Annotated in this window: 47 protein-coding genes and 1 pseudogene (1 of these 48 running past the window's edge); 25 read left to right on the top strand and 23 right to left on the bottom strand. The window is 59.0% G+C overall.

All coding sequences use genetic code 11. From position 1 onward, the window contains the following. Positions 1-31: 31 nt before the first annotated feature. Positions 32-904 carry a putative 4-hydroxybenzoate polyprenyltransferase gene (gene ubiA, locus LW884_02075; GenBank protein MCE3007124.1) on the bottom strand — a complete coding sequence of 291 codons (873 nt, stop codon included), beginning with the start codon at positions 902-904 and terminating at the stop codon, positions 32-34. A gap of 233 nt (positions 905-1,137) precedes the next feature. On the opposite strand from ubiA, the gene LW884_02070 reads away from it, so the two are divergent. The 7 genes from LW884_02070 to LW884_02040 all read left to right on the top strand — a co-directional run bounded on the left by LW884_02070 (position 1,138) and on the right by LW884_02040 (position 10,414). Next, the gene (locus LW884_02070; GenBank protein ID MCE3007123.1) at positions 1,138-1,926 is read left to right on the top strand and encodes a hypothetical protein; all 789 of its coding nucleotides are present in this window, start codon (positions 1,138-1,140) and stop codon (positions 1,924-1,926) included. A gap of 130 nt (positions 1,927-2,056) precedes the next feature. Beyond that, a complete protein-coding gene (locus tag LW884_02065) occupies positions 2,057-2,965 on the top strand; it encodes a sugar nucleotide-binding protein (GenBank protein MCE3007122.1) in 909 nt (302 codons plus the stop codon). A 148-nt stretch (positions 2,966-3,113) separates the two neighbouring features. Beyond that, a complete protein-coding gene (gene ftsH / locus LW884_02060) occupies positions 3,114-5,063 on the top strand; it encodes an ATP-dependent zinc metalloprotease FtsH (GenBank protein ID MCE3007121.1) in 1,950 nt (649 codons plus the stop codon). Between the two features lie 27 nt (positions 5,064-5,090). Further along, on the top strand, positions 5,091-5,903 hold the full coding sequence (locus LW884_02055; GenBank protein MCE3007120.1) for a UDP-2,3-diacylglucosamine diphosphatase: 813 nt from the start codon (positions 5,091-5,093) through the stop codon (positions 5,901-5,903). Next, positions 5,863-6,768: a hypothetical protein gene (locus LW884_02050; protein MCE3007119.1), complete on the top strand. Its 906-nt coding sequence runs from the start codon at positions 5,863-5,865 to the stop codon at positions 6,766-6,768. Before LW884_02055 ends, LW884_02050 begins: the two co-directional genes overlap by 41 nt. Continuing rightward, complete coding sequence (gene prfA, locus LW884_02045) at positions 6,761-7,840, top strand: peptide chain release factor 1 (protein MCE3007118.1); 1,080 nt, start codon at positions 6,761-6,763, stop codon at positions 7,838-7,840. The genes LW884_02050 and prfA overlap by 8 nt, the downstream gene beginning before the upstream one ends. 69 nt (positions 7,841-7,909) lie before the next feature. Beyond that, complete coding sequence (locus LW884_02040; GenBank protein ID MCE3007117.1) at positions 7,910-10,414, top strand: DUF5686 and carboxypeptidase regulatory-like domain-containing protein; 2,505 nt, start codon at positions 7,910-7,912, stop codon at positions 10,412-10,414. A gap of 18 nt (positions 10,415-10,432) precedes the next feature. On the opposite strand, the gene LW884_02035 is transcribed toward LW884_02040, so the two are convergent. The 6 genes from LW884_02035 to cysS form a co-directional block, all read right to left on the bottom strand. Continuing rightward, entirely contained in the window at positions 10,433-10,984 is a 552-nt protein-coding gene (locus LW884_02035) for a hypothetical protein (GenBank protein ID MCE3007116.1), read from the bottom strand. 80 nt (positions 10,985-11,064) lie between these two features. Further along, positions 11,065-11,469: a preQ(1) synthase gene (queF, locus tag LW884_02030; GenBank protein ID MCE3007115.1), complete on the bottom strand. Its 405-nt coding sequence runs from the start codon at positions 11,467-11,469 to the stop codon at positions 11,065-11,067. Continuing rightward, entirely contained in the window at positions 11,466-11,990 is a 525-nt protein-coding gene (locus LW884_02025; GenBank protein ID MCE3007114.1) for an SPOR domain-containing protein, read from the bottom strand. Before LW884_02025 ends, queF begins: the two co-directional genes overlap by 4 nt. Then, entirely contained in the window at positions 11,981-12,628 is a 648-nt protein-coding gene (gene deoC / locus LW884_02020; protein MCE3007113.1) for a deoxyribose-phosphate aldolase, read from the bottom strand. Before deoC ends, LW884_02025 begins: the two co-directional genes overlap by 10 nt. Then, entirely contained in the window at positions 12,625-15,876 is a 3,252-nt protein-coding gene (gene secA / locus LW884_02015) for a preprotein translocase subunit SecA (protein MCE3007112.1), read from the bottom strand. Before secA ends, deoC begins: the two co-directional genes overlap by 4 nt. Before the next feature lie 129 nt (positions 15,877-16,005). Continuing rightward, positions 16,006-17,484, bottom strand: a complete 1,479-nt coding sequence (gene cysS / locus LW884_02010) for a cysteine--tRNA ligase (protein ID MCE3007111.1) — start codon at positions 17,482-17,484, stop codon at positions 16,006-16,008. A 125-nt stretch (positions 17,485-17,609) separates the two neighbouring features. On the opposite strand from cysS, the gene LW884_02005 reads away from it, so the two are divergent. Beyond that, entirely contained in the window at positions 17,610-18,221 is a 612-nt protein-coding gene (locus tag LW884_02005; protein MCE3007110.1) for a TetR/AcrR family transcriptional regulator, read from the top strand. A gap of 2 nt (positions 18,222-18,223) precedes the next feature. After that, positions 18,224-19,546, top strand: coding sequence for a TolC family protein (locus LW884_02000; GenBank protein ID MCE3007109.1), 1,323 nt, complete (start codon positions 18,224-18,226; stop codon positions 19,544-19,546). Positions 19,547-19,635: 89 nt separating this feature from the next. Here LW884_02000 and LW884_01995 read toward each other — a convergent pair whose 3' ends face one another. After that, complete coding sequence (locus LW884_01995) at positions 19,636-21,534, bottom strand: tetratricopeptide repeat protein (protein MCE3007108.1); 1,899 nt, start codon at positions 21,532-21,534, stop codon at positions 19,636-19,638. Positions 21,535-21,646: 112 nt separating this feature from the next. Next, positions 21,647-22,822 carry a hypothetical protein gene (locus tag LW884_01990; protein ID MCE3007107.1) on the bottom strand — a complete coding sequence of 392 codons (1,176 nt, stop codon included), beginning with the start codon at positions 22,820-22,822 and terminating at the stop codon, positions 21,647-21,649. A 301-nt stretch (positions 22,823-23,123) separates the two neighbouring features. On the opposite strand from LW884_01990, the pseudogene LW884_01985 reads away from it, so the two are divergent. The 3 genes and pseudogenes from LW884_01985 (at position 23,124) to nuoK (ending at position 24,468) form a co-directional block, all read left to right on the top strand. Further along, positions 23,124-23,267 (top strand): annotated as a pseudogene (locus tag LW884_01985) (4Fe-4S binding protein). Positions 23,268-23,701: 434 nt separating this feature from the next. Continuing rightward, positions 23,702-24,178 (top strand): NADH-quinone oxidoreductase subunit J, encoded by a 477-nt coding sequence (locus LW884_01980; protein ID MCE3007106.1) that lies wholly within the window; start codon positions 23,702-23,704, stop codon positions 24,176-24,178. Next, complete coding sequence (gene nuoK / locus LW884_01975; protein MCE3007105.1) at positions 24,175-24,468, top strand: NADH-quinone oxidoreductase subunit NuoK; 294 nt, start codon at positions 24,175-24,177, stop codon at positions 24,466-24,468. Before LW884_01980 ends, nuoK begins: the two co-directional genes overlap by 4 nt. A gap of 74 nt (positions 24,469-24,542) precedes the next feature. Here nuoK and LW884_01970 read toward each other — a convergent pair whose 3' ends face one another. From LW884_01970 to LW884_01955, 4 genes are all read right to left on the bottom strand, one after another. Beyond that, the gene (locus tag LW884_01970) at positions 24,543-25,556 is read right to left on the bottom strand and encodes a DUF3078 domain-containing protein (GenBank protein MCE3007104.1); all 1,014 of its coding nucleotides are present in this window, start codon (positions 25,554-25,556) and stop codon (positions 24,543-24,545) included. Between the two features lie 61 nt (positions 25,557-25,617). Then, positions 25,618-26,940: a DNA photolyase family protein gene (locus tag LW884_01965; protein ID MCE3007103.1), complete on the bottom strand. Its 1,323-nt coding sequence runs from the start codon at positions 26,938-26,940 to the stop codon at positions 25,618-25,620. 86 nt (positions 26,941-27,026) lie between these two features. Beyond that, complete coding sequence (locus LW884_01960; GenBank protein MCE3007102.1) at positions 27,027-27,617, bottom strand: TetR/AcrR family transcriptional regulator; 591 nt, start codon at positions 27,615-27,617, stop codon at positions 27,027-27,029. A 69-nt stretch (positions 27,618-27,686) separates the two neighbouring features. Beyond that, the gene (locus LW884_01955) at positions 27,687-28,382 is read right to left on the bottom strand and encodes a 16S rRNA (uracil(1498)-N(3))-methyltransferase (GenBank protein ID MCE3007101.1); all 696 of its coding nucleotides are present in this window, start codon (positions 28,380-28,382) and stop codon (positions 27,687-27,689) included. Between the two features lie 290 nt (positions 28,383-28,672). Between LW884_01955 and pckA the strand changes: the two genes are divergently transcribed. Then, positions 28,673-30,271, top strand: coding sequence for a phosphoenolpyruvate carboxykinase (ATP) (gene pckA, locus LW884_01950; protein MCE3007100.1), 1,599 nt, complete (start codon positions 28,673-28,675; stop codon positions 30,269-30,271). A gap of 331 nt (positions 30,272-30,602) precedes the next feature. Here pckA and LW884_01945 read toward each other — a convergent pair whose 3' ends face one another. The 5 genes from LW884_01945 to gldF form a co-directional block, all read right to left on the bottom strand. After that, positions 30,603-31,493: a hypothetical protein gene (locus tag LW884_01945; protein ID MCE3007099.1), complete on the bottom strand. Its 891-nt coding sequence runs from the start codon at positions 31,491-31,493 to the stop codon at positions 30,603-30,605. Between the two features lie 216 nt (positions 31,494-31,709). Then, positions 31,710-32,843 (bottom strand): DNA polymerase III subunit beta, encoded by a 1,134-nt coding sequence (gene dnaN / locus LW884_01940; protein ID MCE3007098.1) that lies wholly within the window; start codon positions 32,841-32,843, stop codon positions 31,710-31,712. 72 nt (positions 32,844-32,915) lie between these two features. Next, positions 32,916-33,863 carry a DUF4340 domain-containing protein gene (locus LW884_01935; protein ID MCE3007097.1) on the bottom strand — a complete coding sequence of 316 codons (948 nt, stop codon included), beginning with the start codon at positions 33,861-33,863 and terminating at the stop codon, positions 32,916-32,918. 33 nt (positions 33,864-33,896) lie between these two features. Then, a complete protein-coding gene (locus LW884_01930; protein MCE3007096.1) occupies positions 33,897-35,663 on the bottom strand; it encodes a Gldg family protein in 1,767 nt (588 codons plus the stop codon). Between the two features lie 44 nt (positions 35,664-35,707). Further along, complete coding sequence (gene gldF, locus LW884_01925; GenBank protein ID MCE3007095.1) at positions 35,708-36,433, bottom strand: gliding motility-associated ABC transporter permease subunit GldF; 726 nt, start codon at positions 36,431-36,433, stop codon at positions 35,708-35,710. A 179-nt stretch (positions 36,434-36,612) separates the two neighbouring features. On the opposite strand from gldF, the gene LW884_01920 reads away from it, so the two are divergent. The 12 genes from LW884_01920 (at position 36,613) to LW884_01865 (ending at position 52,237) form a co-directional block, all read left to right on the top strand. Beyond that, positions 36,613-36,933 carry a hypothetical protein gene (locus tag LW884_01920; GenBank protein ID MCE3007094.1) on the top strand — a complete coding sequence of 107 codons (321 nt, stop codon included), beginning with the start codon at positions 36,613-36,615 and terminating at the stop codon, positions 36,931-36,933. Between the two features lie 130 nt (positions 36,934-37,063). Next, positions 37,064-38,554, top strand: coding sequence for a phytoene desaturase family protein (gene crtI, locus LW884_01915; protein MCE3007093.1), 1,491 nt, complete (start codon positions 37,064-37,066; stop codon positions 38,552-38,554). After that, positions 38,529-39,371 (top strand): phytoene/squalene synthase family protein, encoded by an 843-nt coding sequence (locus tag LW884_01910; protein ID MCE3007092.1) that lies wholly within the window; start codon positions 38,529-38,531, stop codon positions 39,369-39,371. The genes crtI and LW884_01910 overlap by 26 nt, the downstream gene beginning before the upstream one ends. Continuing rightward, complete coding sequence (locus LW884_01905; GenBank protein ID MCE3007091.1) at positions 39,355-40,119, top strand: lycopene cyclase domain-containing protein; 765 nt, start codon at positions 39,355-39,357, stop codon at positions 40,117-40,119. The genes LW884_01910 and LW884_01905 overlap by 17 nt, the downstream gene beginning before the upstream one ends. Positions 40,120-40,182: 63 nt before the next feature. Further along, positions 40,183-40,923, top strand: a complete 741-nt coding sequence (locus LW884_01900) for an AhpC/TSA family protein (GenBank protein MCE3007090.1) — start codon at positions 40,183-40,185, stop codon at positions 40,921-40,923. A gap of 91 nt (positions 40,924-41,014) precedes the next feature. Further along, positions 41,015-41,548 carry a hypothetical protein gene (locus LW884_01895; protein ID MCE3007089.1) on the top strand — a complete coding sequence of 178 codons (534 nt, stop codon included), beginning with the start codon at positions 41,015-41,017 and terminating at the stop codon, positions 41,546-41,548. A 21-nt stretch (positions 41,549-41,569) separates the two neighbouring features. Then, a complete protein-coding gene (locus LW884_01890; protein MCE3007088.1) occupies positions 41,570-43,498 on the top strand; it encodes an NADH-quinone oxidoreductase subunit M in 1,929 nt (642 codons plus the stop codon). 54 nt (positions 43,499-43,552) lie between these two features. After that, a complete protein-coding gene (locus tag LW884_01885) occupies positions 43,553-45,064 on the top strand; it encodes an NADH-quinone oxidoreductase subunit M (protein ID MCE3007087.1) in 1,512 nt (503 codons plus the stop codon). Continuing rightward, a complete protein-coding gene (locus LW884_01880; protein ID MCE3007086.1) occupies positions 45,061-46,539 on the top strand; it encodes an NADH-quinone oxidoreductase subunit N in 1,479 nt (492 codons plus the stop codon). The genes LW884_01885 and LW884_01880 overlap by 4 nt, the downstream gene beginning before the upstream one ends. A 114-nt stretch (positions 46,540-46,653) precedes the next feature. After that, entirely contained in the window at positions 46,654-48,003 is a 1,350-nt protein-coding gene (radA, locus tag LW884_01875) for a DNA repair protein RadA (protein ID MCE3007085.1), read from the top strand. A 109-nt stretch (positions 48,004-48,112) separates the two neighbouring features. After that, complete coding sequence (locus LW884_01870; GenBank protein ID MCE3007084.1) at positions 48,113-51,493, top strand: AAA domain-containing protein; 3,381 nt, start codon at positions 48,113-48,115, stop codon at positions 51,491-51,493. Between the two features lie 18 nt (positions 51,494-51,511). Then, positions 51,512-52,237, top strand: a complete 726-nt coding sequence (locus LW884_01865; GenBank protein ID MCE3007083.1) for a TIGR00730 family Rossman fold protein — start codon at positions 51,512-51,514, stop codon at positions 52,235-52,237. Positions 52,238-52,479: 242 nt separating this feature from the next. On the opposite strand, the gene atpC is transcribed toward LW884_01865, so the two are convergent. The 5 genes from atpC to rnr all read right to left on the bottom strand — a co-directional run. Then, the gene (atpC, locus tag LW884_01860) at positions 52,480-52,725 is read right to left on the bottom strand and encodes an ATP synthase F1 subunit epsilon (protein MCE3007082.1); all 246 of its coding nucleotides are present in this window, start codon (positions 52,723-52,725) and stop codon (positions 52,480-52,482) included. A 105-nt stretch (positions 52,726-52,830) separates the two neighbouring features. Beyond that, positions 52,831-54,345 carry a F0F1 ATP synthase subunit beta gene (gene atpD / locus LW884_01855; protein MCE3007081.1) on the bottom strand — a complete coding sequence of 505 codons (1,515 nt, stop codon included), beginning with the start codon at positions 54,343-54,345 and terminating at the stop codon, positions 52,831-52,833. Positions 54,346-54,478: 133 nt separating this feature from the next. Continuing rightward, positions 54,479-55,135 (bottom strand): rhomboid family intramembrane serine protease, encoded by a 657-nt coding sequence (locus LW884_01850; GenBank protein ID MCE3007080.1) that lies wholly within the window; start codon positions 55,133-55,135, stop codon positions 54,479-54,481. Beyond that, a complete protein-coding gene (locus LW884_01845; protein ID MCE3007079.1) occupies positions 55,136-56,137 on the bottom strand; it encodes a polyprenyl synthetase family protein in 1,002 nt (333 codons plus the stop codon). Positions 56,138-56,508: 371 nt separating this feature from the next. Next, positions 56,509-57,671, bottom strand: the 3' portion of a protein-coding gene (gene rnr, locus LW884_01840; protein MCE3007078.1) for a ribonuclease R. The gene runs 1,009 nt beyond the window's last position; only the last 1,163 of its 2,172 coding nucleotides appear in the window; the start codon falls outside the window, past its right edge; it ends in the stop codon at positions 56,509-56,511.

The raw sequence follows: 57,671 nt of genomic DNA, 5'->3' as shown, positions 1-57,671 counted from the left end.
TACTAACTATTGGAACCTCTGCAAGCGAATATCATGCCAAAAGGTCTGCAATGGCCAGGGTGCAAAACACAATGGAGCCTATGCCATTGGTGGTGAAGAAGGCAAGGTTCACGCGGCTCAGGTCGTGGGGCTTTACCAGCAGGTGCTGATACACCAGGATGCCACCAAACAGGGCCGCACCCAGCCAGTAGAGCCCCCCCATAGCCAGCTGGTAGCCCACCAGGGCAATAAGCCCTGCGCACAGCACATGCAGCAGTACAGACAGCACCAGGGCACCACGCCGGCCCAGCGCCACGGGCAGGCTGTGTAGCCCCTGCTGGCGGTCAAACTGGTCGTCCTGCAGGGCATAGATGGTGTCGAAACCCGCTGTCCAGCACAGCACCGCCAGCCCCAGGCAAATAATGGGAGCAGAAAAACTGCCGGTAACAGCCAGGTAGGCCCCCACCGGTGCCAGACCCAGACCCAGCCCCAGCACAAAATGGCAAAGGGAGGTAAAACGCTTGGTGTAGCTGTACCCCAGGATGACCAGCAGCGCCACCGGGCTCAGGTAAAAGCACAGCCTGCTGGCATTCAGGGGGTAAGTGGCCATAATAAAGACGACGCAATTTGCCCCCACAAAGGCCAGGGCAGCCCGTCCCGAAATCTTGCCTGCGGGGATCTCGCGCTGGGCAGTGCGGGCATTCTGCCGGTCGTACCGGCGGTCGGCCCAGCGGTTAAAGCCCATGGCGGCATTCCGGGCCGTAACCATGCACAGCAGGATGAGCGGAAAATCCCACCACTCATGTGCCTCCGCATGCATCCAGCCCAGGGCAAAGCCCAGAATGGCAAAGGGTAGGGCAAAAATGGTATGACTGATTTTAACCAGCGAAAAAAAATCGGCTACGCGGGGTGTGGTGCTCTGCATACAGTTTTTCTCGAATCCCAAAAACGCTCCTGTTTCATTCTGCCCGGACCTGCCTGACGCCCCGGTAGCGGCAAATTTGGGGATAAATGACCGGAAACGCTGCATATCTTTAAACCAACCTGATGGAGGGTAAAGGACAAGAGGCCAAAAAATACTTCACAAAAAGATTGACCTTCACAAAAAATTCTAACTTTTGGCCATCAAACCTAATTTGTTCATCAAATACCAAAACCATGAAAAAATTTACCCTGATGATGGTAGCCCTCGTTTTTGCAGGTGCTGCCAGTGCACAAGACATGACCTCTAAGCGGGGCATCAACATCCTGCCCGAGGCCGGAGACTTTAGCCTGAGTGTTAGTGCTAACCCCTTCTTGGACTACGTTGGCAAGTTTGTAGGCTCTACTGCTGGTTCCTCTTCTAGCAATGCCCGCTTTGACTTCCTGAACGGCTGGCAAATGGTACAAGGTCGCTATTTCATGAGCGAGACCATGGCCATCCGTGGTGGACTGCGTATCGGATTCGGCAGCAATACCGAGAGCAACTACGTAACCAACGCGGTAAATAACAACGTTGAGGAGAAAGATGAAGAGTCTGGCTATAATGTTTTCCTGAGCGGTGGCGTGGAGTTTCGTCGTGGCAACTATGGCCGTTTCCAAGGCTACTACGGTGGCGAAGTGGTGCTGGGCATACAGGGCAGTAAAACGATCAATCAAACTGCCAGCACAACGGTGGCAGGCGTGAACGAGGTAGAGACCAAAGAGGGCACTACCCTCACTGTTGGTGCAAATGCCTTTGTAGGTGTGGAATACTTCTTCGCGCCCAAGGTAGCCATCGGTGGCGAACTGGGCTGGGGTCTGTTCCTTTCTAGCACAGGTGACGGCGAGATCACTACCACTCCGGCTGGTGGCACTTCTACTACTGTAGACACAGGCGGATCTACCACCTTCGGTGTAGACACCAACACAGGCTACACCAGCTTTGGCACTGCCAATGGCAACCTGAAGCTGAGCTTCTTCTTCTAGGTCTATCCGGATAATCTTAAAAAAAGCGGGCCGCATTCGAGCCCGCTTTTTTTATGCCCTGCCCAAGGCACCTGCCTGTAGCAGGTTAGCCATTTGTAAGCAGGGGGGGGGCTTTTTGTATGTTTGCAGGATGGAAAGACGAGTACTGATAACGGGCGCAAATGGGCTACTAGGCCAGAAGCTGGTGGCCAAGCTGCAGGGCAGAACGGGCCTAAGCTTGCTGGCCACAGGGGAGGATGAAAGCCATAAGCTGCAAGGGGACTACGCCTATGCACAGATGGACCTGAACAATGCGGTGCAGATGAGCCAGGTGGTGCGCGACTTTGGGCCCACAGAGCTGATCAACTGCGCTGCCATAACCAACGTGGATGCCTGCGAAAAGGAGCAGCAGCTGTGCCACCGCGTGAATGCCCAGGCGGTGGAGGAGCTGGCCCAGCTGTGCCTGGAGCTGGATGCCCGCCTGATCCACATCAGTACCGACTTCATATTTGACGGGGAGGAAAGCCCCTATGACGAGCGCGCCACAGCCAACCCCCTGAGCACCTATGGCCACAGCAAGTGGCTGGCCGAGGAGCGCATACAAGAGGTGGGCGTACGTGCGGCCATCCTGCGCACTGCCCTGGTGTATGGCGTGCTGCCAGACCTAAGCCGGAGCAACATCATCCTGTGGGTGAAGAAAAGCCTGGAGGCCGGCCAGCAGATCCGGGTGATAAACGACCAGGTGCGCAGCCCTACCCTGGCCGAGGACCTGGCAGACGGCGTGATAGCCGTGCTGATGCGCGAGAAAACCGGCATCTACCACCTGGCAGGTCCCGATATCCTGAATGTGTGGGAGATAGCCCAGCAAACGGCACAATTCTTCGGCCTGGATACCACCCTGATGGTACCCACCGATAGCACCACCCTGAACCAACCCGCCAGGCGCCCCCCCCAGACAGGCATGATCATCCTGAAAGCACAGACGGAGCTGGACTACAGACCCCATACGCTGGCCCAGGGCTTGGCCGTCATCCAGCGCCAGCTGCAGGCCATGGCCTAGCCAAAACTTTGCCGGCAGGCCCGTATAATTGCGCTTTTTCTCGTAGCTTACTGCCAAATTTGCAGGTACCCGGCTGCCAAAGCTGGTGCCTGTGTACAAGGCATGCTTTTTGCGGCCCCATTCGCTTTACCATTAGTACACAACACACATGGCCCAGGACCAAAACCCCCGCAAGCGGGGCGGCAGCAATAACCTTTACTGGATATACGGCATCATCTTCATGCTCATCCTTGTCGTCTTCTTTGTGCTACCCGACCGCCAGGCCGGCCAGCAGATAGACGACCAGAAGTTCTGGAGCCTGGTAAATGCAGAAAAAGTAGACCACATCCGGATTGTGAACAACGAGCGGGTAGAGGTCTTCCTGACCGAAGAAGCCCGTAAAGAGCAGGCCAGTGGTAAAGGCACCGACCAAAAGCCCGGCCTATTTTCCGGCTCGGATGGTGGCCCACAGTACACCTATCAGCTAAGCCGGAACGATGATGGCTTTTTTGCCAAACTGCGAGACAAGAATGTACCCTTCCGGAACATAGAGGAGAAGGACTACATTACCCCCTTTCTGCAAATCCTCATCCCCATCTTTATCATCATCGCCATCTGGATGTTCCTGATGCGGCGCGTAGGGGGGGGCATGGGCGGCTCGCAGATCTTCAATATCGGCAAGAGCAAGGCCTCGCTCTTCGACAAGGAAAACCGGGTAAAGGTTACCTTCAGCGACGTAGCTGGCCTGGAAGAAGCCAAAACCGAGGTGGAGGAGGTGGTAGAGTTTCTGCGCAACCCCAGCAAGTTTACCAAACTGGGCGGCCACATCCCCAAGGGCGTACTCCTGGTGGGCCCTCCCGGTACGGGCAAGACGCTGCTGGCCAAGGCTGTAGCAGGCGAGGCGGGGGTGCCCTTCTTCAGCCTGAGTGGATCTGATTTTGTAGAAATGTTTGTAGGCGTAGGGGCAGCCCGTGTGCGCGACCTCTTCAAGCAAGCCAAGGAAAAAGCCCCCTGTATCATCTTTATAGACGAAATAGATGCCGTAGGGCGTAGCCGTGGCAGGGCCAACATTACGGGCGGCAATGACGAGCGCGAGAATACTCTGAACCAGATCCTGGTGGAGATGGACGGCTTCAATACCGACCAAGGCGTCATCCTGATGGCAGCCACCAACCGGCCCGATGTGCTGGACACCGCCCTGCTGCGCCCAGGCCGCTTTGACCGCGTAATCGGCGTAGACCGGCCCGATCTGAAAGAGCGTGAGGCCATATTCAAGGTCCACCTGAAAAAAATTGTGAAAGGTACCGGCATACAGGTAGAGCGACTGGCGCAGCAAACGCCCGGCTTTGTGGGGGCAGATATCATGAATGTGTGCAACGAGGCCGCCCTGATTGCTGCCCGCAAAAACAAGGAGGCCGTGGATATGCAAGACTTTCAGGATGCCATCGACCGAATCATTGGCGGACTGGAAAAGAAGAACAAGATTATCTCGCCGCGCGAGAAGAAGGTAATAGCCTACCACGAAGCCGGCCACGCCGTAGCCGGTTGGTTTCTGGAGCATGCCGAGGCACTGGTAAAGGTGAGCATCATTCCACGCGGCATTGCTGCCCTGGGCTACGCGCAGTACCTGCCCAAGGAGGAGTACCTGAACAATACCGACCAGCTGCTGGACAAGATATGCGTAACCCTGGGTGGCCGCGCGGCCGAGGAGCTGGTATTCGGCAAGATCTCTACCGGCGCACAAAACGACCTGGAACGCATTACCCGCATGGCCTACTCCATGGTTACCGTATATGGCATGAGCGATGAGGTGGGCAACCTGAGCTTTACCCGAGACGAGGGCGAGATGACCTTTACCAAGCCCTATAGCGAGAACCTGGCCGAGACCATAGACCGCGTGGTGCGCGAGATGATAGACGGTGCCTACCAGCGGGCACTGGACCTGCTAACGCGGCACCGCAGCCAGCTGGAGGCTGTGGCGCAGGCCCTGCTGGAGAAAGAGGTAATCCTGATAGACGACCTGGAGCGCCTGCTGGGCAAGCGCCCCTTTGCCAGCGAGGAGGAAAAACCCGAGCTGATCGAAACATCGCCCGAAGCCGAGCCCGCCAGCGAGGCGTAGGCTACACGCCCGGAACCGCATCTCCCCATGCCCCCAGCAGTGGACCCCAACAGCAAGGCCGTAGACGGGACATCCCCCCCTGCGGGCCGGAAGGTGTATATGGTGAGCGATGTGCACCTGGGTGCGCCAGACCACGCACGCAGCCTGCAGCGCGAGCGGCGGCTGGTGGCCTGGCTGGACCGAGTAGCTACAGACGCACAGGAGATCTACCTGCTGGGAGACCTATTCGACTTCTGGTTCGAGTGGCGGCACGTGGTGCCCAAGGGCTATGTGCGCCTGCTGGGCAAGCTGGCCGAGCTGAGCGACCGTGGCATACCCATCACGGCCCTGTCGGGCAACCACGATGTGTGGTACTACGACTATTTTCCCACCGAGCTGGGCATACCCGTCTACCGAGATCCCATTATCCGCACCTTCTTTGGCCAGCAGTTCTACATTGCCCACGGCGATGCCCTGGGGCCTGGAGACCGGGGCTACAAACTGCTGAAGGCTGCCCTGCGCAACCCCCTGCTCCAGTGGGCATTTGCCCGCCTGCACCCCAACCTTGCCATTCGCATTGCCCACTGGAGCAGCAACACCAGCCGCAATGCACAGGAGCGCCGCCACAAGCTGAAAGACTATGGCGAAAAAGAAATGCAGGTACAGTTTGCCCGCCAATATAGCACCCAGCACCCGCAGATAGCCCACCTGGTGATGGGCCACCGCCACCTGGCCCGCCACCTGGCCCTAAACGACCACTGTAGCCTATGGGTGCTGGGCGACTGGATAGAGGACTTTTCGTATCTTGAGATCAGTGAACATGGCGTATGTATGCGGGTGGATCAGCCTGATGCTGATTAGCAGCTGGCACAGCACACAGGCCCAGCCCGATACCCTGCGCCTGCTGGCACCCCAGGTAGCACTGGCCGCTGCACCCGAAGCCCAGCTGCTGGAGGTAGACGAAGAGGCCAACCTGTACCTGCTAGATAGCCAGCGCAGCAGGCTGTACAAGTTTTTTGCCCGCTACCAGTACGATAGCAGCATCGCAATAGGTGGGCAGGGCATAGCGGGCGAGGCCCTGAATAACCCCAGCCAGGTAACCAGCGCGGCCCGAAACAAACTGTATGTGCTGGACAGGGGAAACCGAAGGGTGGTGCTGATGAGTGTAAATCTCCGCGAAATCAGATCCTACCGCTTCGAGCAGCCCATTATAGGCGTAAACCAGGAAAAGTACACACGCCCCATCTACCCCCGCGCCCTGGCCGTAAGCCCCCAGGGCGAGCTGTACCTGCTAAATGGCGAAGACCAGCAGGTGCTCAAGTTCGACACCTTTGGGGAACTGAGTCTTACCTTCGGTGGGTTAAACTACGGCGAGGGCAGCCTGATGCACCCCAGCCAGCTGCTCTTTGACCACGAAAACTATGTGCAACCCTACCTATACGTAGCAGACACCAGCCGGCAGCTCATTCAGGTATTTGACATATTCGGGGTCTATCAGTTCGACCTGAAACCCCAGACGGGCTTCCGATGGACGCGGGCCTCGCTTTATCGAAACCAGCTGGTGCTCTTCAACCAGCAGCACCTAGCCAGGTACAACATCGCAAACCAGCAGCTGGCCTACCTGCGCCTGCCCGACCCAATAGCCGTGCAGGATGCTGTGGCACACCGGAACGGCATCTATGTGCTAAGCAAAAAACAGGTACTTTTGTATACGAATCATGATTGAAAAAATAGCAGAACTGGAGCAGCGCCTCGCGGAGGTAAATGCAGCCCTGTCAGACCCCTCCGTTACCAGCGACATGAAACGCATGACCGCCCTGGGCAAGGAGTACAAGGAGCTGGAGCGCGTGGTAGCCGTGGGCCGAAAGTACCGGCGCATGGCCGAAGATATAGAGGGTAGCAAAGAGCTGATAGCCACCGAAACCGATGAGGAGATGCGCGAGCTGGCAAAGGAAGAGCTGGCAAACCTGCAGCCCAAACTGGAAACCCTGGAGGCAGAACTGAAGAACCTGCTGATCCCCAAGGACCCTACCGACAGCAAGGACGTGATAATGGAAATACGCGCCGGAACCGGTGGCGACGAGGCAAGCCTCTTTGCCGGAGACCTCTTCCGCATGTATCAGCGCTATGCCGAGCAGAAAGGCTGGAAGTTTGAGGTGCAGGAGTTTCACGAAGGCACGGTGGGGGGCTACAAGGAGGTGGCCATCAGCATAAAAGGCGAGGACGTGTACGGCTCGCTCAAGTTTGAAAGCGGTGTACACCGTGTGCAGCGCGTACCCAATACCGAAACCCAGGGACGGGTGCACACCAGTGCGGCCACCGTGCTGGTAATGCCCGAGGCCGAAGACCTGGATGTGGAGCTAAACCTGAACGACGTGCGCAAAGACACCTTCTGCTCCAGTGGGGCGGGGGGCCAGAGTGTAAACACCACCTACAGTGCCGTGCGCCTAACCCACCTGCCCACCGGCATAGTGGTAAGTATGCAAAACGAGCGCAGTCAGCTAAAGAACTACGACCTGGCCCTGAAGGTACTTAAGTCCAGGCTGTACGATATGGAACTGGCAAAGCGCCAGGAAGCCGAGGCAGCCACACGCAAGAGCCTGGTGAGCAGTGGCGACCGCTCGGCCAAGATCCGCACCTACAACTTCCCGCAGAGCCGCTTTACAGACCACCGCATCGGCCTGACCCTCTATAACCTGCAGGCCGTACTGGCTGGGGAGCTGGAAGAGGTGATAGAGGCCCTGCGGATAGAGGAAAACGCCAGCAAGCTGAACCAAACCCGCGTGGGACAGGGCTAACAGGCTATTATTCAGGATTATTCTCCTGAGAAACAATGCGCATGGGAAAGAATGCATATAATTGCGCCCATGCGAACGATGTTTTTATTGGCACTCAGCCTGTTCGTCTGGGCCAGATGGGCGCAAGCGCAGCAGGTGCAAGGCACTGTGCTGGACGAAACCGGTAGCCCCCTACCACATGCCAGCATACAGATAGAGGGCACTACAAGCGGCACCCTGACAGACCAGGACGGACGCTATACCCTACGGCTTGCACAGCCTGGCAGCTACGTACTCATCTACCGCTACATTGGCTACAAAACAGCGCAGCGTAGCCTAAACCTGGCAGCCGGAGAAAACCGGGTGCTAGAGGCTATACAGATGGTGCCCGATCCGCTAACGCTGCCAGACATCTATGTAACCGGAGATGGCAAAGACCCCGCCTATGGAATCATCAAAAAGGTAAAGGATAAGCGGCAGTACTATGAGGAGCTGCTGGGCGACCACAGCTATCAGACCTATGTGAAGGTACGTGTAGACCAGCCAAAACTGACAAAAGAGGGTGCCTCTACACTTAAGAAAGTAGGCGGGCGCGACGCAGAAAATACGGATAGCCTCAACAACCTGCCGGGCCTGCTATATCTAGCCGAAACACGAAGCAAAGCATATCGTAGCCCGCCAAGCGGATACAAGGAAGTAATTACAGACAGCAAAGTATCGGGCCAGAGTGATATGTATGCTGCCTTCTCTTCCTCCGATCTGGATTTTGACCTACAGCGTAATGTAATTAAGCTGGACGAGCTGGGTTCGCGGGGTGGCTTCGTATCACCCATAGGGGCCGGTGCCTTTATCAATTATCACTACAAGCTGGAGGGTGCGGTACAGCAGGGCGAACATCGGCTTTTCAAAATTTCCGTCATCCCCCGCCGCCAGAACGATCCGGTATTTTCCGGCACCCTATGGGTGGTAGATAGTGCCTGGACGGTGGCAGCCCTGGACCTCGTGCTCACAAAAGAGCGGCAGCTAATAAGCATTCTGGACACCCTGCGCATCAAACGGCAATACATACCGGTGGGGCCCGAGCTGTGGCTAACTCAGCAAACGGTGATGGAGTTTAAGGGCGAAATCTTAGGCCTGGCAGTTTTCAAGGGTAAGCGGGTTGATTTTCTTGACTCATACGAGCTTAAACTTCCAGTGGGTGTTGATTTAAGCAAGGATAAAGAGGTACTACGAATAGGGGATGAGGTAGTGAAAAACGATACAGCCTACTGGGCTAACCGGCGGCCTGTGCCACTGGATAGCCTGGAGCGCAGAGACTATCAGCTAAAGGATAGCCTGAAACTCCGAGAGAGTAGCCCTGAGTACCTAGACTCTCTTACCCGTACTCAAAATAAATTCAGCGTCAGCAACCTCCTTAATCGCTATCGCTATACCAATTATCAGAATAACAACTACCTGGAGATTAAGTCCCCGCTTTCGGATTTGTATTTCAACACGATGGAGGGCTGGAATGCAACCCTTACCGTAAGCAAACACTGGAACTTGGACAAAGAGCAGAAAAAACAGATTGTATGGCATAGCAGGCTCCGCTATGGCTTTGCTAGCCAGCGCTATCTGGGCAATACGGTGCTACTGTACCGGCAAGAAAACCGCCGGGTACAGGGCATAGACAGAGCTGGCTATCAAATGGGGGTATTTGGCGGGCACTATGTTTCGGAGTTTTCGGGCGATATGGTACAAATCAATCACCACTTCAACACGGCTTATACCCTGATAGACCGGCAAAACTACCTGCGGCTGTACCTGCGCACCTATGCGGGCCTACGCTACGAGCGGCGCCTGACCCCCCTACTAAGCCTAGCCCTGTGGTCTAGCTGGGAGCAACGAAACCCACTGGTGAACCGAACAAACTTCTCGCTGGCCGCAGAGAGCCTGCGCCCCTACCAGCCCAACCTGCCCGTACAGGAGCAGACGGTGTGGAAATCGCAGATCAACCTACCAATCCATTTCAATCAGCACTACGCCAGTACCCCCGATGGCCGCTTGTACCTGGATGGTGGGGAATACAACCTAGCCTTTCACTACCAATATGGCACCTATCTGGCAGGCCCGGCGGGCCAGTTTAACAAGCTGTGGGCCAGCTGGCAGGATGTATACAGCCTCGGCCTACAGGGCGAGCTGCACACCTATGCCACGGCGGGCACCCTGCTAGATACAGCAGGCCTGGCCCTGCCCGACTACCAGCACTTCCGTGGAAACCAGATACAGCTAGGCGCTGGCGAGGCACTCAGCCAGTTTGGCACGCAGGACTACTACAGCTATGCCACCGGTGCCAGCTGGGCCGAGATTCATACTGAATACCACGACAACGGTTTCCTGTGGAATAAGCTGCCCCTGCTGCGCAAGCTAAAGTGGCATACCCTGGCCGGCATACACTACCTGACCACGAATGACCGTGGCGTGTACTCGGAATGGAGCGTAGGGCTGGAAAATATCGGCTATAAATTTATTCGCCCGATACGCGTGGAATATCGCCAGCGCCTAGTGGGCGAGGGTAGCCGCAGGCAGCAGTTTCTGCTCTACTTTCAATTTTAGCGAGGGTGAGATAGTCACCTAGTCTTCCCGCAGCAGGGTGTAGCTAAAGGAACTGAATGCCGCCTGGTACTCACGCCCACGCAGCTGGTGGTGCATACCTTTCCGTATCATATTGTCATCCAGATGCTTGGCGGGCACTAGTCGCTCGCGCCGGGGCCCATCACACGCCCGGCTATCCCAGTAGTCGGCCTGGATCAAGATATACTTTCGGAAGTAATAAGCCTCACCCTGGCACTTTCGGCCCTCCACCGTCTTTCTGGCACACACCACCTCTTTGCCCTGGTAGTAGTACACCTCCTGGATGTGGGTGCTATCTCCCTCCAGGTAGTTCACGGTTACCCGGTTCAGTTTGTTGCTCGCTTTGTCCTGCCGGCTGAAGGGCTCATGCGCAAAGTTTACCAGCCGCTTTAGGTAATCCTCCTCATCCGTTTCGGCCTCCAGGGTTACCACCATCTGATGGAGGCCCACCCCCTGCGAGGCCGAGTCGATGCGGGTATCCAATTGGGCGGCATACTGCCGGATGGCTAATATCTCGGGGCTAACGCGCCGCTGCTGGGCCTGCGCAGGCATGGAACCGAGTAAGAATGAGCCAAGAAGAAAAAGTGTCCTCCAGTACATCGTGCAAACAATACGCTATGAGCCCTGTATGGCTACTGCAATCGGGTTCCTTTCTCCACTACCACAGTGGTATCAAAACCGCCACGGGTGTTGTAGATCATCTCTACCCGCAGGTATTCGGGGGCCAGGGTACGCCACAAGTGGTCGAAGATGAGGTCCGTTACCGGCTCCTGAAAGATCCCGTCTTCGCGGTAGCTGAACAGGTAGTACTTCAGGCTCTTCAGCTCAATACACTTGTCAGCAGGCACATAGTGTATGCGCAGGCGGCCAATGTCTGGCAGGCCGGTGCCGGGGCATACCGCCGAGAACTCTGCGGTATCGTAGGTGATCAGCTGCTGGTGGGTGGGCCGAAAATCGAAGGTCTCGAGGATCTTCAGTTTTTCCTCGGCCTGAATTTCGTGGCGGGTATCTCGGATTTTTATTTCGGGCTGCTTCATCGTTCGGGGGTTAGCTGGCAGGGCACTACAAAAGCCGACGGAAAGTGTAGCTGCACGTCTTTCACAAAGGTTTTGGCTTCCTGCTCGGTCTTGAAGTTGCCCACCCGTACCTTGAAGTTGGGCTGGTCGAACTCCATGTATACCGGCTGGCCAGTGCGCAGCTCCATAAAGTCAAACTGTGCCAGGCTAGCCTTTTCACGGTCTCCGTTGTAGATCTGCACCCGGTACACAATGCCCGAACCCAGCGTTCGGTAGGGGTTTGCATACTGCCGCAGGCCTATGTCTATGGCGGTATCCTGCTGGATGTGAACACTGGGCTTCCGCAGGCTGGTGTCTGCCCGCAGGATTGTGGGTGCCCCTGTGCCCACCTGTATGCGCTCAAAGGGATCGGAGAATGTGGCTACATCCCGGTACTGGCTTAGCCGGATGGGCTGGCCATAGGTGCCAGGCTGGGCCTGTGCCAGCGTGGGGTTGGCTCCGCCCAGCCACAGGCAGCAGAAGAGGAAAAGAACTATAGGCATGGTGAATCGGGAAGAAGAATGGAGGTGCCCAGGCGGTCGGCACCTGCCTGTAGCAGGGCGTGTGCCTGCTGGGGGGTGCGGATTCCGCCCGAGGCTTTGATCCGGACGGTGCTGGGCAGGTAGCCCCGTATTTTTCGAATAAGCTCCGGCGTGGCGTGGCCACCCAGTAGGCCCGTGCTGTTTTTCACATAGTCGGCCTGGTGGTGGGCAGCCAGGGTGCATATTTGCTCCAGCTCCTGCTCGCTCAGCAGGGCAGCCTCTATAATCACCTTAAGGACTGCCCCATGGCGGGTGCTAAGCGTGCGCAGGGCCGCTATCTCGGCACCCAGGTAGTCCAGGTTACCGCTTTTTAGCAGGCAGATGTTTAGCACCACGTCCAGTTCTACAGCTCCGGCCTGTATGGCCTGCCCGGCGGCAGCCAGCTTTACTTCCGTAGGGCTATAGCCATAGGGGTAATCTACTACGGTGCTAACGCGCACGCCTGCGTGCTGTACCAGCCGGCTGGCCAGGGCTACGTAGCAGGGCGGGATGCACAGGCCGTATACGTGCTGTTCGGCAGCCGTGGCGCACAGGGCCGTTATGTCGCTCTGGGCGGAATCAGGCCTTAGCAGGCTCAGATCAGTTTTGCTGCGGATCACTTTTGTTTTCGTTCCTGGGCTCGTCTTTCGCGGCGACTTATTTTGCGCTCCTCGCCATCGGGCCCCCCTACGGGTATGCCTACTGGCACGCGCTGTGGTGCCTGGCGGCCCTGTGCATTGGCATGCTGGGCACGCATGCGGCTAAAGTCTTCGCGCTGGGCTACATAGTCGTTTTCGCCCTCCTGGCCCTCCAGCTCGCCTCGGTGCAGCAGGGTGCTCACCTTCTCATTCACCACCTTCAGCATCTGCTGGAAGAGTTCGAATGCCTCGAATTTGTAGATCAGCACAGGGTCTTTCTGCTCATACACGGCTGTTTGCACGCTCTGCTTCAGGTCATCCATTTCGCGCAGGTGCTCTTTCCAGGCTTCGTCTATTATGTTTAGCACCACACCTTTCTCAAAGTGAGTCATCAGGGCATAACCCTCTGTTTCCAGCACCTCGGCTATGGGCAGGTGCATCCGCAGCACGCGCTTCCGGTCGCTCATGGACACTTCTATCATCTTGTACTGCGGCTGCTGGCTGTGTATCTCCTGCACCTGGGCGTAGAAGTGCTGCGCCAGGCGCTGCGCCTTCTGCTGGTAGCGGGCAGATACGCCCTCGTACAACTGCTGGCTCAGCTGCTGGGCGGGTAGTTTATCCAGCTCCTCGGGGCTGAATGCGGGGTCGTAGGCAAAGAGGCGAATACTCTCCATACGCAGCTGCTCAGCATCGCCCGTGGGCTGTATGGCGGCCACCAGGGCCTCGCATTCATCATAGATCATGTTATCCAGGTCCACCTGGATTCGGTCGCCAAAAAGGGCGTTGCGGCGGCGGGTGTAGATCACTTCGCGCTGCTTGTTCATCACGTCGTCATACTCCAGCAGGCGCTTGCGGATGGCGAAGTTGTTTTCTTCCACCTTCTTTTGTGCGTTGCTGATGGAGCGGGTGATGAGGCGGTGTTCAATCACCTCGCCTTCTTTCATTTTCAGCAGGTCCATTACCTTGGCAATGCGCTCGCTGCGGAACATGCGCATCAGGTCGTCTTCCAGGCTGATGAAGAAGACGGACACACCGGGGTCTCCCTGCCGGCCTGCACGGCCCCGCAGCTGTCGGTCTATTCTGCGGCTTTCGTGGCGCTCGCTGCCTATGATAGCCAGGCCGCCGGCCTCCTTCACGCCTGGCCCCAGCTTGATGTCGGTACCGCGTCCGGCCATGTTGGTGGCAATGGTTACCTTGCCCGCCAGCCCTGCCTCTGCCACTATCTCGGCCTCACGCTCGTGCTGCTTGGCATTCAGCACATTGTGGGTCAGGCGGCGCTGCTTCATCATGCGGCTTAGCAGCTCACTCACCTCCACACTGGTGGTGCCCACCAGCACGGGCCTTCCGGCATCCACATGCTGCTGTACTTCCTCTATGATGGCGTTGTACTTTTCGCGCTTGGTTTTGTACACCCGGTCGTTCAGGTCTCGGCGGGCGGTGGGTTTGTTGGTGGGCACTACCACCACATCCAGTTTGTATATCTCGTAAAACTCACCGGCCTCGGTCTCGGCAGTACCGGTCATGCCCGCCAGCTTGTGGTACATGCGGAAGTAGTTTTGCAGCGTAACGGTGGCAAAGGTCTGCGTAGCGGCTTCCACCTTTACGTTTTCCTTGGCCTCTATGGCCTGGTGCAGGCCGTCGCTGTAGCGGCGGCCAGGCAGTACGCGGCCCGTGTTTTCATCCACAATCATCACCTTTCCGCCCTCCACAATGTACTCTATATCGCGCTCAAACAGGCAGTAGGCCTTCAGCAGCTGCTGTATGCTGTGCAGGCGCTCGCTTTTTTCGGCATAGTTCTGGGTCAGTTCCTCCTTTAGCTGCATGCGCTGCTCGTCGCTCAGGCTGGTGTTCCCGGCCAGTTCGCTCATCTGGGCGGTTATGTCGGGCAGGATAAAGAGGTCCTTGTCGCCCTGCTGGCCAGCCAGTAGTTCTATCCCCTTGTCGGTCAGTTCTATCTGGTTGTTCTTTTCGTCGATGGTGAAGCACAGGGCTGCATCCACCTCGGGCATGCGCTTGCTGTTATCGGCCATGTACAGGGCTTCGGTCTTTTGCATCAGGGCCTTGGCACCCTGTTCGCTGAAGTATTTGATGAGGGGCTTGTACTTGGGCAGGCCGCGGTGTGCGCGTAGCAGGGCCAGGCCCGCTTCTTTGGGGGCAGTCTCGGCCTTATCTCGCCCTTCGGCCACAAACTGCTGTACCAGCTGGCGCTGGGTGTTCACCAGCTTCTCGATGCGGGGCTTCAGTTCATTGAACTCATGCTTATCGCCACGCGGTACGGGGCCGCTGATGATGAGGGGCGTGCGTGCCTCGTCTATCAGCACCGAGTCCACTTCATCTATAATGGCGAAGTGGTGTTCGCGCTGCACCATGTGGTCGGGCTGGTTCACCATATTGTCCCGCAGGTAGTCAAAGCCGAACTCGTTGTTGGTGCCATAGGTAATGTCGGCCCGGTAGGCGGCGCGGCGTTCGTCGCTGTGGCTTTCGTGCTTGTCTATACAGTCTACGCTTAGGCCGTGAAACTCGAATATGGGGGCATTCCACTCGGCATCCCTGCGGGCCAGGTAGTCGTTTACGGTTACCACATGTACGCCCTGGCCAGCCAGCGCATTCAGGTAGACGGGCAGCGTGCTCACCAGGGTTTTGCCCTCGCCGGTGGCCATTTCGGCTATTTTCCCCTCGTGCAGCACCGATCCACCCATCAGCTGCACATCATAGTGCACCATGTTCCATACAATCGGGCTACCCGCAGCTTCCCACTGGTTTGTCCAAATGGCCTGGCTGCCTTGTAGCTGCACATGGGGGTGGGTTTGGGCGTAGCGTCGGTCATAGTCTGTGGCTTCCACTACCAGCCGTCCCAGCTCGGCCATGCGGCGGCAGGTCTCTTTCACCACGGCAAAGGCCTCGGGCATCAGGGCCTTCAGGGCCACCTCCAGGCGGGCATTTCGGTCTTTTTTCAGCTTATCTAGCTGGGTATACAGGGGCTCTAGCGCGTGTATTTCGTGCGCTTTTTTGTGCGCGTCTATCTCGGCCTTCAGCTGCGCGATAGCCTCTTCCAGCTCCGACAGGGATTCTGCTATATAGGCTTTGAAATCGCCCGTCTTTGCCCGCAGGGCATCATCCGAGAGGGAAATGAGCTGCTGTTGTATTTCATTTACCTCAGCCGCCAGGGGCTTTAGGGCTTCTACGTCTTTTTCCTTCTTCGACTTGAAAAGGCTACTAAATAATCCCATAGGGGTAAAAAAAGAGGTTGCTCCGGACAAAAATTTTTCTGTGCAAAGGTATCGATTTGTGCACGCTTTTGCTAGCCGGTGGGGCAACTGGTTGCCCCGTAGTGCTTCGGGCCTTCCGTATGGATGCGGCTAGGGGTTTAGCGTCCACTGGGTGCCCTCGGGCTTATCCAGCAGCTGGATGCCGGCTGTGGCCAGCTGGTCGCGAATGGCATCGCTCAGGGGCCAGTTCTTTTCGCGTCGGGCCTGGTTGCGCAGGTCTATCAGCACCTGCATGGCAGCCTGCAGGGGTTGGCTCTGGCTGGGCAGCTCGGGTGCCAGGCCCAGTATGTCCTCGGCATAGTGCTTCAGCAGCGCGGCCAGCCGGGCACGGTCGGCTTCGGTTATTCTCAGCTCCCTGCTCTCCACTTTGTGGATAAGGCTGCAGGCATCAAAAAGCTCGGCAATGGTGATGGCGGTATTGAAGTCGTCGCACATGGCGTCTTCCAGCCGCTGTGCCAGGCCGTCCAGGTCCAGCGTGGTGTCGGGGCTGATGGGTAGGCCCGGCACCAGGCCAATGGCGTGCATCAGGCGCTTGTAGCCCTTCTCGGCAGCCTGCAGGGCCTCATTGCCAAAATCGAGCGTGCTGCGGTAGTGCCCCTGCAGGATAAAAAACCGGATGGTCATGGGGCTATAGGCCTGTGCCAGGGCGGGGTGATCGCCGGTAAAGAACTGGCTGAGGGTAATGAAGTTGCCCAGGCTTTTGCCCATCTTCTGGCCGTTGATGGTAATCATATTGTTGTGCAGCCAGTACCGGGCCTCGTGCATGCCCTGGGCGTGGTTGGCACAGGCGTTGCTCTGGGCTATTTCGGCCTCATGGTGGGGGAAAAGCAGGTCCATGCCGCCGCCGTGTATGTCGGCCACCTCGCCCAGGTATTTGGTGCTCATGGCACTGCACTCTATATGCCAGCCGGGGAAGCCCACGCCCCAGGGGCTATCCCAGCGCATAATGTGCTCGGGGTCGGCGCGCTTCCACAGGGCAAAGTCGGCGGGGCTGCGTTTTTCGGCCTGCCCTGCCAGGTTTTCCCGGCTGCCAGCCAGCAGTTCCTCTACACTACGCCCGCTTAGCAGCCCGTAGGGGTATCGGGCTGCATAGGCCGCTACATCAAAGTATACGCTGCCGTTTGCCTCGTACGCAAATCCGTTCCGGATGATCTGCTCCACCATGCGTATCTGCTCGGGTATATGGCCGGTAGCCTGGGGTTCTATGCTGGGGGGCAGCACATTCAGCAGCTGCATGGCCGCCCGGTACTGGTTGGTATAGTGCTGGGCCACCTCCATAGGCTCCAGCTGCTCCAGGCGGGCTTTTTTGGCTATCTTGTCTTCGCCCTCGTCGGCATCATTCTCCAGGTGGCCCACATCGGTTATGTTTCGCACGTAGCGCACCTGGTAGCCCAGTGCACGCAGGTAGCGAAAAACAATGTCGAAGGTAATGGCTGAGCGGGCGTGGCCCAGGTGCCCCTCTCCATACACGGTGGGGCCGCACACATACATACCTACAAAGGGGGGGTGCTGGGGTTCAAACCGTTCTTTCCTTCGGCTTAGGGTATTGTATACATACAGCTCCTGCATGCCACAAATATAGGCCAAAAGGGCTAAGGGGCTGGGCGGGATTTTTATCTGGAAACTTTGAACTTTATAATAGTTTCCCCAGTTTTCGGTTCGGCTCTGGCCAGCCGGTGTAGTGTATGGAGACAATGGATACAAAGCAACGAATCGTACAGGAAGCAAGCAGGCTGTTTATGCAGTCGGGCCTGCGTGCTGTTACGATGGATCAGCTATGTGCCAACTTGGGTATGAGCAAGAAGACGCTCTACCAGTTCTTTTCGGACAAGAATGCCCTGGTGGATGCCTGTACCCGAGAAATGATGGAGCACCACCAGGTGGATATTGAACTGCTGAAGCAGGAGGCCGTAGACCCCATTGACAGCCTGCTGCGGGTAGATCGTTATTTCACGGACTTCCTCTCCACGATCAACGGCCTGATGCTTACGGACCTCCGTAAATACTTTCCGGATAGCTGGGCTAGCTTTCGCCAGTTCCGGAACGAGTGCCTGCTGGCAGATATACGCGAGAACCTGCAGGCGGGAATAACAGATGGCCTGTATCGTGAAGGGCTGGATCTGGATATCGTATGCCACTTCTACAGTGGGATTGTAGACATGCTTTTTGACGCAGAACTATTCCCCAATGAGCTTTTTGACAGGGTAGCCGTGCACCAGCAAACCATTTCTATCTATCTGTATGGCATAAGCACCCTGCGGGGCCGACAGTTACTGGATAAACATTTGGCTGAAAATCAAGTTTGAACATGAAGCGTTTTTTTGTAATCATCCCCATCCTGCTACTCGCCCTGGCACAGGCCCAGACCGGCGAGCTGTTTCGTTTCTCCCTCGAGGACTGCATCCAGTACGCCCTGGAGCACCAGCCCATGCTGAACCGCAGCAGGCTGGCCATAGATGCCCGGCAGAAGGATGTGAATGAAGTAATTGCCACCGGCCTGCCGCAAATCAACGGCTCGGTGCAGGCGCAGAACAACCTTGTGATTCCTACCACCATCATCCCCGCAGGGGTATTTGGGGCCGATAGCGAGGAGCAGGCCGTACGGTTTGGCACACGCTACAATGTAACGGCGGGCGTAAGCGTGGAGCAACTGATCCTGGACGGAACGTACTTCCTGGGTGTAAAGGCGGCCAAGCAATATGTGGAGCTGAGCCGGATACAATACAACCGCACCCAGCGCGATGTGCGTGTGGCCGTGGCAAAGGCCTACTACAGTGTGCTGGTAAATGGCCAGCGGATACAGGTGCTGGCCGAGCAACGAAAAGGACTAAAGCAGCTGCTGGAGGACACCCGGAAGCTGTACCAGAACGAACTGACCGAAGAGCTGGATGTGAACCGCATAGAAGTGAACTACAACAACCTGGAAACCGAGCTGGAAAAAGCCCGCGGGCTGGTGCTGCTCAGCCAGGTGCTGCTCAAGTTCCAGATGGGAATGCCGGCAGAAGACACCCTGCTGCTGGTGGAGGAAGAGCTGAGTAGCCCACTGCAGTTTGCCCAAGACACCCTGCAGCAGCTGGACTACACAAGCCACATAGAGCATAAGGAGCTGCAGCAGAGCATGCGCCTGACAGAGCTGAACGAAAAGCGCTACCGCACTGGCTACTACCCCAGCCTGTCGGCCTTTGGCAACTTCCAGTACCAGAACCTGGGGGATGAATTTGCCCGGAATGAAAACTGGTTTGGGGCTGCCTATATAGGGGCTGGCCTAAGCATACCCATCTTCGACGGGCTGAGAAAACGGGCACAGATACAGCGCACGCGCATAGAGCGCATGCAGCTGGAGTATGACATGCGCAACCTGGAGAACAGCCTGTACCTGGAGTTCCGGCAGGCGCGCATCAACTACATAAATGCCCAGCGCCAGCTGGAGATACAGGCCCGAAACCGAGACCTGGGCAAAAGGGTGTATGATAACACCCGCCTGAAATACCAGCAGGGCATAGGCAGCAACCTGGAGGTGGTGCAGGCCGAGGCAGACTATAATCAAAGTCAGACCAACTACTTCAACAGCCTGCTGGAGACCTACATAGCCCGCATAGACCTGCAAAAAGCACTGGGCGAGCAGGAGTAACATGTGCCGCCACCCGCCGGCTAGTCACCATGCCAGCAGGCAGGGGCTTCCGTTACGGATATCGAGGCAAAAATGCACAACGTGCAACACTAGGCTGGCTGAAAGCCAATCAGCAGTACGTCGTCTATTTGCCGGTGGCTACCCTTCCAGCTATCGAAGGCATGTGCCACCAGCGTAGCCTGCTGTGGCAGGGGCAGGGGGGTGGCTTTTTCCAGTAAATCGCGCAGCCGGCCGGAGCTGAATTTCTGCCGGCGCGCATCCGACCAGCCAAATTGGTCCTTGAATCCATCGGAGAAAAGATAAAAGGGACCGGCAGCGGTGCGCTCCACGGTGTGCCGTGCATAGCCACTACGCTCGGGCTGCGGGTGCCCCCCCAGGCCATAGGGCGTGGGACGGATGTGCTGTAGGCCGCCAGCCGACTGATAATAGAGCGGGATGCCGGCGCCGGCATACTGTAGCGTGCCTGCATCCCAGCTAACAATGCCGGCCTCCATGCCATCCTGCACCTCTGTTTTGCCAAACACTGCGAGCAGCCGCTCGTGCATGCGGGCCAGGATATGGGCAGGATCTGTAATTCCCTCTGTATGAACAGTTTGATTCAGCATATTAATGCCCAGCAGAGACATGAAGGCGCCAGGCACCCCATGGCCTGTGCAGTCTACCACAGCCAGCACCGTATGCCCGCCCTGCTGGCCCATCCAGTAGAAGTCTCCACTCACTACATCCCTGGGGCGGTAAAACACAAAGCTGGCGGGCAGCAACCTGCCCAGCAGGGCCTGGCTGGGTAGCAGGGCAGTCTGTATCCGCCGCGCATAGGCAATGCTGTCTTGTATCGTCTCCAGGGCATGCTCCAGGTCGTGGTTCAGGGTAGCCAGCTCCACATTTTTCAGCCTGTACAGCTCGCTCTCTCGCTCGGCGCGTTCCGTTTTTAGCTGCATTTCCAGGTTTTCTACCTTATCGCGCAGCTCGTTGTGGAATAGCTGTTCGTGCAGCTCATGGTACTGCTCAAAGTAGAGCATGCTCTGGCGATAGTCTCCCAGCCCCTTATAGGCCAGGGCCATTGTTCTGTACAGCCGTGCCAGCTTGCCCTTGGTACCCAGCATACGCGATAGCCGCACCCCTTCTTCCAGCCCCCTGATCGCCTCGTCATAGCGCTGCTGCAGCACATGCAGCTGGCCAAGGTGCAGCAGGGTGGTAACAATGGGATCCAGGTACCCGAGGTCTCGCCGCAGGGCCAGGGCCTCATTCAGGTATTGCGCTGCCGTTTCCAGGCGGCCCATCTGCAGGTAGATGGTACCCAGGTCGTCAAAGCTGCGGGCCACCCCCCGTGCCTGGTCCAGGGCCTCGTATATGCCCAGGGCCTTCTGCTGGCAGTATAGCGCACCCTCATAGTCCTTGGTAGCCAGATAAGCGGCACCAGCGCCATTGTAGCAGCGGGCTATGATCGCGTTACCCGCCTGGGGCCGCCAGGTTTCTATGCTTTTCTCGTAGTAGTAGATGGCATCGGTGTACTGGTGGGTATCCAGATAAATAGTGGCCAGGGTGTAGTAGGCAATGCCGCGCTCCTTGGGGTGCGTATCGCCGTGCTCTGCCAGCTGGCGGGCCTGTATGCCATGGGTCAGCGCTGGCTCATATTCGGCCAGGTTGTTGTAGCACATGGCTCGCAGGGTTATCAGCAGGGTATAGCCTGGAGGCCTGTGTGCCAGCTCGGCGTGCTGCTCGGCCTGCCCCAGCAGTGCCAGTGCCTCGGCATATTGGGCATCCGTAATTTTGCGGAGTGCCAGTACCGAGAGGGAGAGGGTAAGCCCCGGATGATAGCCCGCCTGCTGAAAGACGGGGAGCAACTCTTCATTTAGCGCGTGCACATCATCGCCGGAGCCAAACAGCCGGTCGAACAGGGCTGCTACGTGGCCCGCCAGCAACGCCGCCTGGCTCACGGTAGCGTCCGAAATCGGGGGTGAGCCAGCAGGGTGCATGGATGATTGCATACAACAAGATAGGGCTTTGCGGCTAGCCCATGCCGGGCAAACCGGAATTCTTTTTGTACAATGTCAGATTTCTACCGACTCGCCTGCTGCGCATGAATCAGATGGGGGGGGGTTACTCCGGCTTATCCGCTATTGGGTAGGTTTCCCTACGCAGCAGCTGGCCGCCAACGCCATAGTGCAGCCAGGTGCCGGCTGGCCGGCTGGGGTAGATCTTTACGCGCACTTGCAGCCTGGGGTCGCTGCCCACGGGCAGGATGAGCGGGGCCTGCGTACTATCCTGCTCGTAGTGCCCCTGTACCATGAGTTGGCCATTGGGCCAGAATTTTTGATAACTGCCCACCCGCTGCCCGGCCAGATCCAGGGTATAGCTTTCCTTCAGCCTCGCATTGGGATAAAAGGTACGCTCCTGCATGGTATAGCCGCCAAAGTGGTGGATGCGCAGCGTGCGCGTGCGCCCGTTGGCATAGTACCGTTTCCAGGCCTCCTGGCTGTATGCCCGGCTGGTAAAGAAGGTCTCGACCAGGGTGTGGTTCTCGTAGCGGTGCGACTTGATGAGCCGCTCATAGCCCTGCACCTGGCCATATTTGGCTTTTAGCTTTACAATGAGGGGGTCGCCCGCGCTGTCTTGGGTAATGAGGATATTTTTCTTCAAGAAATAGGGCAGCATCGGGTTGGTACCGCCTACCAGGGTATCTTCCCAGTCGGCAAAGCGCTCGGAGGCCCCCAGGCGGCCACAGGCATAGGCATGCTGGCGGTACAACTGGCCCCGGTAGGTATACAGCTGCCACACCGAGTCGCGGCTGTAGGGGTAGGGCAGGCCCAGCACAGGCATCAGGGTATCCGGGCGGGGCAGCGAATCGGCGGGGCAGTGGCGGTAGTTGCGCTGCTGCGCCACCCGGCCATTGGGGTAGTAGCTGCGCACCGCATGGGGCCTGGGCACCCCGTGGGTATAGTAGTTTACCTCCAGCAGGCGGTTGTTTACATAATAGCGCTCGCACTTTCCATGCTTGCGGCCCTGGGCATCTATCTCGTAGCGCTCGCACAGGGTGCCCGTGGGGTAATAGGTTTCGATAGGCCCTACCAACTTACCGTTTTGCCAGGTTTCGGCCCGGTGTAGGTAGCCATTGTGTAGCACCAGCTGGCGGCCATGCCGGGCACCGGCCAGCAGCTGTAGGCGCTCGGTTACCTCTCCCAGCTCGGGGTCATAGGTCGTTCGGGTTTCTGCCGTGGCTTGCCCCAGGCCCATCAGCGGCGGCGGCAGCAGCAGGAAAAGCAAAATCCATTTCATTTAGCAAAGGTACATGCATATTTTTGACCCTGTGTTTGGCCTACGGATAGCCAAGACAGAAGGCACAGGCGGCCAAACCAAAACAAGGAGTATGGGGTACTGGAAAGACATTGCGCATGCCATGGTAGCCCTCCGCCAGGGCTTCCGGCTCAGCTGGCAGCATCTGCGTGCCAGCGGGCAGCGCCGCATGCCCACGGGGGCCGAAGACGACCGCTACTTCCGGCAGTCCACCGGCCTGGTTACCATACAGTATCCGCGCGAGCAGATACCGGTGCCCGATGTGGGGCGCTACCGCCTGCACATGGAGACGGAGGACTGTATTGTGTGCGACCAATGTGCCCGTATATGCCCCGTAGACTGCATCACCATAGAGAAGGTGAAGGCCGTGGAAGACCTGGGCACCACCAGCGACGGCAGCAAAAAACGCTTCTACCTCCCCACCTTCGACATTGATATGGCCAAGTGCTGCTACTGCGGCCTGTGCACCATAGTGTGCCCTACCGAGTGCCTGCTAATGACCAAGGTGTATGACTATGCGGAGTATGACCGAGAAAACTTCCTGTACCACTTTGGCAACCTGAGCCCCGAGCAAACCCAAGAGAAGGAGGCTGCCCTGGCCGCACATGAGGCCGCTATAAAGCAGGCAAAGGCCGCCGCTGCCACCCCGCCTGCCCCCCAGGCCGAACCCGGCACCACCCCACCCGCCCGCCCGCCCGTAGGGCCGCCGCCAGGCACAAAGCCGCCCGTGGCACCCCCACCCGGACTGAAACCTCCCAGCCCCGCGGGCAAACCGCCGGCCGGGCCCCCGCCGGGCCTGAAGCCCCCCACCCCACCCGCACCGGGTATGCCGGGCACATCCACCCCAGACAGTACCGCCCCATGATGCTCTACCTATTTGCCGGCCTGCTGTGCGCGGCCCTGGCCTACATGCTGTATAGCCGCCAGCTGGTGCAGTCGGCCTTTGCGCTTTTTTTCGTGCTCATTGCCCAGGCGGCCCTGTATGTATGGGCCTCGGCCCCTTTCCTGGCCGCAGCGCAGGTACTGGTGTATGTGGGCGGGGTGCTGGTGCTGATGATCTTTGGGGGCATGCTCACCGCCCTACCCGCCCTACCGGACGAGGCACCGGCCACCGGCCGCCTGCTACAGCTGCCTGCCGCCCTGCTGGCCCTGGGGGTGCTTGGCATCCTGCTCACTCATTTCCCCGGCCCGGAAACCCCGGTGCCCCACGACCTGATGGCACAAAACGCCCAGCAGCTGGGCTATGCGCTGGTTACCGACTATGTACTGCCCTTTGAACTACTCAGCGTGCTGCTGCTTGCAGCCCTGCTGGGTGCCGCCTATCTTAGCCGCCGATGAATCTGTTTACCCTAGCCTGCCTGCTGTTTTCGGCTGGCCTCTTCCTGGCCATCACGCGCAGGCAGGCCGTGGCCATGCTGCTGGGTATTGAGCTGATCCTGAATGGAGCCGCCCTGAACTTTGTGCACTTTAATGAGCGGTACCCCCAGCGGCTGGATGGGCAAATGATGGCACTGGCCATCATCGTGGTGGCAGCGGCAGAGGCAGCCGTGGGGCTAGCCCTGATCCTCAATCTGTACCGCCGCTTCCGCAGTGCGGATGTGTATGAGCGGAAAGATTTGCAGGGCTAAAAAAAGCAAGCCCGCAGATGCGGGCTTACTTTTAGTACCAATCCGGGAACAAAGCCTAAGGCTCTTGGGTGTTACTAGCGATTGCTCAGGTTGAAGCTAACCCCAACACCGAGGTTTTGCAGGTACTGTAGCACGGGGCCTACACGTGTAGGCTTCTCGGTTCCGTCGGGCTGTTTCTCGGTTTCCAGCGTAAAGTCCTTTTGCGGGTCGTAGATGAGGTGGAGCAACAGGTTGATACTGATAATCTTGGTTACCTTCATATCCAGCTTGCTCCGCCAGTTTACATACACGTTTCCGGCATCCTCCAGGTAGTCTGTAAAAAGTATCAGGCGGCTCTCCAGGTTTGTGGTCTTGTTTATCTTTTGGTTGTAGTTCAGGCGAAAGCTGGCACCAAACTCTAGTTTGGCCACATCGCCGCTATCCAGGCCATATTCGGTTTCGTCCAGCACGGGGTCCATCACCACGATCTGCCGGGCGGTGGCGGGGCTTAAGCGGCCGCTCAGGCTGATGGGGTCTTTGCTATACTCATAGGCCAGGCCCACCCCTTGCATCAGGTAGCCAGGGGCCATAAAGGCACTGTTGTAGCTTTTTCCGTCGGGGTCTACCTCATAGTCGTAGCCGGGGGTAAACTGGCTGATCGCTTCGGCAAAGCCCACAGCCGCCCAGGTTCTTTTGGCATCCAGGAATCTACCCAGGTTGGTGTTCATCTCCCAGTAGTCATTGGCCTTCCGGGTGCTCTGTCCTTCGTTACGAGTAAGGCCGTAACTGCCGTCGAACAAGGTATGCCAGAAAAAATTGTTTCGGTTGTACTTGGCATACATGCCCGTAACCGCATTGAAGGCAAGGTTGTTCTGCGCCCCACTCTGCCAGTTGGACACACTGGTCTGGCTAAAGTTGATGCCCAGCGAGGCACCCGTTTTCCAGCCTTGCAGGGTGTCTGCACCTATCACCAGCTTATCGCTTAGGCTTACCGTTTCCGATCTCTTCTGTTCCTCGGAACTGGGTACCAGGTCTTCTTCCTTTACCTGGGCCCAGGCTGTGTGGCAGGCAAGGAACAGGAGCAGGGTGAGCAGGAGGCTGCGGTTCATAGCAATAAACGGGGTAAATAAGTAGTAGGCGTCAAAGGTAGAAAAAAGCCCTAAAAGCCCTCTATAGGGGCTTCCGATTCAGGGCTTTTTTATACACCTCCAGGGCACGCTGGCGGGCCTGGGCATGCACTACCATAGGCTTTGGGTACCGGGTGGTGCCCCACTCGGGCAGCCAGCGCCGCACATACTCAGCCTGGGGGTCAAACTTCTGTAGCTGGGCATCGGGGTTGAAGATGCGAAAGTAGGGGGCGGCATCGCAGCCGGTTCCGGCAGCCCACTGCCAGCCCCCGTTGTTGCTAGCCAGGTCGTAGTCCAGCAGCTTTTGGGCAAAATAGTGCTCGCCCCTGCGCCAGTCTATCAGCAGGTGCTTACACAGGAAGCTGGCCACCAGCATGCGCACCCGGTTGTGCATATAGCCGGTTTCGTTCAGCTGGCGCATGCCCGCATCTACCAGGGGGTAGCCGGTGGTGCCGGCACACCAGCGGTCATAGTCGGCCTCGTCCTCCCGCCAGGGTATTGCATCGTAGGCGGGCCGGAAGCTGCTGTGCACCACCTGCGGGTAGTGGTACAGGATCATGGCATAGAAGTCTCGCCATATCAGTTCGTTCACAAAGGTATCGCTGAGGCCCTGTGCCTGCCGGGCCAGGGCCCGTATGCTGAGGGTGCCAAAGCGCAGGTGCACCCCCAGCCGGCTGGTACCCGCTGCAGCGGGCAGGTCTCGCAGCGCCTTGTACTGGCTCAGGCACACATCGGGCACCGAGGCGGGCGGAAATGGAAAGGAAAAAAACTCGAACCCCAGCGTCTGCAGGCTGGGCAGGGGCCAGGCAGCGGTGGTGCCGGGGGCCAGATAGGCGGTGTAGCGCTCGGTGGGGTAGGCCTTTAGGTGAAAGGGGGTAAGCACGGCCCGCCACTGGCGACTATAGGGGGTAAAGACCGTGTAGGGCCGGTTCCCCGTCTTGCTCAGCACCTCGTCCTTGTGCAGCAGCACCTGGTCCTTCACCAGCCTCAGGGCCCCACCCTGCTGCCCGGCCAGCCGGTGGATCTGCTGGTCGCGCCGGCGGGCATAGGGCTCATAGTCCTCGTTGGTGTAAATAAGGGGGGGCGGGCCGCCCGGGTGCAGCCATTGCCGCCATACCTCCTCCGGCTTTCCGTGGCCCAGCCACAGGCTACACCCCAGCGCACGGTACTGCGCAGCCAGGCTAGCTAGCGCCTGGTGGATAAAGAGTACCCGCGCATCTCGCCTAGGTAGCGCGTCCAGAATATCCGTGTCGAAGATAAAAACCGGCTGCACCTGCCTGCCAGATTCCTTTGCGGCCCTTAGTGCGTGGTATAGGCCTGCATTGTCGGCTATACGCAGGTCTCGGCGATGCCAGAAATAGATCATGGTAGCGGATGGGGTACGCGCATGCCAACAGCCGACGGCGCCGTTCGGTTTCCTGGAAAAGGCCTTTGGCTACCAGAGCTGCGCTGCTAAGCGAAGATCATTGCCTCCAGCTGATCTACCTGCCGGGCCAGCGTGGCGGCGGGTATGCCAGCACGAGACTGGACGGCCAGGCCCTCCATCAGGGTAAACAGCAGCTGCGCCGCCACCTCTGGATGGAAGTGGGGGGCTATTGTCCCCTCGTGCCGCGCTGCCTGAAAGAGGGGCACAAAGCGTGCTACAAATGACTGCAAGTTTTCGGCCATTCGGGCCCGCACCTCGGGCCGCTCGGGGGCCAGCTCCACGGCCGTGTTTACCAGAAAGCAGCCCTTCATGCAGTTTCCGGGTGCTGCGGGCCCAGCAGGTACGCCACTGGCCACGGCCATCAGCAGGGCCCGCAGGTTGGCCCGCAGGCCCGCATCTGCACCCAGCGGTAGGGGGTCAAAACCGCCTACGTACCGGCTCAGCGCGGCGGAGAACAGGCTATCCTTGTCGCCAAAGGTGTCGTACATACTACTGCGACTGATACCCAGCCCCTCTACCAGGTCCTGCACCGAGGTGGCGTGGTAGCCCTTCTGCCAAAAGAGATGCATGGCTCTATCCAGCACCTGCTCTTTGTCAAACTCCTTTGTACGTGCCATAATTTGCTGCAAACAACCGGGCTACGAGATGAATACGCGCTGCGCACCCCAAATGGTTCCGCTGGGCCACTAGTAGCCTTTTTCGGTTTTGATCACGCTGAGGGCATAGGCAGCGGCAGTCTCGGCCCGCAGGCGGTGCTGGCCCATCCGCACCGAGCGGAAGCCCACCGCCTCGGCAGCCCGCACCTCTGCGGGGCTGAAGTCTCCCTCTGGGCCAATGGCAAAAAGCACATCCCGGGTAGCCAGTGCCTGGCGGTGGGCTGCCAGTGGCTGGGCAGCCTCCAGGTGTGGCAGGAAGCACAGATCGGGCAAGGGCCCCGCTATAAAATGGGTAAAGGACTTCAGGGGATGCAGCTGTGGCATGCGGCTACGGCCACACTGCTTCATGGCCGCCAGCAGGATTCGCTCCAGGCGCTCCGCGCCCAGGTCTCGGCGCTCGCAGCGCTCGGTGCGCACGGGGTGCAGGGCGGTGGCGCCCAGCTCGGTGGCCTTCTCTACCAGCCACTCGATGGATTCACGCTTTTTGAGGAGCGGGAACATCAGGGCTACCTCACCATAGTGCTCGGCGGGGTCGGCCTGCTGCGCCAGCACCTCCACCGCCTCGCCCTGCCCGCCCAGCCGGATGCGAAAGCGATGCCCACTGCCATCCACCGCTGGCACCTCATCCCCCGCCCGGTGGCGCAGCACACGGTAGCAGTGCCCCAGCTCCGGCTCGGCAAGAAACCAGCCCTGGCCCGGCCGGTACTGTATGTAGAAGTATTGCATAGCCCCTTTTCGTCGTTTGCTTGGCAGTGCGAAAGCTCGTATCTTTGGCACTTTATTTTACGAAGCGATTATCAAGATTTTTTTAGCGCGTTTCAAAGTATCGGACAAAAATAAAGCGGGCACTGATACGGACCCAACAAACGTAGAAACACAGCCCCGAACCAGGCCAGCAAATTGAAAAAGACGCGGCAAACCGTACGCTGTGTACAAGAAACATACGAAGCGCCGCCTACCTCTTGTTTACATTTCACCCATACTGTTTAATATAAAAGACAAAAAAGTTCAAGTCTATGAGTAGTGATAAATTGACCGCCTACCTGGGCCTGAAGCCGGCCAAACAGGTGTTCTACAACCTGACGCCTGCCGAGCTGGTAGAGCACACCATCCGCCTGGGCCAGGGTGTACTGGCCGATACGGGTGGCCTGGTGGTAAGCACGGGCGAGTTTACCGGGCGCTCTCCCAAAGACAAATTTGTGGTAAAAGACGAACAAACGGCAGATCAAGTATGGTGGGGAGACATTAACCAACCCTTTGAGAAGGCCAAATTCGACACGCTGTACGAGCGTGTGGTAAAGCACCTGGAGGGCAAAGACCTGTACATACGCGATGCATACGCAGGGGCCGATGTTAACTTCCGCCTCAATGTGCGGGTAGTGAACGAAATGCCCTGGGGCAACCTGTTTGCCAGCAACCTGTTTATTCGGCCCAAGCAGGAGGATCTGGCCGGCTTTGCGCCCAACTTTACCATCCTGTGCGCCCCTACCTTCCTGGCCGAGCCACAGCGCGATGGCACGCGCCAGCACAACTTCACCATCATCGACTTCACCCGCCGGGTGATCCTCATCGGGGGATCTGCCTACACGGGCGAGATGAAGAAGGGCATCTTTACCGTAATGAACTACCTGATGCCCCTGAAGGGCCAGCTAAGCATGCACTGTAGCGCCAACAAGGGCAAGGATGGAGATGTAGCCATCTTCTTCGGCCTGAGCGGTACGGGCAAAACCACCCTGAGCGCCGACCCGAACCGGGGCCTGATAGGCGATGATGAGCACGTGTGGACAGACAAGACCGTGTTCAACATAGAGGGTGGCTGCTACGCCAAGTGTATAGACCTGAGCGCCGAAAAGGAACCTCAGATCTGGAATGCCATCAAGTTTGGCGCACTGGTAGAGAACACGAAGTTTGTGGAAAACACCCGCACCGTAGACTACAAGGACGGTAGCGTAACGGAGAACACCCGGGTAGCCTACCCCATAGAGCATATAGACAATGCCGTGCTGCCCAGCATAGCCGGCACCCCACAGAATATCTTCCTGCTAACGGCGGATGCCTTCGGCGTACTGCCTCCCATCAGCAAGCTGACCAAAGGCCAGGCTATGTACCACTTTATAAGCGGCTACACGGCCAAGGTGGCCGGCACCGAGGCGGGCGTTAAGGAGCCCAGCCCCACCTTCTCTGCCTGCTTTGGCGCTGCCTTTCTGCCCCTGCACCCCACGCGCTACGCCGAGCTGCTGGGCAAAAAGATGGAGCAGAATGAAGTGAACGTATGGCTGATAAACACAGGCTGGACAGGCGGTGCCTATGGCGTGGGCCAGCGCATTAGCCTGAAGTACACACGCGCCATGATAACCGCAGCCCTGGAGGGCCGACTGGACAAGGTGAGCTACCAGGCCGATCCCATCTTTGGGCTGCCTGTTCCGGCCTCCATACCCGGCACAGAGGTACCAACCGAGATCCTGACCCCGATCAACACCTGGAAGGACAAGGCCGCGTATACCGCCAAGGCCAATGAACTGGCCGCACACTTCAACAAGAACTTTGCCAAGTACCAGGATTTCGCCAACGACGAGATCAAGGCAGCTGCCCCCAAGGAGAAAGTAAACGCCTAGGGGAAGCGTACCTGAGGAGGAGGAATGCGGAGGATCGTACACGCACCCCCCACTTGGGTAGCAGATAAAGTATAGGGGCTTAGGCCCCTATTTTTATGCCCCGGCACCGGGTAAAACCGGGCATGGGCAGGCCTGGCAGGCACCCGGAAGCGCAGTGCCCCGGTGCACAGCCCCAAACGCAAACCGACTGGCCGATAAGCCTGAGCCCGGGAGAGGAGCGGGACTGCGCCAGGGCAGCCCTGCATCCGGTACCTCCTCTGGGTAGGGGGCCAGCTGCCGGTCTATGTTCAGGTAGCGCAGGGCGAAGGCGCGATTCTGCTCATCCAGCTCCTCATCGTAGGGGCGGCGCGGTAGCAGCCAGGCCCAGCGCCTCCAGGTAGCGGCCCGCCTGCCGGTCTATGTTCAGGTAGCGCAGGGCAAACGCGCGGTTCTGCTCACCCAGGCTCTCATGGTAGTCCCGGTCTATTTCTTCGGCCAGGCGCCTGGCGGTGTACACCCTGCCCATGGCCCGCCCACTACAGTTGCAGCTCATCAGCAGGTCTGTGCGCTCGGGGGTCAGCATGCCATCCCCCTTGTTGCCTATATAGATCCGTATATCGAACACGAACACGGCCTTGCCAAACGCCATGGCCTCGTAGGCCGAGCGCCCCAAGCCGAAAACCAAGTCAGCATCTGCCATCTCCGACCGGAAATCAAACACTGGGTTTGCATTCTTGTCCCGGTACCGATGCTCGGCGCCCAACAGGCGTGCAGCACGGCCTATCATTTCATGTGCCTCCGCACTCTGTGCCAACGAGAAAATCACCCTGGGCCGCCTGCGGATGGCCCGGAGCGGGGCGTAGTAGGCACAGTCTACCCCATTCCACACTACCTGCGACTGGTGGCCCCTTCCTGCCAGGTACCACTTTACCTCCTGCGAGATGGCGATGTACTTATCCATGCCCGGATAGGGCCGTTCCTCCCAGGGCCAGGTTCCGTGGCAGATCTGTAGGCGTGGGCCCTCTATGCCTCGGGCCTCAAGTATGGGGATGGTGGTGTTATGCTGGAGCAGTAGGGCATCATAGCTGGGCCTCAGCCGGTTTACCCGGCATGCACCCTCCGCCTCCAGCCGACCGGACACCAAGCCCGGGTGCAGGGTAAAAAGGTCTACCTGATGCCCTGCCCGAAACAGGGCAGAAACCAGCGCATACGTAGCCGTCTCGGAGCCCCCCAGCGTATGCATGTGATTTTGAGAAACCAGGATGTGCATGAGCAAAACACCTTGGGTACACCGGCCTCAAGCCACTAATCTCCACTATGCCGGACAAATGGCATCCGGACAGGGTATTAGAGAGCCTACAGGGCAATATACAATACAAGGAAATCCAGGCCGAAACCCGGAGTATGAAAAACGCCCCCGACTCTAGCGAGGATATCGGGCCAGCCCCACTATCGGGCCCTAGTAGGTAACGCCCAGCATAACAGGCATCAGCAGCATGAGTACGTTCTCACCCTCCTCCTGGCTGCTGGGTAGCACCACGGCGGCCCGGTTGCTGCTGTCCATCTCCACCACCACCTCGTCCGTAGGTACGGTATCTATTACATCCATCATCAGGCTTACGTTGAAGCCGATTTCCAGCTCTTCGCCCTCGTAGAGGCAGTTCAGGTTCTCTTTGCTTTCGTTGGCAAAGTCCAGGTCTTCGGCCTGCACCTCTAGCAGGTTTCCGCTGAATTTGAATCGGCCCAGGTGCGTAGTCTTGTTCGAGTAGATATCGCTGCGGCGCATGGTGCCCAGCAGTTCCTTTTTGTCTACAATAGCCTTATTGGGGCTACCAGCAGGGATCACATTCTCGTAGTCGGGGAAACGTGCGTCTATCTGGCGGCACACCAGCAGGGTGTTGGCAAACTTGAAGAAGGCATTGCTGCTGTTGTACTCAATCTGCACCGCATCCTCGCTGCTGTTTTGGGCAGCGTTGGTCAGCAGTTTCAGGGCCTTTTGGGGGAGGATGAATTCTACCTCTTCGGGCACTCGGATGTCTGTGCGGCGGTAGCGTACCAGGCGGTGGGCATCGGTGGCCACAAAGGTGGCATGCTCTGCCCCAAACTTGAAGAGCACACCGGTCATGGCCGGCTTTAGCTCGTCGGAGCTGGTGGCAAAGAGGGTCATGTTGATGGCCTTCACCAGATTGCCCAGCGGTATGGTAATGCTGGTGGTATTGTCTGCGGCGGGTATTTTAGGGAAATCGCCCCCGTCTACGCCGTGTATCTTGTAGGTACCGGTGTCGCTGGTAACGGTAACGGCAAAGCTATTGGCATCCATGCTGAAGGTGATGGGCTGCTCGGGCAGTGCCTTCAGGGTATCGGCCAAGATCTTGGCGGGTAGGCATACCGCCATGGACTCACTGCCATCGGTCTCTACCTTCAGGGCCGTTTGGAGGCTATTCTCCAGGTCGGTAGCGGTTAGGCGCAGCTGGCCATCCTTCAGCTCCAGCAGGATGTTCTGTATGATGGGTAATACTGCCTTGGGGCTCACCACACCCTGTATGGCACTTACGTGCTTAAGGAGTTCGCCAGAAGAAACGATGAATTTCATAGTCCGTGAGATATTGAGAGGGTAAAGCTAGTGCTTTGCGGGCAAATCCGGAAAAAAAAGTGTGAACGTGGCCTATCTGGCCACGAACTGGTGCCGCCTGGCCAGGTAGGGAGCCATGCTAAAGTTCTGAACCAGTAGTAGTTCGGGCTTTTCGGGCTTCCAGCCCAGCAGCAGGTCAGGCTTGCCGGCTATGTAGTGCAGGTTCAGGGTTTGCTTCCGGCCTGCCTTGTCCGTCAGCTGTAGCACCACATCTGGCCGCTGCCTGGCCAGTGCCTCAAAGGCACCTGGGTAGCGCTCTTCGGCAGGCTCCAGGGCATAGGTGGGCTTGTACTGGCGGGCATAGCGCAGGCTGGCGGTGGTGTCTGTGGGCTGGTCGGGCAGCTTCCACATGCCATTGGGCTGGCGCCGGAGCACGTAGGAAGAGTCGGCACCCGGGTAGCGCACGGCTATCTGGCGGAGGTCCTCATAGCCCAGGGTAAAGAGGGGTAGCTGGCGCCACTCCTTCAGCCGGGTAGCGTAGTGGCGGTCTACATTGCCCACAAAGCCGGGCAGCTCCACGATGTACGGTATTTCATCGTCCTCCAGGTAGGCCAGCGAGCCTCTTTTGTCTGGCGAGCCTGGGCCCACGTAGTAGATTCGGGTGCTGTCTTGGGTCTGCACCTCTACGCGGACGTGGGTTTCGCGTATGTAGCGCATAGCATTGGCCCGTGCGGTGGATTCAACGGGTTCGCGTGCCTGTATGGTGGCTATGGCCTGCATCAGCTCGCGGATGCGTGCCGGGTTGGCACGGTACAGGTCGTTGGCCCACCAGGTACTATCTTTTTTTACCAGGGTTACCACTTCGTCTTCGGCCAGGCGGGCAAAGTGGCGCCGCAGTACGATCTGCTGAATGCTATTGGTATCGGTTACGGCAAAGTGTCCGGGCCTGAGGCCGGTACCAGTACCGGTGCTGAGGTAGTAGGCTATGGCGAGCACGGCCAGAAGCGCGAGTAGTACGAGGGCGATGCGTTGGTTTTTCATAGGGGCACGGCTAGTGCGGGGTTTTCGGGTGGGCTAGGCTGGCTGCCGGTAGGCTTGGTTTCGGCGGCGGCGCCGCCAGGCGCGCAGCAGCCCCAGGCCTACCACCAGCAGCAGGGGTAGCAGCAGGTTCAGGCCCTGGTAGTACCAGCTGTTGCCCTGCACCTTATCCAGGTCTAGGCGGGGTATCTGCACGTTTCGGGCGTGTATCTGCAGGAAGCTTTTGTCGTCTATCAGCCAGTCCAGGGCGTTCATCAGCAGCTGCTTGTTGTTGGCGGGGATGGCCGTGGTGCCGGTATAGCGTAGCCGTCCGCCGGTGGGCAGGTCTCCGTCGCTAAACACGACCATGCGGTTTGGCATCACGGTGTTGTTGATAGTTGGGGCACGGGTATCCAGGCTATCGGGTATCCGGCGGCCACGGAACACAGAGGGGAATGTACCCGCCAGAGCCAGGCCTACCAGCCGCTCGCCCTTGCCGAGGTAGAGGTCTCGGGGTGGGCGGTCAAACACAGCCCGCTGCAGGTTGATCAGGATGGCCCCCTCGCGCGAGCGGCTGTAGGGGCTGGTGCGCAGCAGGGGCTGGTGGCGAATGCCGGGGGTAGCCAGGGTATCCAGGCTGCTGGCATAGTGCAGCTTCACGGTCTCCAGGCTGCGGGTAATGGGGTGGTCGGGCATCCCGGCCTTGATGATGAGGGGGTAGTAGGGGTAGGGTGCCGGCACAGGGCGTGGCCCGCGCTCGTTTTGCTGGTTTCCGGGCAGGTTCATCACCACCTCTATGGGGCCTGCCATGCTGGGGTGGGGGGCTGCCTCTATCAGGTCGGTAGCGATGCGGAACCCGTACCGGAAGAACTGATCATCCAGGTTCAGGCGCCGCAGGATGCTCAGGCTGCTGGCGGTTTCGCTGGCAAAGTCCAGCTCGTCTACCTCCTCCTGGTCTACCAGCCACAGCACCCGCCCACCCATCATAATGTACTGGTCCAGTATGTACTTGTCTCGCTCGGCAAAGGGCTGGGTGGGCTTGGGCAGCACCAGCACATCATAGCCCAGTGCGTCCTTGTCCAGCTGCTGGCGCACGGTGTCGGGCAGCAGGCGGGGGCTTACGGGCAGCAGCTGGCTTTTCCGCAGGTCTACGGGAATGACCTGATAGAACTTGCCCAGCTCGGTCATCCACTCTTTCATCTTCTCCTGGGGCAGGCAGCCGTGGCTTTGCACCAGGCCCACAATGCGGCGCTGGCCGGGCAGCATGCGCTGCATCTGGCTTATCAACTTGTACTCCAGCTCGCCCTCGGCCTTGGCATAGTCACAGTCGTACAGGCCCTGGCCACGCTGTACACAGTCGTTGAAGAGCAGGTTTACCACTTCCTCCTTGCCGTCAAAGTTGAGCACCGCGCCGGGAAAGATAAACTGCTGGCGCATCTCGGTGGCCGACCGCTGCTCGATAATGGGGATGGCGGGTACGCCCTGCTGCACCAGCTTTTGCTGCAGAGCCTGATTCTGGCTAGGGTCTATGAATTCGAACACCAGTTTGCTGCCCGCATGGGCCTGCAGCTCCTGCAGCAGGGTGCGGGTGGCATCGCGAAAGCGCTTTACGCGTGCGGGCAGCTCGGCCCCCTCCAGATACACCTTCACGGTCATCTGCTGCCGCAGGCTATCCATGGTGGCCAGGCTCACGGGGTTCAGGCTATATCGGCCATCATCGCTCAGATCATAGCGCAGTACGGTGCGCTGGGCAAATAGATTGAGCAGCAGCAGGATACCGCCGGCCAGCACGGCTTGCATATATAGGGTACGGACCTGTTTCATTGGGGCAAATGTGGGCAAATAAAACAATTCACTCAGGGCGCGTTCTAGCGCTTACGGGCCGCCAGCTGGGCACGGCTCAGCAGCACGAAGAGCAGGATTACGCTCGCGAAATACAGCACATCACGCACATCCAGTACCCCGCGGCTGATGCTCTGGTAGTGGGCCAGCACCCCCAGCTGTAGCACAAACACATTGAGGGCACCAAAAAGCTGCAGGTCGGCAATCAGGTCGAAACCCGTGTAGAAAAAGAAACAGAAGAACACGGCCACCACGAAAGCCACAATCTGGTTATCACTCAGCGTACTGCACCAGATGCCGATGGCGGCAAAAACAGCCCCCACACCCAGCAGGCCCAGGTAGGCACCCCAGGTAGCGCCTTTGTCCAGGTTTCCCACGGGCTCGGCCAGGTAGTACACACTGGCATAATACACCAGGGTGGGCAGCAGGCTCAGCACCACCAGCACCACAGCAGCCAGGTATTTGCCCAGGATGATCTGCATATCGCGCAGGGGCTTGGTAGCCAGGTACTCAATGGTGCCGGTCTTAAACTCCTCGGAGAAGGCGCGCATGGTAATGGCAGGCACCAGAAACAGTAGCAGAAAAGGGGCGATGCTGAACAGGCTATCCAGGTTGGCCGCACCCGTCTCCAGCAGGTTATCGGGGAATACCCAGAAGAACAGGCCGCTAGCTACCAGAAACACCACCAGCACCATGTAGCCCATCAGGGAATTAAAAAACGCCCCAACCTCCTTACGCAGCAGTACAAGCATGCCATTCATGATGCGCAAAGGTACACAAAGGGGGAAAAATACGATGCCTGCTACAAGGCCGGATCTCATCCTACGTAAAAACATCCATTTTCCCCCACCGGAACGTTGTCCCTTCGGCGTACAGGTGTAACTTTGACTCGAAATTCAAGTTTCAATCTCACCTTACTCAAATCCAAAAGATGAAAAGATTTACTGTGGCAGTACTTACTGCAGGCTTGGTACTGAGCCTGACGGCCTGTGGTGGCGATGGCATAGAGGCCGATGCCACGAACATAGCGAACAAAATGTGTGACTGCCTGAAACTGCAGGAGGCCGGCAAAGCAGACGAGTTTGGCAAATGTGCGGAGGAAATGAACAAGCTGGGCAAGGAGATAGAGGCCAAATACGAAGACTTGAAAGAAAACAAGGAGCTGGAGGAAAAGGCCAAGACTGCCATGAAGGAAGCACTGAAAAACTGCGACCTGAAGAACAAGGCCATGCTACAGGGCATTACCCAATAGGTATTTCCAGCACGGACGCACGCACAAAAAAGAGGGCATCAGCCCTTTTTTTGTACCCCTTGCCGGGCCCACGGGGGAACAGATTGGGCACCACCAGGGGTTATACACCTACTACTACACGACTCAACGTTTGAAACAATCCGTAACCATCGTCGGTGCTGGCCTGGGTGGGCTAGCCACGGCACTGCGGCTTAGCCACCTAGGCTACCGGGTGCGCATCCTGGAGAAGAATGACCAGGCAGGCGGGCGACTAAACCAGCTGAAGCAGGCGGGCTTTACGTTTGACATGGGGCCCTCGTTCTTCAGCATGAGCTATGAGTTCAAGGAGCTATTTGACTCGGTGGGCACCCCTATGCCCCTGGAGCTGGAGGAGCTAGACCCCGTGTATGGGGTAAACTTTGCCGGCGAAGACCGCACCTACCTGATCTACAAAAACCTGGACCGCCTGGCCGAGCAGTTTGCCGACGTAGAGCCCCACTTCAGGCAGAAGGCAGAAAAATACCTGAAGCGGGCCGCCCAGCTGTTTCACGACACCGAGCACCGGATTGTGAAGCGCAACTTTACGGGCAAGCTGGACTACCTGGGGGCCATGGCTACGGTGCCCCTGAAGCACGCCCCCCTGCTGCTACGCAGTATGTGGGCCGAGCTGGAGCGCCACTTCGACAGCCAGCAGGCCAAGGTCATCTTCTCGCTGGTGGCTTTCTTCCTGGGGGCTACCCCATTCAATACCCCTGCGGTGTATGCCCTGCTGAACTATACCGAACTGCAGCACGATGGCTACTGGGGTGTGCGCGGGGGGATGTACCGCATAGTAGAAGCCCTGCTGGCCGAGCTGGAAAAGCGGGGGGTAGAAGTGGTGTACAACACCGAGGTGGTGCGGGCCGAGGGCGACCGGGAGGTAACGGCCCTGATAGACCAGCACGGCCACCGCTGGGCAGCCGACATCTATGTGTGCAATGCCGATGCAGCCGCATTTCGTGGCCTGGCACTGCAGCGCCCCAGGTACCGGCCCGAGCGGCTGGACAAACTGCAGTGGACGCTGGCGCCCTTTACCATCTACCTGGGTGTGCAGGGCCGGCTAGACAATGTGTATCACCACAATTACTTCCTGGGCGATAACTTCCATGCCTATGCAGAAGAGATTTTCCGGACGCAGGTGGCACCCGAGAAGCCCTACTATTACCTGAACGTAAGCAGCCACACCGACCCCACCTGTGCGCCCCCCGGCTGCGAAAACCTCTTCATCCTGTGCCCCGTACCCGACCGACGGTACAAGCCGCAGTGGGACGATGCCGAGCAGCTGGCCGACACCATTGTGGCAGACCTGAGCGCACGCATAGGCTACGACCTGCAGGCCCATACCCTAACCCGAACGGTAATGACACCGATAGACTGGGAAGAGAAGTTTCGCCTATACCGGGGCAGCGGCCTAGGCCTGGCCCATGGCCTGAACCAGGTGGGTGCCCTGCGCCCAGCCAACAAGGATGAGCACTTTGGCAACCTGTACTACGTAGGGGCCAGCACCATACCGGGTACGGGCCTGCCCATTGTGGTAATATCGAGCAGATTGGTTACCGAACGCATACAGAAAGAACATGCACCCACAGCAGCAGCTATATAACCACAGTAGCCTGGCCTGTAGCAAGCTGGTAACCCGGGCCTACAGCACCAGCTTCAGCAAAGGCATACGCTGCCTGGCCAGGCCCCTGCGAGACCCCGTTTATGCCATCTATGGCTTTGTCCGTTTTGCCGATGAGATTGTAGACACCTTTGAGGCCGTAGACCGCACGCAGCTGCTCAACCGCTTCCGGCAAGATACCTGGCTGGCCCTGGAGGAGCGCATTAGCCTGAACCCCATCCTGCACGCCTTTCAGGAAACGGTGCACCGCTACCAGATCCCCAGGGCCTACATCGAGGCCTTTCTGCACAGCATGGAGATGGACCTTAGCTACACGCGCTTCAACCAGCAGGAGTACGAGACCTACATATACGGTAGTGCCGAGGTGGTAGGCCTGATGTGCCTGTGCGTATTCTGCGAAGGAGACCCCCGGCGCTACGAACCGCTGGTGCCATCGGCCCGCGCCCTGGGCAGTGCTTTTCAGAAGATCAACTTCCTGCGCGACCTGAAGGCCGACTGGGAAGAACGGGGCCGGGTGTACTTTCCAGGCGTAGAGTTTAGCCTGTTTAGCGAGGCGGACAAACAGGCCATAGAGGCCGACCTGGCAGCAGACTTCCGGGAAGGCGCTGCGGGCATTGCCCAGCTGCCCACAGGGGCACGACTGGGGGTAGATCTGGCCTATCGCTACTACCTGCGTCTGTTTAACAAAATCCGCCACCTCTCTGCCCGCAGGCTCACACAGGGCCGTGTGCGGGTGAGCGATAGCCGAAAGTTTTCCATTTTCCTCACCACCTACTGGCAGCATGCACGTAGCCGATAGTGCCACTGGCTGGGCACTGGCCCTGTTTCGCGCGCTGGACGTGGGGCCCTATACCTATGCCTGCCTGCACTTGGTCTGCCTGGCTGCCCCCCTGCTACTCACCTTCGACCCATGGGTGCGCTTTTACCGGCGGCTGGGGTGGTTTATGCTGGCGCTTATTTTTCCCGCAGCCTACTTTATCCTGTGGGATGCCACCTTCACCACCTGGGGGGTGTGGCACTTCAACTATCGCTATGTTACCGGCCCCAGCCTGTGGGGCCTACCCTGGGAGGAGTGGTTGTTTTTTTTCAGTGTCCCCTATGCCTGCATCTTCCTGGCCGACACCTTCGAGGTATGGTTTCCCATCCGGCCCCGGCCCCGGCTTGGGCGTGTACTCTTCCTGCTGCTCTACGGTTTTCTGCTCCTGCTGCTCCCCCTTAGCTGGGGGCTGCTGTATACCCGCTATACCCTGCTAGGCCTCCTGGTGTGGATGCCGCTATCGGCCTGGTGGATAGGCCTAGGCTGGTGGCCGCACATCCTGCGCACCTGGCTCGTCTGCCTGATACCCTTTTTCCTGGTCAATGGGGTGCTTACAGCCCTGCCCGTAGTGGTATACAACGATGCCGAAAACCTGGGCATCCGGCTCATCACCATCCCCGCCGAAGACACCCTGTACGGATTCCTGCTCTTCCTCATGACCTTTACCCTCTACAAGGTCCTGCTAAGAAGATACTCGGGCAGAGCCACGGTTTCGCGGCCCGCTGCTTAGCTAAGCAGCTTGGCACATGCATACTATTTTTTATATTCAGGCATGCGTGTGTACCCTTGGCTAATGCTTTTGCTTATCGGGGCAAGCCTATCGGCTTGTCAAAAAGACAAACCCGGCCAACCAGATATACGAATTGGGGTAGGCAGCACCGAGGAAATCACACTAGCCCGGGCACTGGAGGCCGAGCGGGAACGCTTTAGGGCACATACACCGCGCAGAGAAGTAGAGCTGTATGAAAGGAGCATAGCCCATTTGAGCAAGAGCGGCATACTGGAGGGGGCTATTCAGCTGGGAGATCTGGCACCGGATTTCACGCTCCCGAATGCCACAGGCATGTCGGTACGCCTATCCGAGCTGACCCGGAAGGGGCCCGTGGTGCTTACCTGGTACCGGGGCGGCTGGTGCCCATACTGCAACATCAACCTACAGTACCTGCAGCGGCACCTCCCTGCGTTCCGGGCCGAGGGGGCCACCCTGATAGCCCTTAGCCCCGAAGTGCCCGACAGCACCCTGTCTACCAAAGAAAGGAATGGCCTACAGTTCGAGGTACTGAGCGACCCCGACAACCAGGTAGCCAAGGCCTACGGCCTGGTGTACCGGCTAACCCCCACCGTGGCGGCTGCCTACCGCAAGCACTGCGACCTGGCAGCCTACAATGGAAACAAACACCAGGAGCTGCCCCTGGCGGCCACCTACGTGCTTGACCGGTATGGGCGCGTGAGCTGGGCATTTGTCGATGCGGATTACCGAAAGCGAGCTGAGCCCCAGGATATTGTAGCTGCGCTGAAGAAACTGGACGAATAAACCGATTGACCACAGGCCAGATCGGTGTATTTTTGCACTCGGTCTTTTTCGCCTCGGGCAGAGGCCAGTCGGTTTTATTAGGAAACGGTATATGAACCAGGTAAGAATAACGAAAAAACGCAGCTGGGGATGGATAGCCGGATGCGTGCTGGGTGTGTGCGGCCTGATGGCCTGCCAAGACACCACCGAGCAGGCCCGCGGGAAGCTGGCGATGGCTGAGCAGAAGCGCGACCGCGACAGCCTGGTAAGTGCTGCCCGCCTGGCAGACGAGGCTGTGAAGCTGGATAGCACCGCCTATAACGTGTACAAGCGGGGCATGTACAGCATAGAGGCAGGCATAGTACTGGAAAAGAACAGCTACCACACCGATGCCATGTACTGGCTGCAAAAAGGAGTGGAAGACCTGAGCCAGACCGAGGGCCACGATATGCACACCCCCAAGGCCTACTACTACCGGGGGGTGGCCCGCAGCATCCTGATGGATAAGGTGGGTGCCTGTAGCGACCTGACCTATGCCCGCAGCCTGGGCTTTCCCGTAAAGCCCGCTGCCCTGGAGCATGCCGAGTGCGACCGAATAGACAGCCTGTCGGTAGAGCTGGGCCGGGCCGACTTATCCATCCGGTAGTTTGTATAACTTGCCGGGCGTATGGAGTTCGTCCGTCTGTTTGCCAGCCTTCTGCCCCTGCTAGGGGGCCTTTGTGCCCTGTGGGGCCGATCGGGCCGACTGGCGCTGGCGGCCTATCTACTCTCGCTCCTTGCCTTTGGCCTCAGCCTGGCTGCCGCGCCAGGCACCCTACTCTACAGCTGGACAGCTACCTTTCCGGCCCTGCAGCTGGGCCTGGTGCTGGACCCGCTGAACGCAGTGCTGCACGTAATGGTTGGCCTCATTGCCTGCCTGGTCGCGCTTTTTTCGCGCTACTACCTGCATGGCCACCCTTGGCAGGCTCGTTATTGGGTCTATCTGGGCGCCTTTACCACTGCCATGCACGGGCTGCTGCTCTCGCCTGGCCTGTTCCAGCTTTTTATCTTCTGGGAGCTGATGGGGCTGTGCAGCTTCTTGCTCATCTCCTTCTACCAAAGCCCGCGTGCCAGCCAGGCCGCCACAAAGGCATTCTGGCTAAACCGCATAGGGGACGCAGGCCTACTGGCAGGCATCCTGGGCCTGGTGGCCAGCGGGGCAGGAGATGCCTTTTCGTCCCTGGCTGGGGCACCGGCCTGGGTGCCCTATGCCCTGTGTATGGGGGTGATGGCCAAGAGCGCGCAGTTTCCGCTACAGGTGTGGCTGCCCGATGCCATGGCAGGCCCTACCACCGCCTCAGCGCTCATCCACGCGGCTACCATGGTGGCAGCCGGGGTGTTCCTGCTGGCCCGCATCGTGCCCTGGCTGGGCCCGGAGCCGCTGCACTTCTTGCTCCTGCTGGGTAGCCTCACGGCGCTAATGGCCGCCCTATCGGCCCTGGCCCAGTCGGACATCAAAAAACTGCTTGCCTATAGCACCATCAGCCAGCTGGGCTTTATGGTGGCCGCCATGGGCACCGGCCAATGGCAGGTGGGGGTGGCCCATCTACTTACCCATGCCTGCTTCAAGGCGGGGCTCTTCTTGGGTGCCGGCGTGCTAATCCACGAGCTGGGCCACCACCCGCAGCACTACCCCGATCCGCAGAACCTGTACCGCATGGGGGGGCTGGCCCGCCGCCTGCCCTGGACTACCACCTGCATGACCCTATGTGGCGCGGCCCTGGCAGGCCTGCCCCTTTTCTCGGGTGGGCTGAGCAAGGAGCCCATCCTGGCAGTCGTATTCCAGGCGGCCCCGGGGCCAGGCTGGCTGCTCCTGCTCAGTGCCCTGTGCACCGCAGCCTATGTGAGCAAGCTACTCTGGCTGGCCTTCTACCGCAGGGGGCAGGGGCCCGCCCTGCACGAGCCCGACTATCGAACCCGCCTGCCACTGGGCATCCTGGCTGCCCTATCGCTCTGGCTGCCCTATAGCCCGAACCCGCTACAGCCCGAAATGGGCTGGTGGCCGGGCTGGATCGGCTTTTCAGCCCCCCATTCCGGCTTTATACTGGTGGCAGCACTGGCTAGCACGGTGCTGGGTGTGCTGCTGGCCGGTCTGCTATTCCGCACCCGGCTGTGGGGGCCTGGCCCACAAGCACCCCTGGCAGGCTGGAGCAGGGGGCTGCGGGCAGGCAAGCAGGTGCTAGCTCATCATTTCTACCTCGATACCCTCTGGATCAGCCTGGCCGCGGCCACCATCCGGCTGGCCCGAGGCTTGGCCTGGCTGGACACCCGCCTGATAGACGGCCTGGTGAGGGGTAGTGCCCGGCTGGTGGCCGGTGCACCCGGGCCAGGCCAGCACACCCGTACCCTCGGCCTGGCTGGCCTGGCCACCCGGCTGGAATACCACCTGGTAGACGGGGCAGTACGTGGCCTGGGAGCCCTCTTCCTGAACGGGGGAAACGCCCTGCGCCAGCTACAGGCCGGGCGTACGCAGCGCTACCTGCTCATCAGCCTACTGCTGCTTGCCCTGCTGTTTGCGCTCTTTTGGATTGTGAACTGGGTGGGAATGGAATCGTAATGCGATATTTTTCGACCAAGCCCGCCAAGCTTTTGTATTTTCGCCTCTCTTACCATGGGCCTGCTTAGCCTCCTTACCTTTCTGCCAGTTGTGTTGGCATTGCCCCTGGCCCTTAGGCAGGTGGGGGTGCGCGGCCAGCGGCTGGCCGTGCTAGCCACCCTGGGCCTGCAGCTGCTGCTTATTGCCGGGCTGTATGCCGGCAATAGCCTGACGATGGGGGAAAAGCTGCTATGGATCCGCCTGCCGGTGGGCGAGGCCGAGCTGCGCATACACTACGAGCTGCAGCTGGACGGGGTAGCCTGGATGCTGTGCCTGCTGAGCACCCTGATCCTGCTGACGGCTGTACTGGCCACGCCGCGAGACGTAGCCCGCAGCCGCCTGTACTACGCCCTGCTGCAGCTGCTGAACACCAGCCTCATCGGCAGCTTTCTGGCGCAAGACCTGGTGCTCTTCTACATCTTCTTCGAGCTGATGCTGCTACCCATGTTCTTCCTGATCGGCATCTGGGGTGGCAAGCGGCGCGAGTATGCAGCCATCAAGTTTTTTCTCTACACCCTGGTCGGCTCGCTTTTTCTGCTGCTGGTACTGGTGGGGCTGGTGTTCAGCTACCAGCCCGAGCCCGGCGTGCACGACTTTAGCCTAAGCACCTACTGCCAGGCCGGCACCCTGCTGCCAGGCAGCCCCTTTGCAGCCACCAGCCTGCGCACCCTGGGCTTCTGGGCCATGTTTCTGGCCTTTGCCATCAAGCTGCCGCTGGTGCCCGTACACACCTGGCTGCCCGATGCACACGTAGAGGCCAGCACGCCCATCTCTGTCATCCTGGCCGGCACCCTGCTGAAGGTGGGGGGCTATGGGCTATTCCGCTTTGTACTGCCCATCTTTCCGGATGTGGTGGTAGCCCAGCAGCCCTGGCTGCTGCTCATCGCCTGCGTTACCATCGTGTATGGCGGGCTGGTGGCCCTAGGCCAGGTGCACTTCAAGCGGCTGGTGGCCTACAGCTCTGTCTCGCACATGGGTTTTGTGCTGCTGGGCCTTGCCAGCCTGAGCGAGGTGGGCATGCTGGGTGCGTTGCTCCAGCTTTTCACCCACGGGGTCATCTCCGCCCTGCTGTTCCTCAGTGCCGGGGTGCTGTATAGCCGCCTGGGCACCCTGCAGCTGGATGCCGCGTCGGGCCTGTGGCGGGCCATGCCCCGCTTCACCTTCTTTGCCGCCCTGGGCATATTTGCCGCCCTGGGCCTGCCGGGCCTGGCTGCCTTTGTGAGCGAGCTGCTGGTACTAACCGGCACCCTGACCACCGCCCCTGCCCTGGGCTATGCGTATGCCTTCTTGCCCTTTGCAGGCATACTGCTAGGGGCAGGCTACCTGCTGTGGGCCTTCCAGCGGCTGTTTATGGGGCCGCTACGCAGCCCCGTAGCCGATGGCGTGCTGGCAGACCTGGGCCGGGCCGAATGGATTTCCTTTGGCATCCCCGCCTTTTTCACGGTCCTAATCGGGCTGTATCCGGGCTGGCTGCTAGGCCCCCTGCTAGAGCCCGTGCAGCACACGCTTAAACTCCTGGGGCTATGATAGATGCGGGCACGGCGCTAGCCGAAATTCGCTACGGCCTGGGTGCTATCCTGCCCGAGGTCTATCTACTCAGCCTGCTGGTGGTGCTTATCCTGCTAGACGTGCGGGGGGCCAGCCGCAGGCAGGCTGCCTGGCTGTGTATAGGGGCGCAGCTGGGCCTGCTGGGCTGGCTGCTGTATCAGGGTCCACCGGCGCAGCCCCGCCCGGCCCTGCTGGGCCAGGTGGTGCAGGATGCCACCGGGTGGTACCTCCGCCTGGTGCTCACGGCCAGCCAGCTACTCACGCTCTTCCTGACCCTGCAGATGGCCTGGCCAAGTGGCATTCGCCAGCGGGTTACTTTCTTTAGCCTGCTGGTGTGCCTACAGCTGGGGCTGCAGGTCATGGTCATCAGCCAGCACGTCCTTAGCCTGTTCGTTGGCATGGAGCTGGCCAGCCTGTGTAGCTATGTGCTGGTGAGCTACTTCCGCACCGAGCGCGCTGCCAGCGAGGCCGGGGTTAAGTATCTCCTCTACGGGGCGTTCAGCAGTGGCATCATGCTGTTTGGCTTCAGCCTGCTGTACGGCCTTACGGGTACACTCAGCCTGGCCCCGGGCGAGCTGGATGTGCTGCTGCAGGATGTGGATACGGTGCCGCTGCTACTGGCCCTGCTGTTCGTGTTTGCAGGCTTTGCCTTCAAGGCCAGCCTATTCCCCTTCCACTTCTGGGCACCCGATGCCTACGAGGGGGGCAACTGGGCCACGGCCACGCTGCTGGCTACCGGTAGCAAGGTGGCCGCCTTTGGGCTCATCCTGCGGTGGATGCAGGCCCTGCCCCCGGCGGGGGTATGGCTACAGCTGCTCCTGGCCCTGAGTGCCATAGCCATGGTGGGGGGCAATATAGCCGCCTTTACACAGACCCACTTCCGCAGGCTAATGGCCTATAGCGGCATTGCCCACGCGGGCCTGCTGCTATTTGCCAGCCTACAGCCCCAGCTGCCGGCACTACAGGCCGCACTGCTGCTCTACCTGGGCTACTATGTGATGATGACAGGCCTGGCTTTTCTGGCAGGCCATACCCTGGCCCGGCACAGCGGCCAGGCCCACTATACGCACTGGGGCGGACTGGCGCGGCAGCAGCCAGTGGCTGTACTGGGCCTGGCAGTAGCCCTCATCGCCCTGGCTGGGCTACCCCCTACGGCCGGCTTCATGGCCAAGCTCAGGGTCTTCATCCCGCTGTGGAGCTGGTATCAGCAGGGTGGTAGTGCCTGGGTGGGCCTTACGCTCGGCATTGCCGTGCTCAGCACCGTGCTGGGCGTGTTTTACTACCTGAAGCCCCTGATCTGGGTACTGCTGCGCCCCAGCACCACAACGGCAGCAGCAGACGGGCACGACGAACCCCTGGCCAAAAGACCTGCACCCCTGCTGGGTTTTGTCCTGCTCCTGCTCAGCCTGGCGCTCCTGCTGCTCGGTGTATACCTGCCCCCCATCGGCGGGTAGCCGGAAGAAGGGTGCTACACACCGCAGCCCAGATGAACCCTGCCCCACCCCACCTGGCAGCCCCGGCAGAGAAAAAGGTAGCGCAAGCCGCCGGGCCACCCTACCTTTGCGGCTATGGCAAAAACCAAAACGGTGTATGTGTGCGGCGAATGCGGGCAGGACTACGCCAAGTGGCAGGGCCAGTGCAGCAGCTGTGGCACCTGGAACACAATTGTAGAACACAAGATCAGCAGCGACCCCCGTACACCGGCAGCACGAAGCTGGACCGGCACGGAACAGGCCAGCCCCATACGCCTACAGGAGGTAGCCGCCCAAGACTACCCACGCACTGCCCTGCAGGATGCCGAGCTAAACCGGGTGCTGGGCGGCGGCCTGGTGCCCGGCAGTGTACTGCTGCTGGGGGGCGAGCCCGGCATAGGCAAAAGCACCCTACTGCTACAGATAGCCCTGCAGCTAGGGCAGCCCGTACTGTACATAAGCGGCGAAGAGAGTGCCCAGCAGATAAAACTGCGGGCCGAGCGCCTGCCAGGGCAGAATGAACAGCTGTATCTGCTAGCCGAAACCCGGGTGGAGGCTCTCATACCCCAGGTACACCAGCTACGGCCTGCCTTGCTGATTATCGACTCTATACAAACCCTGTACACCGATGCCCTGGAGAGTGCGCCGGGCACGGTGGCCCAGGTGCGCGAGTGTGCCGCACGCCTGCTACGTATAGCCAAGGAGCACCACATACCGCTCATCCTGGTGGGGCACATCAACAAGGACGGAATGATAGCCGGACCCAAGGTGCTGGAGCACATGGTGGATGTGGTACTGGAGTTTGAGGGCGAGCGGCACTACCAGTACCGGGTGCTGCGGGCCACCAAAAACCGCTTTGGCGCCACCCCCGAGCTGGGCCTGTACGAGATGAAGGCCGATGGCCTGCACGCCGAGCCCAACCCCAGCAAGCTGCTGCTGGGCGAGCACAGAAGCCCGGAGGCCGGCATAGCCGTGGCAGCCAGCATACAGGGCATGCGCCCCCTACTGGTAGAGTGCCAGGCCCTGGTAACCGATGCCACCTATGGCAGCCCACAGCGAAATGCCGTGGGCCTGGACATGAAGCGCCTAGGCATGCTGATAGCCGTGCTGGAGAAGAAAGGACGGGTGAAGATGGCCACCAAAGATGTGTTTGTAAACATAGCCGGGGGCATCCGCCTGGATGACCCCGGCTTGGACCTGGCCATACTCTGTGCGCTGCTCTCCTCGGTGTACGATGCGCCGCTACCACCCCAGGCTGTTTTTGCCGCCGAGATCAGCCTGACCGGAGAGCTGCGCGTGGCCGCGCGCCTGGAGCAACGCCTGGCCGAAGCCTCCAAGATGGGGTTTGAGGACTTCTATACCGCCCCAGCCCGGCTAGCTACCCCGGGTACCCGTACAAAAACGGCCCGGCGGCTGGACGAGATTTTCCGACAACTATTCAGCTAGAAAAATATCCCAATGTGGGGAGCATAGGCCATATAGCAGCCTTGTGCATGGCTGTGTGTGCAGCCCTATGTTATTTTTGAATCTTGTATCCCCCTCCGATAAGCAAATAATGAAATCGATAGATCGGGAAAGTGCTGTATACCTGTATGATCGCCTGCTAAGCACGCACAGGCAGCAGCTGGGGTATCGTGAAAAGATCATACAGTTTCGCACCCTGCTCGAGCACCTCTTCAAGCAGCTCACCCAGGACGAAAAAGAAATGATACAGGACCTGAAGGGGCGAATGCAGTACATACAAAACCGCTACGACCCACCGGGTACCCTGGCCGATGAGCTGCATGAATTTCGCATTTTTGCCAACCGGGTGGTACACCAGCTGGAGGTGGAAATAGGCCCCAAAGAGTACCTTACCTGCCTGAAGGTGATGGCCGAGGGAGTACACGCTTTCTCCACCGTAGCCATACCCGACGACCTGACGGTGCTTTTTTCCGACGCTGAAGACCTACAATTCAGCCGCAGTCCACAGCAAAAAAAGAAGCTGATCCAGTACATACAGGCTACGGTGCTGGACATAGGGCCCATACGCAGTGGTGCCAACAGCCGAGAGCCGGATCAACTGCTCTGCTCGCTGTACTGCGACACCCACGAGTACGGCCCCATAACCATCGTATTGCGAGACCTGCGCAAGCGTTTTTTCGGGGCGCACATCAGCCAGATGAGCAGCATCCTGTGGCGCTTTGCCACCCTGGACGTGTATAACCTGGAGCAAGCCAAGGCCGATCAGGATGTGTTTCTTTCCACACCCAACACCCTGCTTGTACTAGAGCCCGACTACCTGATACAAGCTACCGACATTGCCCGCTGCTTTATCCACGATGGGGCAAACCCCATGCTGGATATCATCCACCGCTTCATAGAGTCGGAACCCAGCACCCAGATGGTGAAAGGGGCGCTGATAAACTACCTGCTGGATGAAATGATGGTGGATGCCGACCGAGACTTTGACCAGCTGTATGAAGAGGCCCTACGTGTATACGCCCTGGATGTGCTGGGCCTGATGTACCGAAAACACGGCTGGGATGAGGAACTACTGGCCAGCCTAAGGACCGAGGTGGCGCAGCACCTGCCCCAGCTGCGTGCCTTTGTGGAGGCTACCCAGAACCTGGAAGTATTTATTGAACCCACCTACAACTCGGTAAAATATGGCCTGCAGGGTCGGCTGGACCTCATGCTGCAGGAGCCTGGCAGGCCCGACAAGAAGGACATCATCGAGCTGAAAAGCGGCAAGTCGCCCTCGCCCTACCTAAACAAGGGGGTGAAAAGCGAGCATGAAGCGCAAACCCACTGCTACCACCTGCTGCTAAAGAGCACCTACCCCAGCCGTGTGGGGAACAACGCGATTTTCTACAGCGGCATCCGGGCAGACGAACCAGCCCTGCGCCACGTGGCTACCAATGTGCAGGATGCACAGGAGATAATGATGATGCGCAACCACCTGGTGTGGCACGACTTTCAGCTAGCAGCTGACAACTTTGAAGTCCTCCGACAGCTGGTGCAGGGCCATACCGGAAGCCTACCCAGCTGGAAAAACACCGATGCAGCCCTGGCCATCAACATCTTCAAGCACGCGCCCAAGCTGGAGATCGCCTTCTTTCGCGCCTACGTGGCCTTCATCACCCGCGAAAAGATCATCGCCAAAACAGGCAGCGACGTGGATGAAACCGACCATGGCTATGCTGGCCTGTGGCAAGACAGCCTGGACGAAAAGCTCCAAAACTACCGGATCCTCTATGGCCTAGAGCTGGAGGAGAATGCAAGCGACTTCCGGCAGTTTCATCTAGGCTTTCGGCGCGCAACGGCCCTTAGCCGCCAGGTAGCTAACTTTCGCGAGGGAGACATAGCGGTGCTGTACCCGGTAGAGAAGGACGGTAGCCTGGCCCCCCTTAGCCACCAGATCCTGAAGTGCAGCATCAAGGAGCTGAGCCCAGACCGCGTGCGCATCAGCCTGCGAAACAAACTGGTGAACCCCTCCTACCTGCGCAGCCACCCCCATTGGGTGCTGGAGCACGACTACCTGGAAAACAGCGTAACCGGACTGTATCAGTCACTCTTCAAGTTTCTGCAAAGCACCGAGCAGCACAAGAAACAGGTAATGCTGGGGCAAACGGCACCGGAGTTTGGCCCCACGCAGGGCATAGAAGACCCCGAACTAAGCACCGCACAGAATACCCTGCTAAACCGGGCACTGAGTGCCAAGGACTACTTCCTGCTGCAGGGGCCACCGGGCACGGGCAAAACCAGCATCGTGCTACGCGCCATGATCCGCCACCTGTATGCCGACCCTTGGGAGCAGGTGCTCCTCATGGCCTACACAAACCGGGCCGTAGATGAGATCTGTGTCCAGCTGGAAAAAGAATCCATCCCCTACCTGCGGCTGGGCTTTGCCAATGCAGACACCTTTCATGTACTGAGCCGCATCCTGAAGGAAAAGAGCCTGAAACAGACCTTTGAGGAACTGAGTGGCATACGGGTGATTGTCAGTACCGTCAGCTCGTATCTGTCAAACTTCAACAAACTGCGCAACCGAAACTTCACAACCGCCATTATAGATGAGGCTAGCCAGCTACTAGACCCCTATCTGTGTGGCATGGTAGAGCATGCCCGGCGGTTTATCATGATCGGGGATGAAAAGCAGCTGCCTGCAGTGGTAACGCAGAACCCTGCACGCAGTGTGGTGCAAGACCCGCTGCTGCTGCAGGCCGGCTTTCACGACCTGCGGCACAGCCTGTTTGAACGCCTGCTAAACCGCTGCCGAGACCAGGGCTGGTACGAGGCCTACGGTATGCTGAGCACGCACGGCCGGATGCACCAGGAGGTAGCCGCATTTGTAAACCTGGAGTACTACGAGCAGGGGCTGGAGGTAGCCTCGGAGCGGCAGCGCCAGCCCGGCTTCATTTTTACACGCCCGGTTTCGGATCCGCTATACCCCCTTATGGCCCGGCACCGGCTACTCTACCTCTCCACCCCCAGCCTGCACTACAGCAAAACCCACCCCCTGGAGGCCGAGCTGATAGCCCGCATGGTGCACATTATTGCAGCTCAGTTTCCGGATGGCATCCGGCCCGAAACCCTGGGCATCATCACCCCCTACCGCGCCCAGATAGCCGAGATAACCCAGCGCCTGCCAGCTGAATATCAGAGCCTTATACTGGTAGACACGGTAGAGCGCTTCCAGGGCAGCCAGCGCGAGATCATCCTCATCTCCATGAGTGTAAACCACCTGGCACAGCTGCGGCACCTGCAAAGCCCTACCCTGGATGGCAGGGTAGACCGCAAGCTGAATGTGGCCCTAACCCGCGCCCGCCAGCACGTGTATTTGCTGGGCTGCGACGAGATACTGAGCAAGAACTACCACTACAACCGCCTGATAGCCTGGGCCAAGCAGCACAAGGCCTATGCCCAGGTGGCCGACTTGGCAGATAACATCTAGTCCTGTATTTTTGGCACCGTGACCAAACGCATTCGCTCCTCGCTCACCATGTGCTCGGTGCTAGACCGGCCCCGTAGCCGCTGGAAGGAGCTTCATTTCGCCCTAAAAGCCTTCTATGAACTGATCCGGGGGCTCAGGACCTTCCACTTTCTGGGTCCCTGCGTTACGGTGTTTGGTTCGGCCCGCATACAGCCGGGCGCCCCCTACTACCGCCTGGCCGAGCAGATGGGCGCAGAAATGGTGCGCATGGGGTTTTGTGTCATTACAGGCGGTGGCCCGGGCATCATGGAGGCTGCAAACAAGGGTGCCTTTGAGGCGGGCGGCGTAAGCGTAGGCTGCAACATCCGGCTACCCAGCGAGCAGATGGCAAACGACTACCTGCACCGGAATGTGGACATGAAATTCTTCTTCATCCGCAAGGTACTGCTGGTAAAGTATAGCTACGCCTTTATCATTATGCCCGGGGGGATGGGCACCCTGGACGAACTGTTTGAGACCCTGACCCTGATACAGACGGGCACCATCAAGGGGTTCCCGGTGGTGCTGATGGGAATGGAGTACTGGAAGAACCTGCTGGTGCTGATGGACGACCTGGCAAAGGCCGGCACCATAGACCGGGCAGACCTGGGCCTGGTGCTGGCAACCGACGAGCCCGAGGCGGCATGCGCACACATCCACAAGCATGCCATCGAGCGGTTCAAGCTACGAGAGCGCAGAAAGCGGCTATGGCTGCTGGCAGAATGACAGCACGGCCCACCCAAGCCTAACGCATAGCAGCAGCAAGTGGGGCGACCCTACTACTTGCCACAGGGGGCGTACCAGGCGCAGGCACTGCCCGGCACCAAAAGGGCTGTGTGAGCAAACAGCCCTAACCCACAGAAAATGAAATGGGAAAACCCGCACAAAAAAAGTGCCCGCCTATGTACGGGCGGGCACCACTTGGGGCATTTTTTTCCTGCCGGGCTTGCAGTAGTGCAGCGGTATCTCTAGCTCAGCACGCGCTGGGCCAGCACCACCACCTGGTTATTCAGCACTTCCACCACCCCGCCCTCTATCACATACACCTTACTCTCGGTGGCTGTATCTATTTTTAGCCTGCCCTTCTCCAGGGTGCTGATGATGGGGGCGTGGTTTCGCAGTATCTGAAAGCTACCCTGCGTGCCGGGCACCTGTACCGCATGCGCCTCACCCTTGAATACCGGGCCATCTGGGGTAATGAGTTCTACTGTCATCTTTTTTTATGGATTCGAGGTATACAACCTGCGGGGTGCTGTACCCGGGCAACAAATGGGCCGCGGGAAACAGGCCCGGCATGGCGCACTACTCCAGCCTGGGGATTAGTTGTTCTCCTTCATCAGTTTTTCGCCCTTGGCAATGGCCTCATCCAGGTTGCCCACCAGGTAGAAGGCAGCCTCGGGCAGGTGGTCATACTCGCCGTCCATGATCGCGTTGAAGCCTTTGATGGTGTCTTCTATGCTCACCAGGGCACCCTTCAGGCCGGTAAAGGCCTCGGCCACGTGGAAGGGCTGGCTCAAGAAGCGCTGCACCTTGCGGGCGCGGGCAACCGTCAGCTTGTCCTCCTCACTCAGCTCATCCATACCCAGGATGGCAATGATGTCTTGCAGGTCCTTGTACTTCTGCAGGATATTCTTCACACGCTGGGCACAGTTGTAGTGCGCCTGGCCTACTACCGCCGGTGTTAGCACGCGGCTCGTAGAGGTGAGGGGGTCTACCGCCGGATAGATACCGATGGCAGCCAGCGAGCGGCTTAGCTCGGTAGTGGCATCCAGGTGGGCAAAGGTGGTAGCCGGTGCCGGATCCGTATAGTCATCCGCAGGCACATATACCGCCTGTATAGAGGTAATGGAGCCGTTCTTGGTAGAGGTAATGCGCTCCTGCATGGCACCCATCTCCGAGCTGAGGGTAGGCTGGTAGCCCACCGCCGAGGGCATACGGCCCAGCAGGGCCGACACCTCGGAACCGGCCTGGGTAAAGCGGAAGATGTTGTCGATAAAGAAGAGCACATCGCGCCCACTGCCCTGGCCGTCTCCATCGCGGAAGTATTCGGCAATGGTGAGGCCCGTGAGGGCTACGCGTGCACGGGCTCCGGGGGGTTCGTTCATCTGGCCGAATACGAAGGTAGCCTGGCTAGACTCCAGCTCCTGCATATCCACACTCTTCAGGTCCCAGCCGCCTTCTTCCAGGCTGTGCTTGAATTTTTCGCCCGGGCGGATGATGTTGCTCTCAATCATCTCGCGCAGCAGGTCATTCCCCTCGCGGGTGCGCTCGCCCACACCGGCAAATACGCTCAGGCCATTGTGTGCCTTGGCAATGTTGTTAATCAGCTCCTGGATCAGTACGGTTTTGCCTACGCCAGCACCCCCGAAGAGGCCAATCTTACCACCCTTCAGGTAGGGGGCCAGCAGGTCGATCACCTTGATGCCGGTAAAAAGCACCTCGCGCTCTACAGACAGATCGGCAAACTTGGGCGCCGATCGGTGGATCACATAGCGATCCTTCACCTGGGGCTCGGGCAGGCCGTCTATGGCCTTTCCTACTACATTAAAGAGGCGTCCGCGAATGGCATCGCCCACGGGTACGCTGATGGGCTGCCCCAGGTCATACACCTTGGCACCACGCTGCAGGCCCTCGGTGGCATCCATGGCAATGGTACGCACACGGTGCTCACCCAGGTGCTGCTGTACCTCCAGGATAAGGTCTGAGCCAGCGGCCTGGGGGATGCGCAGGGCATCATAGATCTTGGGTAGGCGCGCACCTTCGGCGCTAAAATCAACGTCTACGACAGGCCCAATGATCTGGGCAACGGTGCCGATATTTTCTGTAGTACTCATGCAGGTGTTAAAGAATGGGGCAAATGCTCAAAAAACGGGCGCAAGTTAGGAAAAAGCAAGGGGATATCAGCATACTGGGCTGTAGAAAAAAAGCACGCCAAGCCGGAAAAGACTGGGGTGTGTAGGCAGCCTGCTACTGGGCAAGGAACTCGGCCCAGCGATGCAGCACAGCCTGGGGCATAAGGGCAAGGGTGAGCAGTGCCCCCACCAGTGCCCCCCAGAAGTGCGCGTCGTGTGCCACACGGTCGTGCTGCTGGCGGCTGGCCACATAGCTGAACACCAGGTACAGCAGGCCAAACAGCCAGGCAGGCAGGGGCACAAAGAAGACCAGTAGCTGGACCGAGGGTTCCAGCAGGATGAACGAAAAGAGAATGCCGGCGATAGCCCCACTGGCCCCCAGGCCGTAGTAGCCCGGATCGGCCCGGTGGCGAAACACCAGGGCCAGCGAGGCCAGGATGCCGCTGCCTACATAAATGACGGTGAAATACAGGCTGCTGACCAGGGCCGGCTGGCCCAGGGTGTAGTAGCGGTAGAAGACGGCCTCCAGGTAGAAGGCAAAGTTGTAGTACACAAAGAGGTTGAGGAACAGATGCAGCCAGTCTCCATGCAGCAGGGTGCTGGTAAACAGGCGGTACCACTGGCGCTCGCGCACCACGGTGTAGGGGTGCAGGATGAACCTGGCGCGGATGCTGCCATCTATCAGAAAGTCGTATAGGCTGGTAGCCAGGGTGATGGCCAGCAGCAGCGTGGCGGCCGGTGCGTGTGGGATGAGGGCCAAGATTCCTTCCATCTAGTAGGCGCGGGTTAGTACACTACACAGGTAGTGGTGCATGGCCTGCAGGGCAGGGTTGGGCAGCAGGGGCTGTAGCAGTGCCTCGGCATCGGCCACGTAGTGGGCTATCAGGCTGCGGGTGGCTGCGGGGATCCCCAGCTGGTTGTAGCTATCGGTTACAAAGGCCACCTTCTCCGCATTGCGGTCGGCCACGGCGGCCCACTGCTCCAGCTGGGCGCGCAGGGTGGGTGGTGCCAGCTCCAGGGCCCTCAGCCACAGCCAGGTCTTTTTGTTCTCTATAATGTCTCCGCCGGGCTGCTTGCCAAATTTATCGGCCTCGGCATACACATCCAGCAGGTCGTCCAGCAGCTGGAAGCCGATGCCCATCCTGCGGCCATAGCCATCCAGGCGGTCTTGGGTATCGGCATTGGCACCCCCCACCAGGGCACCCATGGCCAGTGCTGCCCCCAGCAGGGCGGCGGTTTTCTGCTCGATCATCTGCAGATAATCGTGTATGCCGGCACTGGGCTGCGTGGCCAGCTCCATGTCTCGCATCTGCCCCTCGCACACCTCCAGGGCCATGCGGCTATAGTGGCCCAGCAGGGCGCGTGTGTCTACCCCCGCCAGGCTGGCCAGCAGCTGCTGGGTGTAGGCATACAGGGCATCTCCGCTCAGTATGGCCGTATTGGAGCACCACAGGGTGTGCACGGTGGCCTGGCCCCGGCGGGTGGGGGCATTATCCATGATGTCGTCATGGAGGAGGGTAAAGTTGTGAAACAGCTCCAGGGCCAGGGCTACCGGCATTGCCTGGTGGGCAGGTGCCCCATAGGCCTGCGCGGCCAGCAGGCACAGCACGGGGCGGGTGCGCTTGGCGGGCATCTGCAGGATGTAGCTCAGTGGCTCGTACAGGGCGCGGGGCTGCCGCTCGGCCAGATCCAGAGCCTGCAGGGCTGCCTCTACCTGCGCCTGCAGGGTATCTATGCTATTAGTAGGAGGGGACTCGGGCATACGGGTAGACATAGGCTCAAAGCTACGGATTTAGTTTCAGGGCTTGGTCATCGCCCCCGTTGGTGTGCAGTTCGTTATGCGACAGTACGTGGGCGCACAACGATACATCTGTCCGCATGGGTAATCATACTGTGAAAAAACTATCCATGTACAAACATATATACTCGAAAAAACAGCTGGATATTGGTATACAAAAGAAATTTTAGAAGAAAATGAGTAAGAACATACCCGTTAGGGAGCACAAAAGATCCAGGCCTTCGCCAAAACCGCGAAAGAACCCAGATGCACCCAAGCGAGGACCCAAAACGGTGCTGGTAAAGCCCCACGAGCGGTAGAGCCCTAAACCCTAGCGGATAGGACTAAACAAACTGCTACCGGTTCAGTTACAGCTTTTTCACCAGCTTGAAGTCGATAATGCGTTTCATCAGGTCGGTACGTACTACCTGCACCCGCACGCGGTCTCCCAGGCGGAAGGTGCGGCCGGTGTGGCGGCCCTTCAGGTAGTGGCGGCGCTCGTCTACCTCGTAGTGGTCGTCTCGCATATCGCGCAGGCCCACCATGCCCTCGCACTTGTTTTCATCCAGCTCCACGTACATGCCCCAGTCGGTTACGCCGGATACCATGCCGTCAAACTGTTCGCCCAGCACGGCACCCAGGTATTCCACCTGCTTGTACTTAATGCTGGCGCGTTCGGCATCGGCGGCAGCCTTTTCGCGCTCGCTGCAGTGCTTCAGCATTTTTTCGGTAGGCTCGGGCTGGGCCTGTATGTCGGCGTCCAGCACCTGCTGCAGCAGGCGGTGGGTCATCACGTCGGGGTAGCGGCGGATGGGGCTGGTAAAGTGCGTGTAGTAGTCGAAGCCCAGGCCGTAGTGGCCAATGTTGTGCACGGTATAGTAGGCCTTGGCCATGGTGCGGATGGCCACACTCTGGATGATGCCACTCTCGGGCTTGCCCTCCAGGGCCTGGCCCATCTGGTTCAGGTTTCGGCTCAGTTCCCTTGCGTTGTCGGCCTTCAGGTCGTAGCCAAAGTTTTTCACAAAGCTCTGCAGGTCTCGCACCCGCAGTTCGTCGGGCTGGGGGTGCACGCGGTAGGGCACGGGCACGGGTGGCTTTTTGCGGGCATCGTGCATGTACTTGGCCACCTCGCGGTTGGCCAGTAGCATGAAGTCCTCTATCATCTTGTGCACATCCTTACGCTCTTTTTTGTACACGGCCAGGGGCACGCCTTTTTCGTCCAGTTTGAAGCGAATTTCTTCGCTCTCGAAGCCGATGCTGCCCTCCTGGAAGCGCCGTGCGCGCAGCTCGTGGGCCAGGGCGTTGCACTTCAGCAGGGGTTCCACCAGCTCGCCTTCGCCGCGGTCCATTATTTCCTGGGCTTCCTCGTAGGCAAAGCGTCGGTCGGAGTGGATGACGGTGCGGCCAAACCAGCGCTCTTGCACCTGGGCCTTGTCATTCAGCACAAAGATGGCCGAGAAGCACAGGCGGTCTTGGTGCGGCACCAGGCTACACAGGTTGTTGCTCAGCTTTTCGGGCAGCATGGGTATGG

Source organism: Bacteroidota bacterium (assembly GCA_021300195.1).
Classification (GTDB): domain Bacteria; phylum Bacteroidota; class Bacteroidia; order J057; family JAJTIE01; genus JAJTIE01.
The sequence above is the reverse complement of the archived record's forward strand: the minus strand, read 5'-3'. Positions and strand labels throughout refer to the sequence as shown.

Excerpts from the sequence above, each read along its gene's own strand:
- ubiA (MCE3007124.1), bottom strand. The coding sequence starts at position 904 with ATGCAGAGCACCACACCCCGCGTAGCCGATTTTTTTTCGCTGGTTAAA.
- ftsH (MCE3007121.1), top strand. The coding sequence starts at position 3,114 with ATGGCCCAGGACCAAAACCCCCGCAAGCGGGGCGGCAGCAATAACCTT.
- LW884_01850 (MCE3007080.1), bottom strand. The coding sequence starts at position 55,135 with ATGGAAGGAATCTTGGCCCTCATCCCACACGCACCGGCCGCCACGCTG.
- LW884_01955 (MCE3007101.1), bottom strand. The coding sequence starts at position 28,382 with ATGCAATACTTCTACATACAGTACCGGCCGGGCCAGGGCTGGTTTCTT.
- LW884_01890 (MCE3007088.1), top strand. The coding sequence starts at position 41,570 with ATGGAGTTCGTCCGTCTGTTTGCCAGCCTTCTGCCCCTGCTAGGGGGC.
- LW884_02005 (MCE3007110.1), top strand. The coding sequence starts at position 17,610 with ATGGATACAAAGCAACGAATCGTACAGGAAGCAAGCAGGCTGTTTATG.
- LW884_02050 (MCE3007119.1), top strand. The coding sequence starts at position 5,863 with ATGGCGTATGTATGCGGGTGGATCAGCCTGATGCTGATTAGCAGCTGG.
- LW884_02040 (MCE3007117.1), top strand. The coding sequence starts at position 7,910 with ATGCGAACGATGTTTTTATTGGCACTCAGCCTGTTCGTCTGGGCCAGA.
- LW884_02070 (MCE3007123.1), top strand. The coding sequence starts at position 1,138 with ATGAAAAAATTTACCCTGATGATGGTAGCCCTCGTTTTTGCAGGTGCT.
- LW884_02035 (MCE3007116.1), bottom strand. The coding sequence starts at position 10,984 with ATGCCTGCGCAGGCCCAGCAGCGGCGCGTTAGCCCCGAGATATTAGCC.
- LW884_01910 (MCE3007092.1), top strand. The coding sequence starts at position 38,529 with ATGCACCCACAGCAGCAGCTATATAACCACAGTAGCCTGGCCTGTAGC.
- queF (MCE3007115.1), bottom strand. The coding sequence starts at position 11,469 with ATGAAGCAGCCCGAAATAAAAATCCGAGATACCCGCCACGAAATTCAG.
- LW884_01930 (MCE3007096.1), bottom strand. The coding sequence starts at position 35,663 with ATGAAACAGGTCCGTACCCTATATATGCAAGCCGTGCTGGCCGGCGGT.
- LW884_01980 (MCE3007106.1), top strand. The coding sequence starts at position 23,702 with ATGATGCTCTACCTATTTGCCGGCCTGCTGTGCGCGGCCCTGGCCTAC.
- LW884_02055 (MCE3007120.1), top strand. The coding sequence starts at position 5,091 with ATGCCCCCAGCAGTGGACCCCAACAGCAAGGCCGTAGACGGGACATCC.
- dnaN (MCE3007098.1), bottom strand. The coding sequence starts at position 32,843 with ATGAAATTCATCGTTTCTTCTGGCGAACTCCTTAAGCACGTAAGTGCC.
- LW884_01880 (MCE3007086.1), top strand. The coding sequence starts at position 45,061 with ATGATAGATGCGGGCACGGCGCTAGCCGAAATTCGCTACGGCCTGGGT.
- LW884_01870 (MCE3007084.1), top strand. The coding sequence starts at position 48,113 with ATGAAATCGATAGATCGGGAAAGTGCTGTATACCTGTATGATCGCCTG.
- LW884_01920 (MCE3007094.1), top strand. The coding sequence starts at position 36,613 with ATGAAAAGATTTACTGTGGCAGTACTTACTGCAGGCTTGGTACTGAGC.
- LW884_02025 (MCE3007114.1), bottom strand. The coding sequence starts at position 11,990 with ATGCCTATAGTTCTTTTCCTCTTCTGCTGCCTGTGGCTGGGCGGAGCC.
- LW884_01895 (MCE3007089.1), top strand. The coding sequence starts at position 41,015 with ATGAACCAGGTAAGAATAACGAAAAAACGCAGCTGGGGATGGATAGCC.
- pckA (MCE3007100.1), top strand. The coding sequence starts at position 28,673 with ATGAGTAGTGATAAATTGACCGCCTACCTGGGCCTGAAGCCGGCCAAA.
- LW884_01845 (MCE3007079.1), bottom strand. The coding sequence starts at position 56,137 with ATGTCTACCCGTATGCCCGAGTCCCCTCCTACTAATAGCATAGATACC.
- cysS (MCE3007111.1), bottom strand. The coding sequence starts at position 17,484 with ATGCAGGAGCTGTATGTATACAATACCCTAAGCCGAAGGAAAGAACGG.
- LW884_01885 (MCE3007087.1), top strand. The coding sequence starts at position 43,553 with ATGGGCCTGCTTAGCCTCCTTACCTTTCTGCCAGTTGTGTTGGCATTG.
- atpC (MCE3007082.1), bottom strand. The coding sequence starts at position 52,725 with ATGACAGTAGAACTCATTACCCCAGATGGCCCGGTATTCAAGGGTGAG.
- gldF (MCE3007095.1), bottom strand. The coding sequence starts at position 36,433 with ATGCTTGTACTGCTGCGTAAGGAGGTTGGGGCGTTTTTTAATTCCCTG.
- LW884_02065 (MCE3007122.1), top strand. The coding sequence starts at position 2,057 with ATGGAAAGACGAGTACTGATAACGGGCGCAAATGGGCTACTAGGCCAG.
- LW884_01995 (MCE3007108.1), bottom strand. The coding sequence starts at position 21,534 with ATGCAATCATCCATGCACCCTGCTGGCTCACCCCCGATTTCGGACGCT.
- LW884_01945 (MCE3007099.1), bottom strand. The coding sequence starts at position 31,493 with ATGCATACGCTGGGGGGCTCCGAGACGGCTACGTATGCGCTGGTTTCT.
- LW884_01900 (MCE3007090.1), top strand. The coding sequence starts at position 40,183 with ATGCTTTTGCTTATCGGGGCAAGCCTATCGGCTTGTCAAAAAGACAAA.
- secA (MCE3007112.1), bottom strand. The coding sequence starts at position 15,876 with ATGGGATTATTTAGTAGCCTTTTCAAGTCGAAGAAGGAAAAAGACGTA.
- LW884_01970 (MCE3007104.1), bottom strand. The coding sequence starts at position 25,556 with ATGAACCGCAGCCTCCTGCTCACCCTGCTCCTGTTCCTTGCCTGCCAC.
- radA (MCE3007085.1), top strand. The coding sequence starts at position 46,654 with ATGGCAAAAACCAAAACGGTGTATGTGTGCGGCGAATGCGGGCAGGAC.
- LW884_01935 (MCE3007097.1), bottom strand. The coding sequence starts at position 33,863 with ATGAAAAACCAACGCATCGCCCTCGTACTACTCGCGCTTCTGGCCGTG.
- atpD (MCE3007081.1), bottom strand. The coding sequence starts at position 54,345 with ATGAGTACTACAGAAAATATCGGCACCGTTGCCCAGATCATTGGGCCT.
- prfA (MCE3007118.1), top strand. The coding sequence starts at position 6,761 with ATGATTGAAAAAATAGCAGAACTGGAGCAGCGCCTCGCGGAGGTAAAT.
- LW884_01990 (MCE3007107.1), bottom strand. The coding sequence starts at position 22,822 with ATGAAATGGATTTTGCTTTTCCTGCTGCTGCCGCCGCCGCTGATGGGC.
- LW884_01965 (MCE3007103.1), bottom strand. The coding sequence starts at position 26,940 with ATGATCTATTTCTGGCATCGCCGAGACCTGCGTATAGCCGACAATGCA.
- LW884_01960 (MCE3007102.1), bottom strand. The coding sequence starts at position 27,617 with ATGGCACGTACAAAGGAGTTTGACAAAGAGCAGGTGCTGGATAGAGCC.
- LW884_02000 (MCE3007109.1), top strand. The coding sequence starts at position 18,224 with ATGAAGCGTTTTTTTGTAATCATCCCCATCCTGCTACTCGCCCTGGCA.
- LW884_01905 (MCE3007091.1), top strand. The coding sequence starts at position 39,355 with ATGCACGTAGCCGATAGTGCCACTGGCTGGGCACTGGCCCTGTTTCGC.
- nuoK (MCE3007105.1), top strand. The coding sequence starts at position 24,175 with ATGAATCTGTTTACCCTAGCCTGCCTGCTGTTTTCGGCTGGCCTCTTC.